Below are 40,521 nucleotides of genomic sequence, written 5' to 3' on the forward strand. Positions count from 1 at the left end.
CCGGTTGAGCCGGGGCATTGGGCCCGACCCCGCCGGGGGGTCAAGACCGGCGGATGCCGCCGGCCCATGCGGTCACGGCTCCGCCGGTGTCCTCAGGCCGCCCGGACGGTGGCGAGGAAGCCCGCGACCTCCGTGCGCAGCTGCTCGGACTGGCGGGAGAGGTCGGCCGATGCGCGCTGGACCTGGTCCGCCGTCGCGCCGGCCTCGGCGGCCGAGAGCGCCACGGCCTCGATGTCGTGGCTCATGGCGCCGGTGCCCGAGGACGCCTCACCCATGTTGCGCACGATCTCCTGTGTCGTCACGCCCTGCTCCTCGACCGCGGCGGCGATGCTGCCGGTGACGACGTTCATGCTCTCGATCCGCGTCACGATGCTGCGGATCGCCCCCGTGGCGCCGGTGGTGGCCGAGCGGATGGCGTCGACCTGACCGGCGATCTCGGTGGTGGCCCGGCCGGTCTGCTCGGCGAGGTTCTTCACCTCGGCGGCGACCACGGCGAAGCCTCGCCCGGCCTCGCCCGCGCGGGCCGCCTCGATGGTGGCGTTCAGCGCCAGAAGGTTGGTCTGGCTGGCGATCTGCGACACGAGGCCGACGACGTCGCCGATCCGGGTTGCGGCATCCGACAGCGTCTGCATGGTCGCGGCGGTCCGCCCCGCCTCCTCGACGGCCTGGGTGGACATGGTGGAGGCCTGCTCCACCTGCCGGCCGATCTCGCTGACGGTGGCGCCAAGTTCCTCGGCGGCCGCCGCCACCGCGTTGACGTTGCCGGCGGTCTCCTGGGCGATCACCGCCACGGATGTGGAGCGCCGCGCCGTGCCGGCCACCGCCTCCGTCATGCCGGCGGCGGCACCCTGCAGGTCGGTTGACGCCTGCGAGACGGTGCCGACGATGCCGCCGACCGAGCGCTCGAAGCGGTCGGCGAGGTCGCGCAGCAGGGCGCGGCGCTCGGTCTCCTCCCGCAGGCGGGCGGCCTCGGTGGTCTTCAACTGCTGAGCGGCCTCCTCCAGGGAGATGTCCCGAATGGTGACGACGGCTCGGGCGATGTCGCCGATCTCGTCGGCGCGGCGGCTGCCCGGCACCTCGGCCAGGGTCTCGCGGCGGGCGAGGGCCTGGAGCGCGCGGGTCAGGGCGCCGAGGGGGCCCACGATGCTCCGGGCGAAGAGAAGCCCGAGGAGCGTCGTCACGGCGAGGACCGCGAGCGCCGTCGCCGTCAGGGCCTTCGTCAGCGTGCCCACCGCCGCCAGGGTTTCCTCCTCCGCCTGCTCCGCGACGATCGTCCAGGGAGCGCCGAGCACCGAGACCCGGGCGGTCGCGACCATCCGGTGGCCGCTGCCGTCCGTGTAGGTGAAGGGGCGCTCGCCCGCGAGGTCGGCCTTGTCGAGGCCCAGCGCCGTCGCGGGCTTGCCGGCTGTAACGGAGCGGGACAGGGGCGGGTTGCTGCGCAAGGTGCCGTCCGCGCCGATCGCCATGACCTGACCCGTCTCTCCGAGGCCGCCGCGATCCGAGAGGGTCCGGTCGAACAGGGCGGGCGTCAGGCGCAGGAGAACGAAGCCGATGCGCGACGCCTCCTGGCCGGTGCCCATGGCGACGTTGGCGCGGCGGGCGATGGACCGGCCGATGAAGGCGGAGGGAGCCGCTTCCGCCGGGTAGGCGGCGTAATCCTCGTAGAGCGTCGCGTCGGCATCGGCGCTCTTAAGGCGCGCCACGAGGCGGGCGAGCCCCGTCGCGGCGAACTCGGGCTCGGTGAGCGAGCGGCCGAAATCGGCCCCCTTGGTGGTGGTGTAGACGATGCGGCCGTCCTCGGAGACGAAGACGAGGTCGGCATAGCCGGGCCGCTCCAGGAGCTTGCGGGCGACCTCCTGCACCTTGGCGTGGCGCCGCCCGTACATCGTGCCCGCCGCCTCGGCGCCGAGGCGCGCCTCGCGGGTGGCGCCCTCCGTGTAGGTCCGGACGAGGCCGGCGAAGTCGGCCTTGGCCGGGTCGAGGGCTTCGACGAGGTCGCCAAAATTGCCGCCGACCTGCGGGTTGCCGGCCAACGTGACAAGGTCGCCGCCGACCCGCTCGGCCACCAGCTCGATCCCGGCCTTGCGGGCCGAGGCCGCGAATTGCAGGCGCTCCTGGGCGGCGTCGGTGAGGCCCGACCGGGCGCTGTACCAGCTCAGTCCCCCCATCACGCTGGCACTGACGAGGGCCAGCCCGACGGTGATCGCCGGCAAGCGGACGTTGAGGCTGGTGAGACGCGGCATTCGGGACGACCGGTGAGAGGTTCGGGCGTCCCTCTTATGCAGAAAACCTCAATTAAAACTTTCGCGATTTCCTATCGCTTAAGCATTCAAAATACCACGGGCCTCGATCATCGCGGACCGCGCCCGATCCCGGGGCGCGATGTCTCGGTTCGACTGTCCGGCCTCAGGCCGCCGCGCCGGCCGGGCCACGACCATCGTCGAGGAACATCCGGTAGGCCGGGTTGTCGGTCTCGTCGACGCAGGGGTAGTGCAGCGCCTCGATGGCCGCATCGAAGCGGGCGCGCTCGGCCGGCGGCACGTCGATGCCCGCGAGCACACGGCCGTAATCGGCGCCGTGGTTACGGTAGTGGAACAGGGTGATGGCGAAGCCGTCGCCCAGCGCGTCGAGGAACTTCATCAGCGCCCCTGGACGCTCGGGGAACTGGAAGCGGTAGAGGCGCTCGTCGGCGAGGCCGGTGGCGCGCCCGCCGACCATGTAGCGGATGTGGACCTTGGCCATCTCGTTGTCGCTCATGTCGACGGCGCGGTAGCCGGCAGCCTTCAGCGAGTCGATGAGGGCGTGCTTCTCGCGCAGGCCGCCCGCGAGGTTGATGCCGACGAAGATCTGCGCGTCGGCGCCGGCCGCGTAGCGGTAGTTGAACTCGGTGATCGCCCGGGGGCCGAGGGTCTGGATGAAGGCGCGGTAGGCGCCGGGCCGCTCCGGGATGGTGACGCCGAGAAGGACCTCGCGCTGCTCGCCGATCTCGGCGCGCTCGGCGATATGGCGCAAGCGGTCGAAGTTGAGGTTCGCTCCGCTGGAGATCGCCACCAGAGTCCCTGTCCCGCCCTCCTGGCGGGCGGCGTAGGCCTTGGCGCCGGCCAGCGCCAGGGCGCCCGAGGGCTCCGAGATGGCGCGGGTGTCGTCGAAGATGTCCTTGACCGCCGCGCACATGGCGTCGGTGTCGACGGTGATGACCGCGTCGAGGAATTCGCGGCAGAGCCGGAAGGTCTCCGCACCCGCCTCCCGCACGGCGACGCCGTCGGCGAAGAGGCCGACGGTCGGCAGCACCACGCGCTCGCCGGCGGCGAGCGCCGCGGCCATGCAGGCGGCGTCGTCGGGCTCGACGCCGATGACCTTGGTCTCGGGCCGGAGATACTTGACGAAGGTGGCGATGCCGGCCGCGAGCCCGCCGCCGCCGACGGGGACGAAGATCGCCTCGATCGGCCCGGAATGCTGGGTCAGGATCTCCATCCCGATGGTGCCCTGGCCGGCGATGACGTCCGGATCGTCGAAGGGATGCAGGAAGGTGAGCCCGTCGCGCGCCTCGAGTTCGCGGGCATGGCCCAGGGCCTCGTCGAAGGCGTCGCCGAACAGGATGACCTCGGCGCCCCGGGCCCGGCAGGCATCGACCTTGATCGCCGGGGTGGTGCGCGGCATCACGATCACGGCGCGCACGTTCAGCCGGGCGGCGGCGAGCGCCACGCCCTGCGCGTGGTTGCCGGCGGAGGCGCAGACGACGCCCTTCGCCAGGAGCTCCGGGGCGAGGCCCGACATCTTGTTGTAGGCGCCGCGCAGCTTGAACGAGAAGACCGGCTGCAGATCCTCGCGCTTGAGGAGCACCGGACGGGCGAGGCGCGCCGACATGCGCGGCATCGGGTCCAGGGGGCTCTCGATGGCGACGTCGTAGACGCGGGCGGTGAGGATCTTGCGGATGTAGTCGGTCAAGGAGACACGGGCTCCGGCGGTGGTGCGGCGCGGTGAGATTCGCTCCGCACATAGGCGCTTGGCGCGCGAGAAGCGAGCGAGGCGCTGTCGCGGGCCGCCGGCCCGGTCCCGTTCCGCGACGGCGGCGCGGGCGCCGTCCGTCACGGGATCGCGGCTCGGACCCGCGCCGTTGACCCTACTTGTCGAACAGGGCCTGAAGTGCCGCGCGGTCCTTGGTCTTCGGGAGCGCGATCAGGGTCAGGATCCGCGCCTTGTCCGGCGTCAGGTTGTCCGCGAAGACGGCGCCGGCCTTCAGCAGCGTGTTGCCGCCCCCCTTGAAGCCGTACACGGGCAGGGCGCGGCCGTTATAGACCTTGGTGGCCACGATGACCGGCACGCCCTTGCCGATGACATCCACGATCGCGTCGTGCATCTCGGCGTTCATGTTGCCCCAGCCATAGGCCTCGACAACGATGGCCTCCGCGCCGGTCTCGGCCGCATGGCGCACCTGGCTGCCGTCGGCACCCGCATACATCGCCACCAGATCGACCCGGGGCATCCGGTCGGGCAAGGGCAGCGTCTGCCGGCGCAGCGACTTGCGGCTGAACACCACCCGATCCTCGTCGACGTAGCCGAGGAAGCCCGCATCGCCGGAATTGAAGGTCTCGACGTTGCTCGTATGCGTCTTGCGCACCTCGCGGGCGGCGTTGATGTGGTGGTTGAGCGTCACCGTGACGCCCATGCCGGTCGAACCGTCGGCGAGGATCTGCCGGGCCGCGTTGAGGAGGTTGCGGGACCCGTCCGAATCCCAGTCGGAGGCATTGCGCTGGGCGCCGACCAGCACGACGGGCTTGTCGCTCTTCACGGTGAGGTCGAGGAAGTAAGCGGTCTGGTCGAGCGTATCGGTGCCGTGCAGGACGATGGCGCCGCGGATCGCGGGATCGGCCAGGATCTCGTCGATCTTGCGCGACAGGCCGGGCCAGCGGTCCGGTCCCATGTAGTCGCTGGGGACGTTGCTGAACTCCGTCACGGTGATCGCGGCGATATCCTTGAGCTTCGGCACCGCCGCGACGAGATCCTCGCCCGAGAGGGCCGGCACCGGCGCATGGGTGGTGGGGTCGAGCTTCATCGCGATCGTACCGCCGGTCGCGATCACGGCGATCTTCGGCAAGTCGGCCGCACCCGCAGGATGCATGAGGAGAAGAAAACCACTCAAGCCGAAGAGTGTTTGTCTCAGGATTGCGGCGACCGCCATGAACGCACCTCGGATGATTCAGGTCGTTCCATCGAGGATCGACCGGGCACGCAGGGTTGGAGGACCGCGTCGTCCCTGTCCAGGGCGCGGCGGCCGACCTTTCATCACGCGACCCGTCTGTTTCTTCTGCCCAGGTCTTTCGCCGAGCCGGTCAGGGGTGATCCGACAGCCGCTCGACCAGCGCCGCGATCCAGACCAGGGCCGCGATGCCCTGCGCCGAGAAGGTGCCGGCGGAGGCGAGGTCCTTGACGATGCCGATCTTCGGGTGATGGCCCGGATGGAGGTGGTCGCAGAGCTTCTCCACCGCCGTGTTCAGGAATTCGGCCGCGAGCATCAGCAGCAGGGTCGCCACCAGGGCCACCCGGACCCAGAGGCCGGAGCCCAGGACCAGCGCCAGGGGCAGGCCGAGCAGGAGGAGCGCGAGTTCGAGGCGCACCGCCCGCTCCGTCCGGGCGCCGTGCACGAGGCCGCGCCAGGAATTCAGGAAGGCGAGGTAGAGGGCGTGCATGTCAGGCCGCCGGGGCGCTGCGGGCGATCCACTTCGCCAGGACGGGACCCGTCACCAGCACCACGAACAGCCGCAGCGTCTGCACCGCGAGGACGAAGGAGACGTCGACCTTCGAGCCCACCGCGATGATCGCCACCGAGTCGAGGCCGCCGGGGCTCGTGGCGAGGTAGGCCGTGAGGAAGTCGATGGGGAGCAGGAAGGTCAGGCCGTAGGCCCAGCCGCCGCACAGCGCGATGACGCCGAGGGTGGCGACGACGATGCCCGGCATGGCGCTGAGGGTCTCGCGCAGGGTCTCGCGGCGGAAGCGCAGGCCGACATACCAGCCGATGGTCGCGTAGGCGAGGTCGAGGACCGGCATCGGCAGCGCCATGGAGACCAGGCCGGAGGCGTGGAGCGCGGCCCCGAGGAGCATCGGCCCGGTCAGCGCGAAGGCCGGCAGGCGCAGGAGCTTGGCCAGTCCGGCGCCGCAGGCGGCGACCGCGAGGGTCGCCAGGAGCGCGAGGGGCGCCACCCGCGCGGGGTCGGGGGGCGGCACGACGTTGGAGACGTCGGTGAGCAGTCGCGCCATGATGGAGGCCGAGAGCACCACCGCCACCACTCGCACGTACTGCATGAAGGCGACGAGGCGCGGGTCGGCGCCGTACTCCTCCGACATCGCCACCATGGCGGCCGCCCCGCCGGGCGACGAGCCCCAGGCGGCGGTGGAGCCCGGCAGGATGCGCAGGCGCGTCAGGGCCCAGCCCACCGCGCCCCCGACCAGGACGGTGACCAGCACGACGGCGAGGATGAGGAAGCCGTCATCCACCACGGTGCCGACGATCTCGCCCGTCACGGTGTGGGCCACGAGGCAGCCGATCATCGCCTGGGCGGCCTGGAAGCCGAATTTCGGCACGGACAGGTTGGCGCCCCCGACCCCGAAGGCGATGGCCGCCACCATCGGCCCGAGCAGGAGGGCCGCCGGGAAATGCGCGTGATCGAGGGCGTAGGCCAGGAGGCCGGAGGCGCCGAGGAGAGCCGCCCAACGGCCGATGAAGCGCAGTGAGAGCACGGTGATGCCGGAGAATTGCCGGGCAGGACCGCCCGTTGCGCCGGGCGCTACACCGGATCGGCCACGCTGTCACGGCGCGCCGTGCGCGGACGCGGCATGCCGTCGTCGCGGCAGGCGGTGGTGCCCGCTGGGGCGTGGGCACGGAAGAACGCGGCGAGATGCGCGAGCCCGTCGGCCCGCGGGTCGCTGGTGCGCCAGGCCAGCGCCACCGTGCGGCCGGGGCCGTCCACGTCGAAGCTGCGCGTCACCGTGAGGCCGCTCGGATCGGGGCCCGAGGGCACCGCGAGTGCGGGCAGCAGGGTGTAGCCGGCCCCTGCCGCCACCATGGAGCGCAGGGTCTCCAGGCTGGTGGCGTGGCGCCCGGCGGCCGAGCCGGCGCCGCAGGCGGCCACGGTCTGGTCGCGCAGGCAATTGCCCTCGTCGAGGAGCAGGAGGTCCGGGCCGGCGATGTCGGTGGCCCGCAGCGCCCCGCCCCGGGCGAGGGGGTGCTCGGCCGGGCAGGCGAGCTGGAACGGCTCGACGAAGAGGGGCGAGACGGTGAGGCCCGAGGCCGGCACCGGCAGGGAGACCAGGGCCGCATCGATGCGCCCGTTGCGCAGACCCTCCAGGATCTCGGCCGTGCGCGCCTCGCTCAGCGCCAGGGCCACGAGTGGAAACTCCTGGCGCAGGGTGCGCAGGATCAGGGGAAACAGGTAGGGCCCGAGGGTCTGGATCGCCGCCAGGACGAGGCGGCCGGTGAGGGGGGCTCCGCGGCCCTCGCTCGCCAGCACCAGCAGGCGCTGGGCCTCCGCCATCACGATGCGGGCCTGCCGCACGATGGTCTGGCCGGCGGGGGTGAGCATCACCCGGCGGTTGCCGCGCTCGAACAGGGCGAGGCCGAGAAGGTCCTCCAGCTTGCGCACCTGGACGCTGAGGGTCGGCTGGCTGACGTTGCAGCGCTCGGCGGCTCGACCGAAATGCATCTCCTCGGCGACGGCGACGACGTATTCGAGATCGCGCAGGGAGAGGCCGGATAGATTCATAGGCTATGCCTATCATCATGTTCGCAACGATGCATTGGCCAAATGATGCGGGGCGGGTCATAAGGCTGTCTCAGAACCATTCCAGGTTTCTAAGACAGGGTCTGGACGCGGCCACCGCCGCGTCGGCCCTATCCGAGCGAGAGAGCACCGCATGAGCGATCAGCGCCCGATTCTCACCACCCGCCAGGGCCATCCGGTTCGCGACAACCAGAGCACCCGCACGGTTGGCGAGCGCGGCCCGGCGACCCTTGAGAACTACCAGTTCATCGAGAAGATCACCCATTTCGACCGTGAGCGGATTCCCGAGCGCGTGGTGCATGCCCGCGGCGCCGGTGCGCACGGCTACTTCGAGGCCTATGGCAAGATCGGCAACGAGCCGGCCTCCAAGTACACCCGCGCCCGCGTCCTCAACGAGACCGGCGTGAAGACGCCGATGTTCGTGCGCTTCTCGACCGTGGCCGGCGCCAAGGAGTCGCCTGAGACCGAGCGTGACCCGCGCGGCTTCGCGGTGAAGTTTAAGACCGTCGACGGCAACTGGGATCTGGTCGGCAACAACCTCAAGGTCTTCTTCATCCGCGACGCGATCAAGTTCCCCGACATGATCCACGCGTTCAAGCCGGACCCGGTGACGAACCGTCAGGAGGCATGGCGCTTCTTCGACTTCGTGGCCCAGCACCCCGAAGCGATCCACATGGTGACCCACCTGAAGTCGCCCTGGGGCATTCCCGCCAACTATCGCGAGATGGAGGGCTCGGGCGTCAACACCTACAAGCTGGTCAACGACCAGGGTGAGGCCGTGCTCTGCAAGTTCCACTGGGAGCCCAAGCAAGGCATCCGCAACCTGACCTCGGCCCAGGCCTCCGAGATCCAGGCCAAGGACGTGGGCCACGCCACCCGTGACCTCTACGACAACATCTCCAAGGGCAACTTCCCCGAGTGGGAGTTCTGCGTGCAGATCATGCCCGATGGCCCGAACGACCACCTGTCGTTCGATCCCCTCGACGACACCAAGCTGTGGCCGGTGGAGGACTTCCCGCTCCTGCCGGTGGGCCGCATGGTGCTCGACCGCGTGCCGGACAACTTCTTCGCGGAAGTCGAGCAGTCGGCCTTCGGAACCGGCGTCCTCGTGGACGGCATCGACTTCTCGGACGACAAGATGCTCCAGGGGCGCACGCTGTCCTACTCGGACACGCAGCGCTACCGCGTCGGCGCCAACTACCTCCAACTGCCGATCAATGCGCCTCAAGCAGGCGTGAAGGTCTACTCGAACCAGCGCGACGGCCAGATGACCTTCGGCGTCGACGGCACCGGCCCGAACCGCCACATCAACTATGAGCCCTCGACGCTCGCCGAGGGCCTGCGCGAGGCGCCGAAGCCCGCGAAGGACTACCACCAGCCGGTGCAGGGCAACCTCGGCCGTTACCAGACCTCGCGGACCGAGGACGACTACACCCAGGCCGGCGTGCGCTACCGTTCGTTCCAGGATTGGGAGCGCGACGACCTGATCGCCAACCTCGTCGGCGACATGAAGCAGTGCCCGGAGCCCATCCAGCTGCGGATGGTCTGGCACTTCCTGCATGCGGATGAGGATTACGGCCGCCGCGTCGCCGAGGGTGCGGGCATCGACCTTGAGAAGGCTCGAGCCCTGCCGGCGCTGCCGGGCCGCGCCGCCCCGGGCAAGCGCCTCCAGGCCGAGACCTACACGGACGGCAGCCAGGCCCACAGCATCGCTGCCGAGTAACCCTCGGGTTCGATCACGAAGAAGCCCCGCAGGGTCCACGACCCTGCGGGGCTTCTTGCGTTCTGCGGACCCGCGCGGCCCGTGCCCGTGGGGCAAACAAAAAGCCCATCCGGTTTCCCGGATGGGCTCGAAAGACCGGACGCCTCGTGCGCGGAGAACCGCGCCCGAGGCCCCGGGGGAATTACTCGGCGGCGGCGGTCTTCGCGGCGCTCTTGGCGGCCTTCTCGGCCTTGCGGGCGTCCTTGTTCGCCTTCGAGGCGTCGGCCTTGGCGGCCTTCTCGGCGGGACGATCGGCACGCTCGACGATGCGGGCGGACTTACCGCGACGGTCGCGCAGGTAGTACAGCTTGGCGCGACGCACCTTGCCGCGACGAACGACGGCGATCGAGTCGATCAGCGGCGAGTAGAGCGGGAACACGCGCTCGACACCCTCGCCGTAGGAGATCTTGCGGACGGTGAAGCTCTCGTTGAGTCCGCCGCCGGACCGGCCGATGCAGACGCCTTCGTAGGCCTGCACACGGGTGCGCTCGCCTTCCTTGACCTTCACGTTCACCGTGACGGTGTCGCCGGGCTGGAAATCGGGGATGGTCTTGCCGAGCGAAGCGATCTGCTCCTGCTCGAGCTGCTGGATGATGTTCATAGGGTATGTCCTGCCGGTGCGCGCCCGAGATCCCCGGATGGGATCGCGTGCGTCAGGATTTCGGCATCCTGTTTTGAATTGAGGCGGGCCTTACACGAGACGCGGCCGCTTGTCCAACAATGGCCCGGAGGTTCCTGGCACGCGTCCTGCGCGGCCCGCGCGGTTGAGAAAAACGGCGTTCCGGTCCACATGAGAGGCGGCGGCGGGCCATCCCGGCGCCATTCCCGGCCGGCCTTGAACCGGCGCAGCGGACGAGGAACTTGCCAGCGATGTTCATCCAGACCGAAGCCACCCCCAACCCCGCCACCCTGAAGTTCCTGCCCGGCCGGGTGGTGCTCACCGACGGCACCTTCGAGGCGCGCGATGCCGAGGCCGCCGCCCGCTCGCCGCTCGCGAGCCGTCTGTTCGACGTGCCCGGCGTCAGCGGCGTCTATCTCGGGCACGACTTCATCTCCGTCACCAAGGCCGAGGACGACAACCTCTGGCCGCAGGTGAAGCCGGCGGTGCTCGGCGCCATCATGGAGCACTTCCAGTCCGGCGCCCCGGTGCTAGCCGAAGGCCACGTCGCCGGCAGCGAGGACGCTGAGGAGTTCTTCGATCCGGCCGACATCGAGACCGTCGAGACCATCAAGGACCTGCTCGAGACCCGCGTGCGGCCGGCGGTGGCCAGCGATGGCGGCGACATCACCTTCCGGGGTTACAAGGAGGGGGTGGTCTACCTGGAGATGAAGGGCGCCTGCTCGGGCTGCCCGTCCTCCACCGCCACGCTGCGCCACGGCGTGCAGAACCTGTTCCGCCACTTCCTGCCGGAGATCCGCGAAGTCCAGGCGATCTGAGCTGCGGGCCTCACGCCGGCGTGCCTTGACGCAATCTCGCAACAGGGCCGCCCGAATTTCTCCACGATGGCCGCTCCGCCCTGACGGAGCGGCCATTTTTGTCCTAGGCTGACGCCCTCCCGGGGGCCTGCGCGCCCGGGGGTGCCGCACGACCGGGAGTGAGTTTGCGTATCCTCGCCATCGACACGGCGCTCGACGCCTGTTCCGTCTGCATCGCCTCGGATGCCACCGACGATCTCCTCGCGCACGAGTCGATGATCCTCGGGCGTGGGCATGCGGAGGCGCTGCTGCCGATGATCGAGCGCGTGGTGTCACGGGTCACGGGCGGGTTCGAGGCGTTGGACCGGGTCGCCGTCACGGTGGGGCCGGGCAGCTATACGGGCTTGCGCGTCGGGCTCTCGGCGGCCCGCGCGATCGGGCTGGCCACAGGAATCCCGGTGGTCGGCGTCACCACCCTCTCGGCGCTCCTCGCCCCGCTCCTCGCCCTCAACGGCGAAGGCCTCATCGCCGCCGCCATCGATGCCCGCCACGGCGCCGTCTACCTCCAGGCCATGAGCATGACCGACGGCATCGTGGTGCCGCCGAGCCACGTGCCCGTCGCGGAGGCCGCCGCGATGCTCGACGGCACCGTGACCCTGGTGGGCTCCGGCGCGCCGGCCATCGCCGCCGCCTTGAAGGCGCGCGGCCTGACCGTGGAGGTCGCCGGCACCGGTGCCGCCGAGATCGCCTGGATCGCGTCCCTCGGCATGCTCGCCGATCCGGCCCAGGCCCTTGCCCGTCCCCTCTACCTGCGCGGCCCCGACGCCCAGCCGCAGGATCACGCGAGGCTCGCCCGCCGATGACCCGTCCGCTGACGCCGTTCTGGCCGTTCGAGGTCTGGTCCGCCTGGTGGGAGGCCTGGGGCACCGCGCCCTACGTGACGCTGCTGCGCGATTCCGGGCAGGCGCGGGCCCTGGCGCGCATCCACGCCACGGCCTTCGCCCGCCCCTGGGACGCCCACGAATTCGAACGCATGCTGTGCGAGCGCTCCACCGAGGCCCACGCCCTGTGGAAGAACGGCGCCATCCAGGGCTTCGTGCTCTCGCGCAAGGCGGCGGACGAGGCCGAGATCCTCACCGTCGTGCTGGCGCCGGGCGCGCGCGGCGGCGGCCTCTCGCACAAGCTCGTTTCGGCGCACCTGGAACACCTCGTCCAGGCCGGCATCCGCACGGTGCATCTCGAGGTCGACCAGGGCAATCTGCCGGCCCAGAAGCTCTATGCCCGGCACGGCTTCCGGCAGGTGGGCGAGCGCACGGGCTATTATGCCCGCGCCGACGGTACCCGGGCGACCGCGCTGACCATGACGGCGGTGCTGGCGTGAGCCGGTGCGGCTGAGACCGAGGCGCCGATGACCCGCCTCGGGACTTTCCTGCGCCTGATCTTCTGCGCGCTCGCCTTCCTCGTCGTCGTCGGGCCGCACCTGCTCAGCCTGCGCTTCGGACGCGGACGGATCGCTTCCTGGACACCGGTCCTCTTCCACCGTGTCTTCATCGGCCTGTTCGGCCTGCGCATCACCCAGAGCGGGACGCCGCCGGAGGCCGGGGAGCCGGCGCTGGTGCTCTCGAATCACGTCTCCTGGCTCGACATCATCGTGCTGGGCTCCCTGCGGCCGCTCTCCTTCGTGGCGAAGTCGGAGATCGCCGGCTGGCCGGTGGTCGGCACCCTGGCGCGCCTCCAGCGCACGGTCTTCATCGACCGGGCGCGCCGGGCCGACACGGCCAACGTCAACGCCGCGGTGGCGCAGCGCCTGTCCCAGGGCGATCTGATCGTTCTCTTCGCCGAGGGCACCACGGGGGACGGCACCCGGCTGCTGCCCTTCCGCTCCTCGCTGGTCGGCGCCGCCCGCGCGGCCGTGGCGGGGGAGGGCGGCGGACCGGACCGCATCCGCCTGCAGCCCCTCGCGATCACCTATCCGCGCCGCAACGGCCTGCCCGTCACCCGCATCGAGCGGCCGGAGGTGGCTTGGTACGGCGACATGGATCTGGCCCCCCACCTCGCCGCCTTCCTGGCGGGCGGCCCCCTCGACATCCACGTGGTCTGGGGGGCGCCGATCGCCGTCGAGGCCGGCACCGACCGCAAGCGCGCCACGGCGCTCGCCGAGGCCTGCGTGCGCGAGGCCGTGCAGCGCGGAACGACGGGACGGCCACCGATCGGGCCGGTCTGGAGCGGACGCCCCCTCGGTAAGGCGGAGGCCGGCGCGGCGGTGCCCGACGCGAGCCTGACATTGCACTGAAGGCAGATCGGCGGCTGGATCAGTCGGATTTCGGACTGGCGTGGTTCGCGCGTTTCCGGCCAGTCCCCTTGGACCGACCCCCTCCCGTCAATGATCCCGTGTCTGCGCGTAGGAACGACGCCAGGGCCTCCTGCATCCGCACCTGCCAGCCTGACCCCCTGGCCTTGTAAGCCTCCAGCAACGCAGGTTCGATGCGCAGCGTCAGGTTGACCTTGGCATCTGGGCTCTTCGGGCGACCGCGCCCTCGCTTCGGGAGCAGATCGTAGATCTCGGGCAGGTCGCGGGCTGGCCGCAGCTCGGCGATCTCCGCCTCGGACAGTTCCGGATTGTCGGACACATCATCCCAATCCGCCTGGGAATAGCCCGAGGCGCGGGGATCCTTTTCCGGTGCGGTGTCGGTCATAGGCGGCCCTCTCCGGGGGACTTGCGGTGCGCAGGCTGACCAAGGACAGCGCCTCGGTACCCAGCGGTGAAACAACGATGGCCACGACACGCTCGCCATTCCAATCTCCGATGAGGAGATACCGATCGCGGCCGTTCCGGCTCGGACGTATCAGGGCGGTTTCGCCATCGAAATGCGTGTCGAAATCCGCAAAATCGTAACCATGCGTGGCGAGGTTCGCTGTTCGCTTCGCCTCGTCCCATATCGTCGTCATGGAGGCGAAAAGTAAGAACGATCAAACCGGCCGGCAACATATTTTTCGCAGTAGCAAAAATATCTGAGACCTTCATATGCTGGGGGCACGATACCGGGCGATCACGGACCATCACACCCTCGCGACGCGGCCGCAGATCCGTGCTAAGGGCGGGCGCCTCGCCCCACCTGCGGAACCGGACTGTTGAAGAAAGCCTTCGTCAAATCCTACGGCTGCCAGATGAACGCCTACGACGCCGCGCGGATGGCGGACGTGCTCGGCGCCGAGGGCTACGCGGCGACCGACGCGGTGGAGGAGGCGGACGTCGTCATCCTCAACACCTGCCACATCCGCGAGAAGGCCGCCGACAAGGTCTATTCCGAACTCGGCCGCCTGCGCGTTCTGAAAGGCGAGCGGGCGCAGGCCGGCCGTGACACCCGGATCGTGGTGGCGGGCTGCGTCGCCCAGGCCGAGGGCGCCGAGATCCTGGCCCGGGCGCCCACCGTCGACGTTGTGGTCGGCCCCCAGAACTATCACCGCCTGCCGGACCTGCTCGCCCGCTCGGCCACCAAGCGCGTGGTCGACACCGAGTTTCCGGTGGAGGACAAGTTCGATCACCTGCCCGCGCGGCGCACCCACGGGGTCACGGCCTTCCTCACGGTGCAGGAGGGCTGCGACAAGTTCTGCGCCTTCTGCGTCGTGCCCTATACCCGCGGCGCGGAGGTCTCGCGCTCGGTGGACGCGATCCTGGCCGAGGCGGAGAAGCTGGTACGCGGCGGTGTCCGCGAGATCACGCTGATCGGCCAGAACGTGAACGCCTATCACGGCCTCGGGCGTGACGGTGCCAGCGCCACCCTGCCGGTGCTGATGCGCGAATTGGAGCGCCTGCCGGGCATACTGCGCCTGCGCTACACCACCAGCCATCCCAACGACATGGACGACGACCTCATCGCGGCCCATGGCACGATCCCGGCACTGATGCCCTACCTGCACCTGCCGGTGCAGTCCGGCTCGGACCGCGTGCTGAAGGCGATGAACCGGAAGCATACCGGCGACGCCTATCGGCGGATCATCGAGCGGGTGCGCGCGGCCCGGCCCGACATCGCCCTGTCGTCGGACTTCATCGTCGGGTTCCCCGGCGAGACCGACGCGGAGTTCGCGGACACGATGCGGCTGGTGCGCGACATCGGCTTCGCCAGCGCCTTCTCGTTCAAGTACAGCCCCCGCCCCGGCACCCCGGCGGCCGAGAGCGCCGACGCCGTGCCGGAGGCGGTGAAGTCGGAGCGCCTCGCCGCGCTTCAGGCCCTCCTCGACGCGCAGCGCCACGCCTTCAACGCGTCCGCCGTCGGCACGGTGGTGGGAGTCCTGGTGGAGAAGGCTGGGCGCCATCCCGGCCAGGTCGCGGGCAAGACGCCCCACCTCTTGCCGGTGCAGTTCGACGCGCCCGCCTCGACCATCGGCACCCTGGTGCCGGTGCGCGTCGTGCGGGCCGGCTCGAACAGCCTGTTCGGCGAGGCCGTGCTGCGGGGCGAAACCGCCGATGCGGCGGCCGCGTGAGCCCGTGCCTCGCGGGGGCCGGGCGATACGCCGCGCCGGGCGGCGACTGGACGGCGCGCAACGAATTCCGATCTCAGCACCTTCACCGGGCGCAGGCCGCGTGCCGGCCGCGAGCGTGATCAGCGAATGAAGGACAATGGCGTGCCGGGATCTGAAGGATCGAGTGGACGCGGCGGGCCCTTGCGCGGGCGCGGCCCGGCGGCGCGCGCCGGGGGGCTGATCGAGACCGAGGAGGTCTCCCTCACCTTCGACGACAACCGCCTCGCCAGCCTGGTCTTCGGGCAGTACGACCAGAACGTCGCCCATATCGAGCGGCGCCTCGGCGTCACCGCCACGGCGCTGGGCAACCACCTCGTGGTCAAGGGCGGCGTCGAGGCGGCGGAGAAAGCCCGCAAGGTCTTCGAGCGCCTCTATGCGCGGGTGCGGGCGAGCGGTCTGCCCCTCACCCTCGGCGATGTCGACGGGGCGATCCAGGAGACGACGCAGCAGGGCAACCTGTTCCCAGCCGCCGAGGTCAGCGCAGAACCGGACCGGGCGGTATTCGACCAGATCGCCACTCGCAAGCGCGGAGCCGTGCGGGCCCGGAACGCGGCGCAGGATTCCTACATCAAGGCCCTGCGCAGCCACGAACTCGTCTTCGCCGAAGGCCCGGCCGGCACCGGCAAGACCTGGCTTGCGGTCGGTCACGCGGTTTCCCTGCTGGAGCAGGGCCATGTGGAGCGCTTGATCCTGTCACGCCCCGCCGTGGAGGCCGGCGAGCGCCTCGGCTTCCTGCCCGGCGACATGCGCGAGAAGGTCGATCCCTACCTGCGCCCGATCTACGACGCGCTCTACGACTTCATGGAATCGCGCCACGTCGACCGCAGCCTCCAGACCGGGATCATCGAGATCGCCCCGCTTGCCTTCATGCGCGGGCGCACGCTCACCAATGCCGTGGTGTTGCTCGACGAGGCCCAGAACACGACCTCGATGCAGATGAAGATGTTCCTCACCCGGCTGGGCGAGAACTCCCGCATGATCATCACGGGCGACCCGAGCCAGATCGATCTGCCGCCGGGCCAGAAATCCGGGCTGGTCGAGGCCGTGCGCGTCCTCGACGGGGTCGAGGGCATCGGCCGCGTCACCTTCCGCGACGTGGACGTGGTGCGCCACGATCTCGTGCGCCGCATCGTCACCGCCTACGAGGCGGCCTCGCACGGGGAGCCCGATGCGGACCGCGGCCCGCCGTCCCGGCGCAGGCCCCTGTCGTGAGCGCCCCGGTGCGGACGGCCGAGGCCGAGATCGACGTGGCGATCGAGGATCCGCGCTGGGAGGGCGTGGCGCCGGACCTCGAGGCGTTCGTGATTCGCGCCGTCGAGGCGGGCCTCGCCGCGGCGCCGGATTCGCCTCGGGGCGCCCTCGAAGTCAGCGTGCTCCTCGCGGACGACGCCACCGTCCAGGACCTGAACCGGACCTGGCGCGGCAAGGACAAGCCCACGAACGTGCTGTCGTTTCCGGCGGCCGAGCAGCCCCTTCAACCGGGCATGGCGCGGCCACTCGGCGATGTCGTTCTTGCGTATGACACAATGCTGCGCGAGAGTGCCGAGCAGTCGAAGCCGCTCAGTGACCATCTCGCGCATCTCCTTGTCCATGGCACCCTTCACCTTCTCGGCCAGGACCACGAGACCGGCGAGGCCGAGGCCGACGCGATGGAGGCGCTCGAAATCGAGGCCCTCCGGACCCTCGGCGTGCCCGACCCCTACGCGGCCGAGGCCTGAGCCGGCCGAGCGGCGACCCCATTCCGATTCCCAGATCAGAGAGACATGACGAACGATCGAAGTCGCGGCGCGGCCCAGGCCGCGCCCAGTTCCGGTGACGGTGAACCCCAGGCCCGCGAGCCCTGGTACGACCGCCTCCTGCACGTCTTCCATCTGCGACCGCGCGATTCGCTGCGCGACGACATCGAGGGCGCGCTGGCCGAGCCCGATACCGGCGAGAACGCCTTCTCGCCCCTCGAGCGCGCCATGCTCAAGAACGTCCTCGGCCTGCACAAGGTGCGGGTGGACGACGTCATGATCCCCCGCGCCGATATCGTCGCCGTCTCGATGGACACCAGCCTCGGTGACCTGATGCGTCTGTTCCGCACCGCCGGCCACTCGCGGCTGCCGGTCTACGGCGAGACCCTCGACGATCCGCGCGGCATGGTCCACATCCGGGACTTCGTCGATCACATCGCCGCCCGGGCCGAGGCCGGCGCCCGCCGCGTCGGGGCGGCCGGGGAGGGCGAGGCGCCGCCTCCGGCACCGGCCCCGACGCGGGTTCGCCGGGGCGCTCGGGCGCTGCGCAGCCTCAACCTCGCCCATGTCGACCTCTCCGCCACCCTCGCGGCGACGCGCATCCAGCGGCCCGTGCTGTTCGTGCCGCCCTCCATGCCGGCGATCGACCTCCTCGTGCGCATGCAGGCGACGCGCACCCACATGGCCCTCGTCATCGACGAGTACGGCGGCACCGACGGGCTGATCTCGATCGAGGATCTCGTCGAGATGGTGGTGGGCGACATCGAGGACGAGCACGACGTGGCCGAAGGCCACCTGGTCCAGCGGGTCGAGGGTGAGGGCGAGGTCTTCGTGGCCGATGCCCGCGCGGGCCTTGCCGAGGTCTCGGCGGCGAGCGGGGTCGATCTCGTGGCGGCGGTGGGCGAGATGGCCGAGGAGATCGACACGATCGGCGGCCTCATCGTGACCCTGGCGGGTCGCGTGCCCTCGCGCGGCGAACTCATCAGCGGACCGGGCAACCTCGAGTTCGAGGTGCTGGACGCCGATCCGCGCCGGGTGAAGCGCCTGCGCCTGCAGCGCGGGGATGCCCGCATCACCGCCGTGGTGCCCCTGGCGCTGCCCCCGCCGACGCCCTCCGCCGAAGCGCCCGCGCCTTGACGGACCTACGATGACCCAGACCCTCGCGGACCGCGCCGCGCGCGGTCCCGCGACGGGGCCGCTCGCCGCCCTCGCCCAGTGGGTGATGCTCACCGCCGGCTGGCGGCGCATCGCCGTGGCGATGGCGGCCGGCGCCCTCGGCGCCCTGGCGATGCCCCCCTTCGGACTGTTCCCCGCCCTCGTGGTCTCCCTCGGCGTCGCGGTGTGGCTGCTCGATGGCGCCGCCACCGGCCGGCGCGGGAACCGCGGTGCGGTCGGCGCCGCCGCGCTGATCGGCTGGGCCTGGGGCTTCGGCTACCTCACCGCCGGCCTGTGGTGGCTCGGCTCGCCCTTCCTCGTGGAGGCGGACGAATTCCTGTGGGCGCTGCCCCTCGGCGTTCTCGGGCTGCCGGCGGTCCTGGCGCTGTTCTACGCGGCCAGTTTCGCCCTAGCGCGCCTGCTCTGGACGCGGGGGGCAGCCCGCATCCTTGCCCTCGGCGTCGGGCTCTCCGCCGGCGAGTGGCTGCGCGGGCACCTGTTCACCGGCTTTCCCTGGAACACCCTCGGCATGGCGCTCGGCCAGAATCTCTGGCCGATGCAGGGGGCGGCTTTGTTCGGGCTCTACGGCCTGACCCTCCTGGCGATCGTCATCGCGGCCGCGCCGGCGACACTGGCGATGGCCGAGACCGCGCGGGGCCGCTACGGCCCCCTCGTCCTCGCCGCCCTGGCCCTCGCGGCGCTGACCGGCCTGGGGGCTTGGCGCCTGCCGGCGGCCCCGACGCCGAACGTGGCGGGGGTGCGCCTGCGTCTCGTGCAGCCGAACCTGAATCAGGACGCCAAGTTCCGCCCCGAGAACCGGCAGGACATCCTCGATCGCTACCTCGAACTGAGCGACCGGGCCGCTGCGCCGGACCGTACCGGCATCGCCGATGTGACCCACGTGATCTGGCCGGAATCGGCCTTCCCGTTCCTGATTCAGCGCGATCCCGAATCGCTCGCCCGGATCGCCGCGGCCTTTCCGGCCGGCAAGCAGCTCATCACCGGGGCGGCGCGCATGGAAACGCCGGTGCCGGGGGAGGCGCCGCGCTTCTTCAACAGCATCCTGACCATCACGGCCGGGCCGAAGCTCGGCGACGTCTACGACAAGGTCCACCTCGTGCCCTTCGGCGAGTACCTGCCGGGTCCCCTCGACGCGACTCTGCGGGCCCTGCGCATCCGGCAGTTCGTGTCCATTCCGGGCGGCTTCACGGCGGGCAACCGCGAGACCCAGCGCATCATGACGGTGCCGGGACTGCCGCCGGTGGCGGCCACGATTTGCTACGAGGCGATCTTCCCCGGCGCCATCGTGCCGGGCCCGACGCCGAGCGGGCCCCCGCCCGTGCCGGGGCTGATCCTCAACCTCACCAACGACGCCTGGTTCGGCGACACGCCGGGGCCGCGCCAGCACCTCGCGCAGGCGCGTCTGCGCGCCGTCGAGGAGGGCCTGCCCCTGGTGCGTGACGCCAATACCGGCATCTCCGCCGTGGTGGACCCGTATGGCCGGGTCACCGCGAGCCTGCCCCTCGGCGTCGAGGGGGTGCTGGATGCGGGCCTGCCGGCGCGCATCCCGGGCCAGACGCCCTACGCGCGCTTCGGAGACCTTCCCTTCGCCCTGGCCTGGGCGGGCGCGCTGCTCTGGACCCTTGCGGCACGGCGGCGAAGCGCATGAATCCCTTGCCCTCGCAGACGCGCCGGCCGATCCTCCTCGGCCTCGGCATCATGCTGGTCGCCTTCAACATGCGCCCGGCCCTGACCACCGTGGGGCCGCTCCTGGAGCGCATCCGCGCCGAGACGGGGCTCACCGCCGCCGGGGTGGCGTTCCTCACTACCCTGCCGGTGCTCTGCATCGGACTCGCCTGCACCCTCGGCCCTCTGGTCATCCGGCGACTCGGCGCGGATCGCGGCGTGCTCCTCTCCGTGGCGATCGTCGCCCTCGGCTCGGGCCTGCGTGGCTTCGGGGGCACGGCGCCGCTCTTCGTCGGCGCCTGCTTGGCGGCCTTCGGGATCGGCCTCTCCGGGGTGCTGCTGCCCGGCCTCGTCAAGCGCGACTTTCCCGGCCAGACCGGCGTGGTCACCGGCCTCTACACCATGGTGCTCTGCCTCGGGGCGGCCGCAGGCGCCGGCCTGTCCGTGCCCCTCGCCGACCGGCTCGGCGGCTGGCCCACGGCCCTCGCGCTTTGGGCGGTCCCGGCCGTGCTCGCGACGCTGGCTTGGCTTCCATTTGCCAAGGCGCGGGAGACCGTGGCCGGCGCGGCCCGGCCCCGAAGCCTGTGGCGCGATCCTCTGGCCTGGCAGGTCACGGGCTTCATGGGCCTGCAATCGTCGCTGGCCTACATCATGTTCGGCTGGCTGCCCCTGGTTCTGCACAACCGGGGCTTGAGCGCGATCGATGCCGGCTTCGTGTCCTCGCTCATGAGCATCGGTCAGGCCCCGGCGGCACTCCTGGTGCCGTCCTTCGCGGCCCGCGTGCGCGACCAGCGCGGCTTCGCCGCCGGCCTGCTCGGCCTCTGCATCCTGTCGCTGGTCGCCCTGGTCTACGGCCCGCTCGCCTGGGCGCTCCCGATCGGCATGGCGCTCGGCGCCGGCCTCGGCGGCCTGTTCGGCCTGGGCCTGACCATCATCGTTCTGCGCGCCCGCGATCCCGGCGCGGCGGGCAACCTCGCGGCGATGTCGCAGAGCGTCGGCTACACCGTGGCGTCCCTCGGTCCCTTGAGCTTCGGGTTGGTCCACGATCTCACGGGCACCTGGACCGCATCGACGGTCCTGTTCTGCGCCATCGCGGCCGGCGCGTTCCTGTGCAGTCTGGGGGCGGGGCGCGACCGCTACGTGGGCAAGGCCTGAGGGACCGGATTCGGGCAAGCCGAGCCGGCCGACCTGACCGGCCATGAATCGGCTCAGAGCGTCTTCACGTAGCGCCAGGCTTCCATCCCGTCCTCGTAGTAGTCCGGGATGACGGCGAAGCAGTTGTAGCCGCGCCGCTCGTAGAGGCGGATGCCGGCGCCGTTGTCGGCGCGGACTTCGAGGCGCAGGCGTGTGCAGCCATGGGCGCGGGCCTCGGCCTCGGCGGCGTCGAGGACGAGGCTGCCGAGGCCGAGGCCCGACCGGGCCGGCGAGACCGCGATGGACGACAGGCGCGCCGCGCGGCTGCCACGCCGGCGCTCCAGGGTGGCGGAGCCCACGAGGGTCGCCTGACCCGACTCGTCGCTGGTGATCGCCACGAGGAGCGACATGCTGGCCGAACGGATCGCGTGACGGATCGCCCGCCGCTCGGCCCGGTCGCCGACGAAGGCGGCATGTTCGAGGGCCACCAGCGCGTCGAGGTCGGCGAGCGTCGCCGGGCGGATCTCCACCACCGGCGCCGGATCGGGCCTGATCGAGGTCGCGCTCACGAAGCGGTCCAGGGGTAGACCCAGGTCTCGGAGAGGGCGCGGCCGGAGGCGCGCAGGAAGAGGCGCAGGTCGGTCGACTGGCCCGGCGCCTCCAGGGTCACGTCGAGCGCCGCGCGCAGGCCCCGGACGTGCGGGTTCGGCGCCACCGAGGTGGCGGTGATCCGGCCGGACGAGGTGGTCGCCACCACCTCCACGCGGCTCGGATCGGCGCGGAAATAGTCGAGGTCGCCGCCGGCGAAATCCACGAGGAAGCGCCGGGTCAGGCCGCCCTTCGCCTCCTCGGCCTTGGCGGTGCCGCTCGCCACCGGGGCGACGCTGAAGGTGTTGACCACATGTCCTCCGGGATGGAGCGCCGCGCCGCCGACCGCGCGGACCCGGTAGGACAGGGAGACCGGCGTGCCCGCCGGATAGGTGCTCGCCGGACGCCAGCACGCGACCACGTTGTCGTTGGTCTCCGTGTCGGTGGGCAGCTCCATCAGCATCACCGCGCCTTCGCCCCAGGCGCCGTCCGGCTCCACGAAGTAGCCGGGCCGGCGGTCGTAGGACGCCTCGAGATCCTGGTAGGACTCGAAGCGGCGGTCGCGCTGCATCAGGCCGAACCCCTTCGGGTCGCGGTCGGCGAAGGACGAGATGCGCCGTTCGCGCGGGTCGTGCAGGGGCCGCCAGAGCCATTCGCCGCTGCCCGCCGCCATCTGGAGCCCGTCCGAATCGTGCAGTTCCGGCCGGTAATCGTCGGCGTGGCGGCGGTCGTTCTCGCCGATGAAGAACATCGAGGTCAGGGGTGCGAGGCCCACCGTCGCGAGGTCCACCCGGGGGATCAGGGTCGTGCGCACCGCCACGCTGGTCTCGTCGCCTGGCATCACCGTGAACTGGTAGGCGCCGGTGAGCGAGGGACCGTCGAGGAGCGCGTGGATCACCAGGGCGGCGTCGGTCTTCTCCGGCACGCCGACCCAGAACTCCCGGAAGACCGGAAATTCCTCCGGGCCGCCCTTGCCCTCGACATTGACGGCGAGTCCCCGGGCCGAGAGGCCGTAGAGCTGGTCGCGGCCGAGGAAGCGGTAGTAGCTCGCCCCCAGGAAGACGATGAGTTCGTCGAGGAGGTTCGGCTTGTTGAGCGGCGCGTGGATGCGCAGGCCCGCGAAGCCGAGATCGACCGGCAGCGCCTTGTCGAGCTTGGTGCGCCCCATGTCGTAGAGGCTCGACTGATAGGCGATCGGCGTCGCCACGCCGCCGCGCACGAGGTTCACCGTCACCGGGCGCGTATAGAGAAAGCCGAGGTGGAAGAGCTGGAGCCGGAACGGACTTCCCTCACCGAGGAACGCCTTCTCGGGTTTGAAGCGGATGTCCCGCCAAGCATCGTAGTCGAGCTTGGCGATCGGCGCCGGCAGAGCCGGAATCCGCGGGTCGTACGCGACCTTGGCGAGGTCCCGCGCCCGGCGCTCCACGTCGGCGAAGCCGAACGGGGTGGTGGGACGCCCCTCCTGAGCCTGCGCCGTGTAGGGGCCGCCGAGGAGGGCGGCCCCCGCCAGGGCCTGGACGAGGTTGCGCCGGTTGAGTTCTGTCATGCGCCCGGGACCCGCCCACTCTTGAGAACCGTGCGCTAGATGGCCGGTTCGCCGGCCGTTGGGAAGGGGCGTGCCGGGCCCGGCGCGACGTTTGTGCAACATGCCGGACCGTGCGGGGATATCGCACCCGAAAAACACGATTTTCCCTTGTCGCCGGAATACCCTGACCGTATATCCGCCTTGCCCAATTTCGCACGTGCCTGTGGCCGCGTGTCGGTTGGTGGGCATCCGGCCAACTGCCGGACAGCCGCCAGGGGTCTTAAAGGATCGATGGTCGACAGGGTGGATTCCCTCCGGCCGGCATCCAGGTGGCGACACCGGACCCCGACAACAACCGGCAGCCGGAGGCGAAACCGGCGAACCCCGCTCTCCACGGGGGACGCAGCTTAAAGCAACGACGAACGGGCTTTTTTGGTCTCGTCGGCCCTCCAAAGGCCGGCACCGAAGAGGCTTGTTTCTCTTTGCCCGGCGTGCGGTGGGGATCTCCCTTCCAATCCAAGGCAGCTTCCGGGTGCTCTCGCGCCCGCGTTCGACGTCGTGTCTCCAAAGCACGCCGCGCGACGCGTCGCAGCGCCCCCAGACGCCGGACGGCTCACGTCGTCCAGACATTCGACAGCGCGCCCCGCGTGAGGGCGCTCGCGAACCTGTGGGTTGGAACGACCATGACCGATCGTATCCGCGATTTCCTGCGCGCACGCCGCGACATGGGCCAGGACGAGGGCCCGGTGATGGTGCTCGACCTCGAGGTCGTGCGGGACAACTACACGGCGTTCAGTCGCGCGCTCCCCGACACCCGCGTGTTCTACGCCGTGAAGGCGAACCCGGCGCCGGAAGTTCTGCGTCTCCTCGCCGAGATGGGCTCGTGCTTCGACACCGCCTCGGTGGTCGAGGTCGAGATGGCGCTCGCCGCCGGCGCCACCGCAGACCGCGTCTCCTTCGGCAACACCATCAAGAAGGAGCGCTGCATCACCCGCGCCCTCAAGCTCGGCGTGCGCCTGTTCGCCGTCGATTGCGAGGCCGAGGTCGAGAAGATTTCGCGCGCCGCCGAGGCGGCCGGCGTGGATGCCGCCTACGTGCAGGTGTTCTGCCGCATCCTCTGCGACGGGGCCGGTGCCGAATGGCCTCTGTCGCGCAAGTTCGGCTGCGTGCCCGAGATGGCGGTCGACGTGCTGGAGCATGCCTACCGCCAGGGCCTGACCGCCTACGGCGTCTCGTTCCATGTCGGTTCGCAGCAGGGCAACACCGGCGCCTGGGACGGCGCGCTCGCCTCCGCCGCCATGATCTTCGCCGAATGCGCCCAGCGCGGCATCAGCCTGCAGATGGTCAATCTCGGCGGTGGCTTCCCGACCAAGTACCTCAAGGCGGTGCCGGGCGTGGAATCCTACGGCGACGCGATCTTCCGCGCGCTCACCAAGCACTTCGGCAACCGCATGCCCGAAACCATCATCGAGCCGGGCCGCGGCATGGTCGGCAATGCCGGCATGATCGAGGCCGAGGTGGTGCTCGTCTCGAAGAAGTCCGACGCCGAGGACGAGGTGCGCTGGGTCTATCTCGACATCGGCAAGTTCGGTGGTCTCGCCGAGACCATGGACGAATCGATCCGCTACGCGATCCGCACCGAGCACGACGAGGACCGCATGTCCCCCTGCGTGCTCGCCGGCCCGACCTGCGATTCGGCCGACGTGCTCTACGAGAAGGTGCCGTATCCGCTGCCCGTGTCGCTCTCCATCGGCGACAAGGTGCTGATCGAGGGCGCCGGCGCCTACACCACCACCTATGCGGCGGTGGCGTTCAACGGCTTCCCGCCCCTTCAGCAATACGTCATCTAAACCTCTTCAAGGTCATGACGCGACGGCCGGGTGCTCTCGAAGGAGGGCGTCCGGCATCGCAGCCCCAACACCCGCCCCGTGCAGCCCGCCTGCACGGATCGTCTCGTCGCCTGCCCAACGTTCGGGAAGGGTGCGGCCTTGGTCCAGATCCGTGATGAAGTGGCCGGTGACGTCGTCGCCCGCGAACACCTTCTCGATGCCTGCTTCGGCGAAGCGCGTCGACTGAAGACGTCCGAGCGTCTGCGCGAGGGCCGGCTTCCCGCCGAAGGCCTCGCGTTGATCGCCGAGCAGGAGGGCCTCGTCGTCGGCACCTGTCGCCTCTGGCACGTGGAGGCGGATCACCGCCGGCCGGCGCTGCTGCTCGGGCCGCTGGCGGTCGATCCGGCCATCCAGGGGCTCGGCCTCGGCTCGATCCTGACGCGGGCCGCCCTGCGCAGGGCGGATATTCTCGGCCACGGCGCAGTCCTGCTCATGGGGGACGCGCCCTACTACGCGCGCTTCGGCTTCTCGGCCGGGCTCGCGGAGGGGCTGTTCATGCCCGGTCCGTTCGAGCGCGAGCGCTTCCTCGGGCTGGAACTGCGCCCGGGGACTCTCTCCGGCGCGCGCGGCATCCTGCGCGCGGCGGGTGCCTGGGACCAAGCGACACCCACGCCGATCGTTCCGGAGGCCCTCGTCGAGACCGGCGCGGCGTCCCGACGACGGGTCGCCTGACGCTCTGTCCGGCGCGGCACCGGCTCAGACGTTGGTGTGATGGTCCGCCTTGGCGGCGAGGTCGCAGCGGCGCTGGAAGGCGGCGTCGTGGCGGCGGGTGACGGCGCGGAGCAGCGAAGCCGCGAGGGTGATGATGCCGGGATCGCGGTCGATGGGCTCGTCGACGGGAGCGGCAAGGCGCGAGGTGATGAGTGCGAGCATGGCAAAGGTCCGTGGTGTAAGGGGCCGGACGCTTCCTCGGGTCGCTCTTGTTCTGTTGCAGTGCAATATCGGTGCGGCGCGGGATGCCCGCAATGTGTTTCGGTGGGATGACGCCCTGCGCTCAGGGCATGCGCGCCGTAACGCTTCCGAAACGCGGGTTTCCCCGCGCGGTTGACCGGCGCGGCCGCAAACGTCACTGAGCCCGTCGCTTGTTCGTCATTTCCGGCGCCTAAGGCATGCGGTCGCGACGCGGCGACCCAAAGCACGCGCAAAAGTCGCGCAAGACACGCGTATGAGAAGGATCTCCTGCCCATGACCGAAGCCGCAACCTCCTGGCCCGTCCACGGCCGCATCACCGGCCCCATCGTGATGATCGGCTTCGGCTCCATCGGACGCGGCACCCTTCCGCTGATCGAGCGGCACTTCACGTACGACAAGGCCCGCTTCACGGTCATCGAACCCTCCGACGCGCATCGGTCGCTCGCCGAGCAGCACGGCCTGCGCTTCGAGCAGGTTGCGCTCACCAAGGAGAATTATCGCGACGTGCTGACGCCGCTCCTCACCGAGGGCGGCGGCCAGGGGTTCTGCGTGAACCTCTCGGTCGACACCTCGTCGCGGGCGATCATGGAGCTCTGCCGCGAGCTCGGCGCCTTCTACATCGACACCGTGGCCGAACCCTGGCCGGGCTTCTACTTCGACAAGAACAAGAGCCAGGGCGACCGCACCAACTACGCGCTGCGCCAGGAGATCCTGGACGCCCGCACCGCCTCGCCCGGCGGCACCACCGCGGTCTCCTGCTGCGGCGCGAACCCCGGCATGGTCTCGTGGTTCGTGAAGCAGGCGCTGCTGAACATCGCCGGTGACCTCGGCCTGAAGACCCCCGAGCCGAAGGACCGCGCCGGCTGGGCCGCCCTCATGCGCGAGGTCGGCGTCAAGGGCGTCCACATCGCCGAGCGCGACACGCAGCGCGCCAAGTCGGCCAAGCCCATGGGCGTCTTCGTCAACACCTGGTCGGTGGAGGGCTTCGTCTCCGAGGGCAATCAGCCGGCCGAGCTCGGCTGGGGCACCCACGAGACCTGGATGCCGGAGAATGGCCGCGAGCAGGAGAAGGGCTCGCGCTGCGCGATCTACCTGCTCCAGCCCGGCGCCGACACCCGCGTGCGCTCCTGGACGCCGACCGCGCAGTCGCAATACGCCTTCCTCGTCACCCACAACGAGGCCGTGTCGATCTCCGACTACTACACGGTGCTGGAGGGCGAGCGCGCCGCCTACCGGCCGACCTGCCACTACGCCTATCACCCCGCCAACGACGCGGTGCTCTCGCTGCACGAGATGTTCGGCAACGGCGGCAAGGTCCAGGAGACGATCCACATCCTCGACGAGACCGAGATCGTGGACGGCATCGACGAACTCGGCGTGCTCCTCTACGGCCACGCCAAGAATGCCTACTGGTACGGCTCGCAGCTCTCCATCGAGGAGACCCGCCGGATCGCCCCCTACCAGAACGCCACCGGCCTGCAGGTGACCTCCGCCGTGCTCGCCGGCATGGTCTGGGCCCTCGAGAACCCGGAGGCCGGCATCGTCGAGGCGGACGAGATGGATTTCCGCCGCTGCCTCGAAGTGCAGACGCCGTATCTCGGCCCCGTCATCGGCGTCTACACTGACTGGACCCCCCTGACCGGCCGCCCCGGCCTGTTCCCCGAGGACATCGACACCAGCGATCCCTGGCAGTTCCGCAACGTGCTCGTGCACGGCTGAGACCATGCTTCCTGCGTCCCCGGCACGGCTGCCGTGCCGGGGACGTTCCGATGCATCCGAAGCCCGTTGTGCCCGGGACTGACGGACGGCTACGATGGCGTCGCGCTGAAATCCGCGTTCCCGTCTTCGTCTCCAGCCAGGACTGAGTTGCCCGGTGCCTCACTTCGAAGATTTCTACGCCAACAAGCTGCGCGGGTCGCTCGGGGTTACCGACGCCGAATCGATCCTCGACCTGCGCGAGACCAATCGCCCGACGGCGGAGGCGTCCCTGGCGGACATGCTGGAACGCAGCCGCTTCGGAAAGGGGAAGACCGTGGCGATCCGCCTCGCTCCACCGCCGGAGGGCGGCGGCGAAACGCTGTTCCAGCCGATCGGACGCCTGCTCCTCGACGCCAAGCGCAAGGGCTTCGTCGATCGCCTCCAGACCTTGCCGGCCGGCGACGGGCTCGGCTTCTACGTGGCACTATCCGGCAAGGCCGCGCGTTCCTCCGACGGATGACGTCGCTGGGACCCCGGGAAACGCCTTGCTCAACCTCGGACACAACACAATCGAGCGCCTGGCTCGGTTCGGCTACGGCGCCCGCGGTCTCGTCTATTGCGTCATCGGCGGGCTCGCAGTGCTGGCCGCCATCGGTCGGGGCGGGCGGGCCGGCGACAGCGAGAGCGCGCTGCGCTGGGTCCTGGCCGGTCCGTTCGGCGCGGTCGTCGTCGGCCTGATCGCGCTGGGCCTCCTGGGCTTCGCCGTCTGGCGCTTCATCGAGAGCGTCACGGATGCCGACCGGCGCGGCACCTCGCTGAAAGGTGTGGTCGTCCGCCTCGCCCATCTCCTCAGCGCAGCGATCTATACCGGCCTCGCGATCACCGCCGCCAGCCTCGCTCTCGGGCTCGGACGCGGGGGCGGCGACGCGACCCAGGACTGGACGGCCTGGCTGCTCGCCAAACCCTTCGGCCTGTGGCTCGTCGGCCTGATCGGCCTCGGTGTGATGGGCGGCGGTGTCGCGTTCCTGGTGAAGGCGTTCAAGGGCGACGTCACCGACCGCCTCAAACTCGACGCCGACCGTTGCCGCTGGGCCAAGCCCGTCGGGCAGTTCGGCTACGCCGCCCGCGGCATCGCCTTCCTGATCATCGGCGGATTCTTCATCGCGGCCGCCTGGTATCAGGCCTCCTCCGAGGTGAAGGGCTTGGCCGGCGCCTTCGCGGCCCTGCGTGCGCAGCCCTACGGCTGGGTGCTGCTCGGCATCGTGGCGGCGGGCCATTTCGCGTTCGGGGCCTTCGGTCTGATCCAGGCGCGATTCCGGCATATCGACGCGCCAGACATCGACCGGACCGACGACGCCGTCGCGGCGGCCCTGCGTGCGGTGCGCTGACGCCACAAAGGAACAAAAGCGGATATCTGGCGATTGAGGCCCTGATCTCGGGTCCCGATACGGCGGTCGCTCGCCGCCGATGCCGGACCCGCAAGAGGGGCAGACACTATGCAATTTCGCTCGAACATCCTGGCCGGCGGCCTCCTGGCGCTGAGCCTCGGCCTCGCCGCCGCGCCCGCTTTCGCACAGGGCATCTCCATCGGTCCCGGCGGCGTCCAGGTCGATCCCGGCTATCGTCGCGGCTACGACGACCGCGGCCCGCCGCGCAGCGAACTCACCCGGGGCGAAGCCGCCCGTATCGCCCGCCGCGAGGGCCTCGTGGACGTCGACGGCGTCGACCGGCGCGGGCCGCGCCTGATCGTCCGTGGCTCCGACCGGCGCGGCGACGACATCACCGTCGTGCTCGACAGCCGCTCGGGCGACGTCCTCGACGTGCGCCGCTGATCGCATCAGGCGCGATCGACCAACGGGCCCGGCCGTGCGCCGGGCCTTTTCGCGTTCAGGCCTGCCCAGCGGCGAAGCGGGTCAGGCCCGCGCGGGCGCCGGTCGCCGGCTCCCAGCCGAGGACCGGCAGTCCGTCCGCCCGCGCCACGAGGGGTGTGGAGAGCCGGGCAAAGGCCTCTTCGCGACCTGCGAGGCGACAGGCGAGGCCGAGCAGGCCCTCGGGAAGCGGCAGCAGGCCGGGCCCGCGTCCGAGGCCGGCGCGGAGGGCTGCGATCATCTCCGGCAGGGTCAGGGCATCGGGCTCGGCGACGATGAGGGGCCGCCGCAGCGGACCCGGCGCCTCCAGAGCGGTCGCCACGGCGTCGGCGAGGCTCTCCACCGAGACCAGGGAGCGCCGGGCCGTGAGGGAGCCGAACGGCAGGGGCGCCGCAATGCGAGCCAGCTGCATCAGCGTCGCCATGTTGCCCTTCACGCCCGCGCCGTAGACCAGGACCGGCCGGAGGGCGACCCAGTCGAGGCCGGTGCCGGCAAGGGCCTCCTCCGCGGCGAGCTTGGAGCGGCCATAGGGGTCGGTGGGCGCCGGCACGTCCGATTCGGTGACGATGCCAGGGGCCGAGAGTCCGGTCTGCGCCCGGATCGAGGACAGGAACACGAAGCGTTGCACGCGCGCCCGCGCGGCGGCCTCCGCGAGGCGCAGGGTCGCCTCGGTGTTCGAGGCGCGGAAATCGTCCTCCGGCGTTCCCGACATCGCCAGGCCGAGGCCGGCGGAATGCACCACGGCGTCGACGCCAGCGAGCGCCGCCGCCATGTTCATGGGCCGGATGAGGTCTCCCACAACAGCGCTGCTCGCGCCTTCCGGAACCTCGACGGGCCGGCGCAGCAGGACGCGCACCCGGAAGCCGCGCCGCGACAGGCTTTGGAGGAGGTGCCGACCGATGAAGCCGGTGGCTCCGGTGAGTGCGATGAGCCGTCCACTCAAGTGCCGAGCCCTCCTATCTGCGTCTGGCCGTGACCTCGATCTCGACCTTCATCTCGGGGCGCAGCAGCCCGGCGACGATGACGAGGGTCGCGGCCGGTCGGATTTCGGCCAGCACTTGCCCGCCGATGCCGAGCACTGCTTCGGCTTCCGCCCGGTCCGTGACGTAGGTGGTCACGCGCACGATGTCCGCGAGGCCGGCGCCGGCCTCGGCCAGCACGCCCGCGATGGTGCGCCAGCAGGCTTCCGCCTGGTCGGCGGCCGCCTCCGGCATCGTCATCGTGGCGTAATCGTAGCCCGTGGTGCCGGCCACGAACACGAAGCCGTCCTGCACTACGGCGCGGGAATAGCCGTAGGCCGCTTCGAAGGGCGAGCCGGAGCCGATGAGCCGGCGCGTGCTCATCCCCGCCGCAGAGCTTCGAGCACCTTGGCGCCGGGGCGCCCGGTGGCCGGCATGCCGAGGCTGCGCTCGACCTCCTTGATCGCGTCGCGGGTCTTCGAACCGACCTTGCCGTCCGGCTCGCCGACGTCGAAGCCGCGCTTGGTCAGGCGGGCCTGGAGGTCGCGGCGCTCGGCCCGCGACAGGGGCGGATCGTCGGTGGGCCACTCGGCCTGGATGCCACCGCGCCCGCGCAGGCGATCGGACAGAACCGCAATGGCGAGCCCGTAGGATTCGGCGGCGTTGTAGGAGTAGAGCGCGTCGAAGTTCTTCGTCACCAGGAAGGCCGGGCCGTCGATGCCGGCGGGCAGCAGGATGCCGGCCGGTCCCTCGCCCGAGAGCGGACGGCCGTCGATGCGGGTGACGCCGAGGGAAGCCCAGTGGGCGATCGCCTTCTTGTTCTTGCGCCCGGCGGACCCGGCTGGGAAGCCGCGCGGGACCTTGACCTCGTAGCCCCAGGGCTGGCCGTTGTTCCACTTCGCGACCCGCAGGAAGTTGGCCGTGGAGGCGACCGCGTCGGGGACCGAATCGACCAGGTCGCGGCGGCCGTCGCCGTCGCCGTCCACGGCGAGGCGCTGGTAGGTGGTCGGCATGAACTGGGTCTGCCCGAAGGCGCCGGCCCAGGAGCCGTTGAGGCGGGACGGATCGATGTCGCCGCGCTCGATGATCTTCAGGGTGGCCATCAACTCGCCCTTGAAGAAATCCTTCCGGCGATGGTTGGCGCAGATCAGGGTGGCGAAGGACTGCACCAGCGGCATCTTGCCGAGGTTCTTGCCGAAGTTCGATTCGACGCCCCAGACCGCCGCGATGGTGTGGCGGTCGACGCCGTAGCGGGCCTCGGCATTGGCGAGCGCCTGCGCGTGCTGGCGCATGGCGGCCTTGCCGTCGTCCACACGCTCCTCGTCCACGAGGGCGGCCATGTAGTCCCAGATCGGGGTCTTGAACTCAGGCTGGGCCTGGGAAAGTTCGATCACCTTCTCGTCGTAGGCGATGCCGGCCGTCGCGGACCGGAAGGTCTGGGCCGAGATGCCCTGCGCGGCGGCTTGGGCCTGCAAGCCTGCGAGGCAGTCCTGGAAATCGGCGCGGGCGGGCGCGGAGAGCGTCAGGAGGGTCGCGGCTATCCCGAGGGAGAGGGTCGCCGTCTTGCCCGGTCGGCCGAATGCCATCGTGATCTCCGCCAATGCGTTCGCCAGGAATGTGAGCGCCGATTCAGGCGATACCAGGGTTAACGAACGGTTGAGCGTGGGGCGAAATGATCGGAGCTGCCCGCCTCGCCCCTGTCGGCCGGAGGCGGGGGGACCTTCAGATGGTGTTGGATCTCACACGGTCGGCGGCTCTGGATTCCGGGATCGCCCGTGGCGACCCGGAATGACGATGCGTCGGCCTATGCCATCGCCCGGCCGCAAGGCGGGGGAGGGCCCCGTCACGGGTCCGCCCGAGGCTGGCAGCGGTCAGGCGAAGCCGCGCGCGGCCAGCTTCTCTTCGTAGGCATCGATCTTTGGGGCCCGCATCAGCGTCAGGCCGATCTCGTCGAGGCCGTTGAGGAGGCTCTCCTTGCGGCCCGGATCGATGTCGAAGTGCAGGGTGCCGCCGTCCGGTCCCTTGATGGTCTGGGCCTCGAGGTCCACCGACAGGGTGGCGTTCGAGCCCCGCTCGGCATCCTCGAACAGCTTCTCCAGGTCCTCGGGCGAGACCGTGATCGCCAGGATGCCGTTCTTGGCGCAGTTGTTGAAGAAGATGTCGGCGAAGCTCGTGGAGATCACGCAGCGGATTCCGAAATCCGTGAGCGCCCAGGGCGCGTGCTCGCGGGACGAGCCGCAGCCGAAATTGTCGCCGACGACGAGGATACGGGCGTTGCGGTAGGCCGGCTTGTTGAGGACGAAGTCGGGGTTCTCCGAGCCGTCGTCGCGGTAGCGCATCTCGGAGAACAGGCCCTTGCCGAGGCCGGTGCGCTTGATCGTCTTGAGATACTGTTTCGGGATGATCCGGTCGGTGTCGACGTTGATGATCCGCATGGGCGCCGCGACGCCCTCCAGGGTGGTGAACTTGTCCATGATGCCGGTCGCCGTGGTCTCGCGATGCGCGCCCGGCCCGTCCGGGGATGGGGCGGGGCGCGCTTGAAGAGACATCTAACAGCCGGGGGGCGCTACCGAAAGGCGGTGCCCCACGTCTCGCGATCGTCGCGCATCGCGCCTATGCTCACGGGAACGGACGTACGGGGGCAGCGATGGCCGAGACCACGAACCAGTTCAAGAAGGCGCCCAAGCGCAAGAAGGAGAAGGCCCGCTCGGTGACGGTGTCACCGGAGATGCGTCAGGCCTACGCGGACCTGATCAAGCAGAAGGAAGAGCGCGAGGAATACGCAAAGCACCTGCCCTCCGAGAAGGGCAGGTGATTGGAGCGTTCCGGTAAGGCGCTGAAAGCCTAGCGCTTTCCGGCCTCGATCACGTCCTCGACCGTGCGCAGGCCGGCGCGGGGAGCGTTGACGAGGCAGGCCATGTTGCCCGGGGCGTGCTGGTTCTTCCACATCTTGGTGTGGGCCTGGGGGATCTTGTCCCAGGGGAAGACCTCGCTCATGCACGGGTCGATGCGTTGGTCGAGGACGAACTGGTTGGCGGCCGACGCCTGCTTCAGGTGCGCGAAGTGCGAGCCCTGGATGCGCTTCTGGCGCATCCAGACGTAGCGGGCGTCGAAGGTGATGTTGAAGCCGGTGGTGCCGGCGCAGAACACGATCATGCCGCCGCGCTTGGCCACCAGCGTCGAGACCGGGAAGGTCGATTCACCCGGATGCTCGAACACGATGTCGACGTCGTTGCCCTTGCCGGTGATGTCCCAGATCGCCTTGCCGAACTTGCGGGCTTCCTTGAGCCAGGTGTTGTACTCGGGGCTGTTCACCTTCGGCAGCTGGCCCCAGCAGTCGAACTCTTTGCGGTTGATCACGCCCTTGGCCCCCAGGCTCAGGACGTAGTCGCGCTTGGTGTCGTCGGAGATCACCGCGATGGCGTTGGCGCCGGAGGCCGCGCAGAGCTGCACCGCGAACACGCCGAGGCCGCCCGACGCGCCCCAGACGAGGACGTTCTGGCCCGGGCGCACGGTGTGCGGCGCGTGGCCGAACAGCATGCGGTAGGCGGTGGCGAGGGTGAGCGTGTAGCAGGCCGCCTCCTCCCAGGTCAGGTGCTTCGGCCGGACCATGAGCTGGCGCGACTGCACCCGGCAGAACTGGGCGAAGGAGCCGTCCCCGGTCTCGTACCCCCAGATGCGTTGCGAGGGCGAGAACATCGGGTCGCCGCCGTTGCACTCCTCGTCGTCGCCGTCGTCGCGGTTGCAGTGGACGATGACCTCGTCGCCGACCTTCCAGCGCTTCACCTTGGCGCCGACCTTCCAGACGATGCCGGAGGCGTCGGAACCCGCGATGTGGTACTCGCCCTTGTGCACGTCGAAGGGCGAGATCGGCTCGCCGAGGCCGGCCCAGACGCCGTTGTAGTTCACGCCGGCGGCCATGACGTAGACCAGCACCTCGTCGTCGCCGATCTCCCAGACGGGAAGCACCTCGAGCAGATGCGACTGTTCCGGCGGTCCGTGGCGCTCGCGCCGGATCGCCCAGGCATACATCTTCGCCGGCACGTGACCGAGGGGCGGCACCTCGCCCATCTCGTACAGATCCTTGATTTCCGTCGTGCTCGACGCAGCGCTCGCAGCCATCTTGGCTCTCCCCGTTACTTCTTGTGCTGCCCGCTATATCGGCGAACCCGGAGCCCTCCAAGACCCCGAACGGCCAAGAATCTTTTTGGTGCCGGATAAGAAAGATTACGATCCACACCAAGATGGCATCGTCCGCGCCGACGCCTTTCTGTATTCAATATTATCGTGGTGCGACGGGCCTTTAGCGGTCCTGCTGGACTGGACTGACCGGCCTCGGTCGGGCAGGTGCCGATACCCGGGCTCTTCGCGGCGCCCCGGCGGGGAAGAGGGCTCGCCTTGTACCAATGTCCAATCCTGCATTCCGGGGGGCTCGCCGGAATCGGGTGGTCACGCAACCCGGGGCGATGCGATCGCCCAAACGTGTGCCACGCGGTCCGAAGCTTCCGCACCGAGCCCACGCGGGATGGCCCTTGGTGCTGATGACGCGGCGAACGGCCTTCGCTAGGGTGCGCGGCAAGTGGTCGACGGCAGTCAAATGCAATTTGAGATCACATCAAATTCAGTCTTGAGGGAGTGTTCCGGGATGAGCGGACAGGCAGCGGTCGCCGAGACCAAGCGCGACAAGCCGTGGATCATCCGCACCTATGCGGGCCATTCCAATGCCAAGGAGTCGAACGCGCTCTACCGGGGCAACCTCGCCAAGGGGCAGACCGGCCTCTCGGTGGCCTTCGACCTGCCGACCCAGACCGGCTACGACCCCGATCACGAGTTGGCGCGCGGCGAGGTCGGCAAGGTCGGCGTCTCGATCGCGCATCTGGGCGACATGCGGACCCTGTTCGACCAGATTCCGCTCCAGCAGATGAACACCTCGATGACGATCAACGCCACGGCGCCGTGGCTGCTGTCGCTCTACCTCGCGGTGGCCGAAGAGCAGGGCGCGCCGTTCGCCGGGCTCCAGGGCACCACCCAGAACGACATCATCAAGGAATACCTCTCGCGCGGCACCTACGTCTTCCCGCCCGCGCCCTCCCTGCGGCTGACCAAGGACGTGATCCTGTTCACGACCAAGGAAGTGCCGAAGTGGAACCCGATGAACGTCTGCTCCTACCACCTGCAGGAGGCCGGGGCGACGCCGGTGCAGGAGCTGTCCTACGCGCTCGCCATCGCCATCGCGGTGCTCGACACCGTGCGCGACGACCCCGACTTCGACGAGGCGAGCTTTGCCGACGTGTTCAGCCGGATCTCGTTCTTCGTGAACGCAGGCATGCGGTTCGTCACCGAGATCTGCAAGATGCGGGCGTTCTCCGAACTCTGGGACGAGATCGCCCAGGAGCGCTACGGCATCACCGACCCGAAGAAGCGCATCTTCCGCTATGGCGTTCAGGTGAACTCCCTCGGACTGACGGAACAGCAGCCCGAGAACAACGTCCACCGTATCCTCATCGAGATGCTGGCCGTTACGCTCTCCAAGCGTGCCCGGGCGCGGGCCGTGCAGTTGCCGGCATGGAACGAGGCGCTCGGCCTGCCCCGTCCCTGGGACCAGCAATGGTCCATGCGCATGCAGCAGATCCTCGCCTTCGAGACCGACCTCCTCGAATACGACGACATCTTCGACGGCTCGAAGGTCATCGACGCCAAGGTCGAGGCGCTGAAGGCCGAGACCCGCAAGGCCCTGGAGGAGATCGGCGGCATCGGCGGCGCCGTGGCGGCGGTGGAGACCGGCGCCCTGAAGCGCGCCCTCGTGGAATCCAACGCCAAGCGCATCTCGGCGATCGAGACCGGCGATCAGGTCGTGGTCGGCGTCAACAAGTTCCAGGCTGGCGAGCCCTCGCCCCTCACCGCCGGCGAGGGCGCGATCTTCACGGTCTCCGAGACGGTCGAGATGGAGGCCGAGCAGCGCATCCGCGAATGGCGTTCCAAGCGCGACGGCAAGACTGTGGAGAAAGCCCTCGACGACCTCGAGGCCGCGGCGCGTTCGGGTGCCAACATCATGCCGGTCTCGATCGCGGCGGCGAAGGCCGGCGTGACGACCGGCGAGTGGGGTGGCCGCCTGCGCCAGGTCTTCGGCGAGTACCGCGCGCCCACCGGCGTCACCCTGGAGACGATCTCCTCGGGGGCGGCCCAGGATGCCAAGCTTCTCATCGCGGATCTCGGCGAGCGCCTCGGCGAGACCCCGAAGCTCGTCGTCGGCAAGCCCGGCCTCGACGGTCACTCCAACGGCGCCGAGCAGATCGCGCTGCGCGCCCGCGACGTCGGCTTCGACGTGACCTACGACGGCATTCGCCAGACTCCGGCGGAGATCGTCGCCAAGGCCAAGTCCACCGGCGCCCACGTGGTCGGCCTGTCGATCCTCTCGGGCAGCCACGTGCCGCTGGTGCGCGACGTCCGGGCGAAGATGCGCGAGGCGGGCCTCGACCACATCCCCCTCGTGGTCGGCGGCATCATCTCGCCGGATGACGAACTCGTGCTCAAGAACATGGGCGTCACGGCGGTCTACACCCCGAAGGACTACGTTCTCGACACCATCATGGTGGGCATCGCCAAGGTGGTGGAGCGCGCCCTCGACAAGCGTGCCGCCGAGCAGGCCGACGCGAAGGCCGGCATCGCGGGGGCGACCCCGCGCGGCGACACGGCCGAGCGGGTGTTCTGACGCCGTAAGCCGGCCTCACATCCGACCGCCCGCTGTGCGGCGTCGGATGTGAGGCGGGGGCGCTTGGATTACCGGGCCGCCTTGGCCGCCCGGCGGCGCTCGGTCAGGATCCATTCCGTATACCCGTTCGGCTGGGTGCGGCCCTTGAACACGAGATCGCTGGCCGCCTGGAAGGCGGGCCCGTCGAAATCCGGCGCCATTGGCCGGTAGAGCGGATCGCCGGCGTTCTGGCGGTCCACCACCTTCGCCATCCGCTTGAGCGCATTCATCACCTGCTCCTCGCTGACGACGCCGTGGTGCAGCCAGTTCGCGATGTGCTGAGACGAGATCCGCAGGGTCGCCCGATCCTCCATCAGCCCGACATCGTGGATGTCCGGCACCTTGGAGCAGCCGACGCCCTGGTCGATCCAGCGCACGACGTAGCCGAGGATGCCCTGGACGTTGTTGTCGATCTCCTGGGCCACGTCGTCGGGGGCGAAGTTCGAGCGGGCCAGGGGAATCTCGAGGATCTCGTCGAGGGCCGAGCGCGGCCGGCGGGCGAGTTCGGCCTGGCGCGCCCGCACCTCGGTCTCGTGGTAATGCAGCGCGTGCAGCGTCGCGGCGGTCGGCGACGGCACCCAGGCCGTGCTCGCGCCGGCCTTCGGGTGCGCGCCCTTCTGCATCAGCATGTCGGCCATGGCGTCGGGGGCCGCCCACATGCCCTTGCCGATCTGCGCCCGGTCGAGCAGGCCGCAGACGAGGCCGACATCGACGTTGTTCTCCTCGTAGCCCTTGATCCAGGGCGTTGCCTTCATGTCGTTCTTGCGGATGACCGGGCCGGCCTCCATGGCGGTGTGGATCTCGTCCCCGGTCCGGTCGAGGAAGCCGGTGTTGATGAACACCACCCGCTCGGCCGCGGCCGCGATGCAGGCGGCGAGGTTGACCGTGGTGCGGCGCTCCTCGTCCATGATGCCCATCTTGAGGGTGTTGGCTTCGAGGCCCAGCATGGCCTCGACCCGCTCGAAGAGCTCGACCGCGAAGGCGACCTCCTCGGGCCCGTGCATCTTCGGCTTGACGATGTAGACCGAGCCGCGCCGGCTGTTGCGCAGGCCGGATTCACCCTTGAGATCGTGGATCGCGATCATCGCGGTCACCGCGGCGTCGAGCATCCCCTCGGGGATCTCGCGGCCCTCGGCGTCGAGCACCGCGTCGGTGTCCATGTGGTGGCCGACGTTGCGCACCAGCATCAGCGAGCGGCCGGGCACCACCACCTCGCCGCCGTTCGGCGCGATGTAGTGCCGGTCGGGGTTGAGGCGCCGCTCCAGGGTGCGGCCGTCCTTCGCGACGGACGCCGTCAAGGCACCGGTCATCAGGCCGAGCCAGTTGCGGTAGACGACGACCTTGTCGTCGGCATCGACCGTCGCGACGGAATCCTCCAGATCCATGATCGTCGAGATCGCGGATTCCAGCAGGATGTCGGCGACCCCCGACGCGTCGAAACGGCCGATCCGGTGCGTCCGGTCGATGACGACCTCGACGTGCAGCCCGTTGTGGCGCAGGAGCAGGGAGGCGGGCATCCCGGCCCGGCCGCGATAGCCCACGAACAGGTCCGGCTTCGCGAGCGGCACGGTCTCGCCGGTGTTCATGTTGCCGACGAGCGCCCCATCCTCGACGGCGTAGGTGACCACGTCGGCGTGGCGGCCGCCGGCCAGGGGCACGAAGCGGTCGAGGTAGCTGCGGGCGCGGGTGACGACCCGGGCGCCCCGCGTGCGGTTGTAGCCGCCGCTGCGGACCGCGCCGCCTTCCTCCGACACCGCGTCCGTGCCGTAGAGCGCGTCGTAGAGGGAACCCCAGCGGGCATTGGCGGCGTTGAGCGCGTAGCGGGCGTTCGAAACCGGCACGACGAGCTGCGGGCCCGCGATCCGGGCGATCTCGTCGTCGACGTTCTCCGTCCGCACCGCCACCGGCCCGGGATCGGGCAGGAGATAGCCGATCTCCTTCAGGTAATCCTTGTAGGCCGCAGCATCGAACGGCTTGCCGGCGCCCTCCCGATGCCAGGCGTCGAGCTCCGCCTGGAGCGCGTCGCGCTTGGCGAGCAGGGCCCGGTTCTTCGGCGTCAGGTCGCGCACGATCGCGCCGAGGCCGCCCCAGAACACCTCGGGCGAGATGCCGGTACCCGGCAGCGCTTCGTCCGCCACGAAGTCGTAGAGCACGCGGGCGACGGCGAGGCCGCCGATATGTATTCGATCCATCGTCGATTCACTCAAGGTGGGTTTGGTGTGGAATGCCACCGGCTGCGGTCGTCGCCAACCGCCGATATCGCGTCGCCCGCTCTGGAATTGACGTGGCCCCGGGAACCAGGCCGCGGAAAGCTCCGAACCGGCGTCCGAGGGCCCACGCAATAGATGCGCCGAACGGCATCGACAAATCCGGCCGCTGCCGATGCGGGGTCAGTGCCGGGCCACGGGGCCTCGCGTCGCGCCCGGTCCCCCGCCGCTCATCGGGCGGTCCGCATGGGTGCGAGGGGGGCGTGTCGGTTGACGTCCTTGAAGAGCAGGTAGCGGAAGGGTTCGGGTCCGCCGGCGTAGCAGGCCTGGGGGCAGAAGGCGCGCAGCCAGAGGAAGTCGCCGGCCTCGACCTCGACCCAGTCGCGGTTGAGCCTGTAGACGGCCTTGCCCTGGAGCATGAACAGGCCGTGCTCCATCACGTGGGTCTCCTCGAAGGGGATCGAGGCGCCCGGGCGGAGGGTGACGATGTTGACGTGCATGTCGTGGCGCACGTCGTCGGAGGCGACGAAGCGGGTGGTGGCCCAGGCGCCGTCCGTGCCGGGCATCGGCGCCGGGGTGATCTCGGACTCGTGCGTGACGAAGGCCGGCGGGAGCGCGATGCCCGGCACCCGGGCGTAGGCCTTGCGGATCCAGTGGAAGCGGGCGGGCTCGGCCGCGTCGTTGCGCAGGCTCCAGGCGGCGCCCGGCGGCATGTAGGCGTAGCTGCCGGGCGTGATATCGTGGGCGGTGCGCTCGAGGACGAGGCGGGGCGTGCCTCCCACCACGAAAAGCACCCCTTTGGCGTCCGGGGCGGGCTCCGGCGCCTCGCTGCCGCCGCATTGCCCGACCTCCATCAGGTACTGCGCGAAGGTCTCGGAGAAGCCCGAGAGCGGGCGCGACAGCATCCAGGCGCGGGTGCCCTCCCAGAAGGGC

Annotated in this window: 38 protein-coding genes; 19 read left to right on the forward strand and 19 right to left on the reverse strand. The window is 70.1% G+C overall.

Translation table 11 applies throughout. From position 1 onward, the window contains the following. Positions 1-92: 92 nt before the first annotated feature. The 6 genes from MKK58_RS25825 to MKK58_RS25850 all read right to left on the reverse strand — a co-directional run bounded on the left by MKK58_RS25825 (position 93) and on the right by MKK58_RS25850 (position 7,760). Positions 93-2,243 carry a methyl-accepting chemotaxis protein gene (locus tag MKK58_RS25825; protein WP_243915795.1) on the reverse strand — a complete coding sequence of 717 codons (2,151 nt, stop codon included), beginning with the start codon at positions 2,241-2,243 and terminating at the stop codon, positions 93-95. A 163-nt stretch (positions 2,244-2,406) separates the two neighbouring features. Then, positions 2,407-3,987, reverse strand: a complete 1,581-nt coding sequence (ilvA, locus tag MKK58_RS25830) for a threonine ammonia-lyase, biosynthetic (protein ID WP_313899303.1) — start codon at positions 3,985-3,987, stop codon at positions 2,407-2,409. 136 nt (positions 3,988-4,123) lie between these two features. Then, a complete protein-coding gene (locus MKK58_RS25835; protein ID WP_243915844.1) occupies positions 4,124-5,122 on the reverse strand; it encodes an asparaginase in 999 nt (332 codons plus the stop codon). Positions 5,123-5,333: 211 nt separating this feature from the next. Further along, positions 5,334-5,690 carry a diacylglycerol kinase gene (locus MKK58_RS25840; RefSeq protein WP_243915797.1) on the reverse strand — a complete coding sequence of 119 codons (357 nt, stop codon included), beginning with the start codon at positions 5,688-5,690 and terminating at the stop codon, positions 5,334-5,336. A gap of 1 nt (position 5,691) precedes the next feature. Continuing rightward, positions 5,692-6,738, reverse strand: coding sequence for an AbrB family transcriptional regulator (locus tag MKK58_RS25845; protein ID WP_243915798.1), 1,047 nt, complete (start codon positions 6,736-6,738; stop codon positions 5,692-5,694). 47 nt (positions 6,739-6,785) lie between these two features. Next, the gene (locus tag MKK58_RS25850) at positions 6,786-7,760 is read right to left on the reverse strand and encodes a LysR substrate-binding domain-containing protein (protein ID WP_243915799.1); all 975 of its coding nucleotides are present in this window, start codon (positions 7,758-7,760) and stop codon (positions 6,786-6,788) included. Positions 7,761-7,911: 151 nt separating this feature from the next. Here MKK58_RS25850 and MKK58_RS25855 point away from each other — a divergent pair, with 151 nt between their 5' ends. Next, entirely contained in the window at positions 7,912-9,501 is a 1,590-nt protein-coding gene (locus MKK58_RS25855) for a catalase (protein ID WP_243915800.1), read from the forward strand. 181 nt (positions 9,502-9,682) lie between these two features. Here the strand turns inward: MKK58_RS25855 and rplS are convergent, their stop codons facing one another. After that, positions 9,683-10,141: a 50S ribosomal protein L19 gene (gene rplS, locus MKK58_RS25860; RefSeq protein ID WP_238280035.1), complete on the reverse strand. Its 459-nt coding sequence runs from the start codon at positions 10,139-10,141 to the stop codon at positions 9,683-9,685. Positions 10,142-10,410: 269 nt separating this feature from the next. Here rplS and MKK58_RS25865 point away from each other — a divergent pair, with 269 nt between their 5' ends. From MKK58_RS25865 to MKK58_RS25880, 4 genes are all read left to right on the forward strand, one after another. Then, a complete protein-coding gene (locus MKK58_RS25865) occupies positions 10,411-10,977 on the forward strand; it encodes a NifU family protein (protein ID WP_243915801.1) in 567 nt (188 codons plus the stop codon). Positions 10,978-11,141: 164 nt separating this feature from the next. Next, positions 11,142-11,819 carry a tRNA (adenosine(37)-N6)-threonylcarbamoyltransferase complex dimerization subunit type 1 TsaB gene (tsaB, locus tag MKK58_RS25870; RefSeq protein ID WP_243915845.1) on the forward strand — a complete coding sequence of 226 codons (678 nt, stop codon included), beginning with the start codon at positions 11,142-11,144 and terminating at the stop codon, positions 11,817-11,819. Continuing rightward, positions 11,816-12,337 carry a GNAT family N-acetyltransferase gene (locus MKK58_RS25875; protein ID WP_243915802.1) on the forward strand — a complete coding sequence of 174 codons (522 nt, stop codon included), beginning with the start codon at positions 11,816-11,818 and terminating at the stop codon, positions 12,335-12,337. Before tsaB ends, MKK58_RS25875 begins: the two co-directional genes overlap by 4 nt. Before the next feature lie 27 nt (positions 12,338-12,364). After that, the gene (locus MKK58_RS25880) at positions 12,365-13,249 is read left to right on the forward strand and encodes a lysophospholipid acyltransferase family protein (RefSeq protein ID WP_243915803.1); all 885 of its coding nucleotides are present in this window, start codon (positions 12,365-12,367) and stop codon (positions 13,247-13,249) included. A gap of 19 nt (positions 13,250-13,268) precedes the next feature. On the opposite strand, the gene MKK58_RS25885 is transcribed toward MKK58_RS25880, so the two are convergent. Both MKK58_RS25885 and MKK58_RS25890 read right to left on the reverse strand, forming a co-directional pair. Continuing rightward, positions 13,269-13,652 carry a BrnA antitoxin family protein gene (locus tag MKK58_RS25885; protein ID WP_243915804.1) on the reverse strand — a complete coding sequence of 128 codons (384 nt, stop codon included), beginning with the start codon at positions 13,650-13,652 and terminating at the stop codon, positions 13,269-13,271. Next, positions 13,588-13,905 carry a BrnT family toxin gene (locus MKK58_RS25890; protein ID WP_243915805.1) on the reverse strand — a complete coding sequence of 106 codons (318 nt, stop codon included), beginning with the start codon at positions 13,903-13,905 and terminating at the stop codon, positions 13,588-13,590. The genes MKK58_RS25885 and MKK58_RS25890 overlap by 65 nt, the downstream gene beginning before the upstream one ends. A 183-nt stretch (positions 13,906-14,088) precedes the next feature. Here MKK58_RS25890 and miaB point away from each other — a divergent pair, with 183 nt between their 5' ends. The 6 genes from miaB to MKK58_RS25920 all read left to right on the forward strand — a co-directional run bounded on the left by miaB (position 14,089) and on the right by MKK58_RS25920 (position 21,212). Further along, the gene (gene miaB / locus MKK58_RS25895; RefSeq protein ID WP_243915806.1) at positions 14,089-15,441 is read left to right on the forward strand and encodes a tRNA (N6-isopentenyl adenosine(37)-C2)-methylthiotransferase MiaB; all 1,353 of its coding nucleotides are present in this window, start codon (positions 14,089-14,091) and stop codon (positions 15,439-15,441) included. A gap of 126 nt (positions 15,442-15,567) precedes the next feature. Then, positions 15,568-16,692 (forward strand): PhoH family protein, encoded by a 1,125-nt coding sequence (locus tag MKK58_RS25900; protein ID WP_279578563.1) that lies wholly within the window; start codon positions 15,568-15,570, stop codon positions 16,690-16,692. Further along, positions 16,689-17,198: an rRNA maturation RNase YbeY gene (ybeY, locus tag MKK58_RS25905; RefSeq protein WP_243915808.1), complete on the forward strand. Its 510-nt coding sequence runs from the start codon at positions 16,689-16,691 to the stop codon at positions 17,196-17,198. The genes MKK58_RS25900 and ybeY overlap by 4 nt, the downstream gene beginning before the upstream one ends. Positions 17,199-17,243: 45 nt before the next feature. After that, positions 17,244-18,353, forward strand: a complete 1,110-nt coding sequence (locus tag MKK58_RS25910) for a hemolysin family protein (protein ID WP_243915809.1) — start codon at positions 17,244-17,246, stop codon at positions 18,351-18,353. A 10-nt stretch (positions 18,354-18,363) separates the two neighbouring features. After that, complete coding sequence (gene lnt / locus MKK58_RS25915) at positions 18,364-20,040, forward strand: apolipoprotein N-acyltransferase (RefSeq protein WP_243915810.1); 1,677 nt, start codon at positions 18,364-18,366, stop codon at positions 20,038-20,040. Continuing rightward, positions 20,037-21,212, forward strand: a complete 1,176-nt coding sequence (locus MKK58_RS25920) for a CynX/NimT family MFS transporter (protein WP_243915811.1) — start codon at positions 20,037-20,039, stop codon at positions 21,210-21,212. Before lnt ends, MKK58_RS25920 begins: the two co-directional genes overlap by 4 nt. 53 nt (positions 21,213-21,265) lie before the next feature. Here MKK58_RS25920 and MKK58_RS25925 read toward each other — a convergent pair whose 3' ends face one another. After that, a complete protein-coding gene (locus tag MKK58_RS25925) occupies positions 21,266-21,760 on the reverse strand; it encodes a GNAT family N-acetyltransferase (protein ID WP_243915812.1) in 495 nt (164 codons plus the stop codon). Further along, complete coding sequence (locus MKK58_RS25930) at positions 21,757-23,325, reverse strand: glucan biosynthesis protein G (RefSeq protein ID WP_243915813.1); 1,569 nt, start codon at positions 23,323-23,325, stop codon at positions 21,757-21,759. The genes MKK58_RS25925 and MKK58_RS25930 overlap by 4 nt, the downstream gene beginning before the upstream one ends. A gap of 662 nt (positions 23,326-23,987) precedes the next feature. Between MKK58_RS25930 and MKK58_RS25935 the strand changes: the two genes are divergently transcribed. Continuing rightward, positions 23,988-25,154, forward strand: coding sequence for a type III PLP-dependent enzyme (locus MKK58_RS25935; protein WP_243915814.1), 1,167 nt, complete (start codon positions 23,988-23,990; stop codon positions 25,152-25,154). A 138-nt stretch (positions 25,155-25,292) separates the two neighbouring features. Next, complete coding sequence (locus MKK58_RS25940; protein WP_243915815.1) at positions 25,293-25,865, forward strand: GNAT family N-acetyltransferase; 573 nt, start codon at positions 25,293-25,295, stop codon at positions 25,863-25,865. 24 nt (positions 25,866-25,889) lie between these two features. On the opposite strand, the gene MKK58_RS25945 is transcribed toward MKK58_RS25940, so the two are convergent. Beyond that, positions 25,890-26,066: a hypothetical protein gene (locus MKK58_RS25945; protein ID WP_243915816.1), complete on the reverse strand. Its 177-nt coding sequence runs from the start codon at positions 26,064-26,066 to the stop codon at positions 25,890-25,892. Between the two features lie 312 nt (positions 26,067-26,378). Between MKK58_RS25945 and MKK58_RS25950 the strand changes: the two genes are divergently transcribed. The 4 genes from MKK58_RS25950 (at position 26,379) to MKK58_RS25965 (ending at position 29,635) form a co-directional block, all read left to right on the forward strand. Then, positions 26,379-27,824, forward strand: a complete 1,446-nt coding sequence (locus MKK58_RS25950; RefSeq protein ID WP_243915817.1) for a homospermidine synthase — start codon at positions 26,379-26,381, stop codon at positions 27,822-27,824. A 154-nt stretch (positions 27,825-27,978) separates the two neighbouring features. Next, positions 27,979-28,323 carry a hypothetical protein gene (locus MKK58_RS25955; RefSeq protein WP_243915818.1) on the forward strand — a complete coding sequence of 115 codons (345 nt, stop codon included), beginning with the start codon at positions 27,979-27,981 and terminating at the stop codon, positions 28,321-28,323. A gap of 25 nt (positions 28,324-28,348) precedes the next feature. Beyond that, positions 28,349-29,191 (forward strand): DUF1206 domain-containing protein, encoded by an 843-nt coding sequence (locus MKK58_RS25960; protein ID WP_243915819.1) that lies wholly within the window; start codon positions 28,349-28,351, stop codon positions 29,189-29,191. Between the two features lie 108 nt (positions 29,192-29,299). Then, positions 29,300-29,635, forward strand: coding sequence for a PepSY domain-containing protein (locus MKK58_RS25965; protein ID WP_243915820.1), 336 nt, complete (start codon positions 29,300-29,302; stop codon positions 29,633-29,635). A 55-nt stretch (positions 29,636-29,690) separates the two neighbouring features. Here the strand turns inward: MKK58_RS25965 and MKK58_RS25970 are convergent, their stop codons facing one another. The 4 genes from MKK58_RS25970 to leuD all read right to left on the reverse strand — a co-directional run bounded on the left by MKK58_RS25970 (position 29,691) and on the right by leuD (position 33,104). After that, on the reverse strand, positions 29,691-30,614 hold the full coding sequence (locus tag MKK58_RS25970) for an NAD-dependent epimerase/dehydratase family protein (protein WP_243915821.1): 924 nt from the start codon (positions 30,612-30,614) through the stop codon (positions 29,691-29,693). Between the two features lie 13 nt (positions 30,615-30,627). Then, the gene (locus tag MKK58_RS25975; RefSeq protein ID WP_243915822.1) at positions 30,628-31,014 is read right to left on the reverse strand and encodes a RidA family protein; all 387 of its coding nucleotides are present in this window, start codon (positions 31,012-31,014) and stop codon (positions 30,628-30,630) included. Continuing rightward, positions 31,011-32,216 carry a lytic murein transglycosylase gene (locus MKK58_RS25980; protein WP_243915823.1) on the reverse strand — a complete coding sequence of 402 codons (1,206 nt, stop codon included), beginning with the start codon at positions 32,214-32,216 and terminating at the stop codon, positions 31,011-31,013. Before MKK58_RS25980 ends, MKK58_RS25975 begins: the two co-directional genes overlap by 4 nt. Before the next feature lie 285 nt (positions 32,217-32,501). Continuing rightward, complete coding sequence (gene leuD, locus MKK58_RS25985) at positions 32,502-33,104, reverse strand: 3-isopropylmalate dehydratase small subunit (protein ID WP_243915846.1); 603 nt, start codon at positions 33,102-33,104, stop codon at positions 32,502-32,504. Between the two features lie 173 nt (positions 33,105-33,277). Here leuD and MKK58_RS25990 point away from each other — a divergent pair, with 173 nt between their 5' ends. Beyond that, entirely contained in the window at positions 33,278-33,445 is a 168-nt protein-coding gene (locus MKK58_RS25990; protein ID WP_181017318.1) for a hypothetical protein, read from the forward strand. Between the two features lie 29 nt (positions 33,446-33,474). Here MKK58_RS25990 and ccrA read toward each other — a convergent pair whose 3' ends face one another. Then, complete coding sequence (ccrA, locus tag MKK58_RS25995) at positions 33,475-34,752, reverse strand: crotonyl-CoA carboxylase/reductase (protein WP_243915824.1); 1,278 nt, start codon at positions 34,750-34,752, stop codon at positions 33,475-33,477. A 523-nt stretch (positions 34,753-35,275) separates the two neighbouring features. On the opposite strand from ccrA, the gene MKK58_RS26000 reads away from it, so the two are divergent. Next, the gene (locus MKK58_RS26000) at positions 35,276-37,342 is read left to right on the forward strand and encodes a protein meaA (RefSeq protein ID WP_243915825.1); all 2,067 of its coding nucleotides are present in this window, start codon (positions 35,276-35,278) and stop codon (positions 37,340-37,342) included. A 68-nt stretch (positions 37,343-37,410) separates the two neighbouring features. Here the strand turns inward: MKK58_RS26000 and MKK58_RS26005 are convergent, their stop codons facing one another. Further along, a complete protein-coding gene (locus MKK58_RS26005) occupies positions 37,411-39,573 on the reverse strand; it encodes a malate synthase G (protein WP_243915826.1) in 2,163 nt (720 codons plus the stop codon). A 245-nt stretch (positions 39,574-39,818) separates the two neighbouring features. Next, a partial coding sequence (locus MKK58_RS26010; protein WP_243915827.1) for a bifunctional allantoicase/(S)-ureidoglycine aminohydrolase occupies positions 39,819-40,521 on the reverse strand: 703 nt, incomplete at its 5' end.

Source organism: Methylobacterium sp. J-078 (genome assembly GCF_022829285.1).
Taxonomy (GTDB): Bacteria; Pseudomonadota; Alphaproteobacteria; order Rhizobiales; family Beijerinckiaceae; genus Methylobacterium.

What these genes read in the sequence shown, in the direction of transcription:
- MKK58_RS25825 (WP_243915795.1), bottom strand. Translation starts at nt 2,243, where the DNA reads ATGCCGCGTCTCACCAGCCTCAACGTCCGCTTGCCGGCGATCACCGTC.
- MKK58_RS25835 (WP_243915844.1), bottom strand. Translation starts at nt 5,122, where the DNA reads ATGCATCCTGCGGGTGCGGCCGACTTGCCGAAGATCGCCGTGATCGCG.
- MKK58_RS25840 (WP_243915797.1), bottom strand. Translation starts at nt 5,690, where the DNA reads ATGCACGCCCTCTACCTCGCCTTCCTGAATTCCTGGCGCGGCCTCGTG.
- MKK58_RS25850 (WP_243915799.1), bottom strand. Translation starts at nt 7,760, where the DNA reads ATGAATCTATCCGGCCTCTCCCTGCGCGATCTCGAATACGTCGTCGCC.
- MKK58_RS25855 (WP_243915800.1), top strand. Translation starts at nt 7,912, where the DNA reads ATGAGCGATCAGCGCCCGATTCTCACCACCCGCCAGGGCCATCCGGTT.
- rplS (WP_238280035.1), bottom strand. Translation starts at nt 10,141, where the DNA reads ATGAACATCATCCAGCAGCTCGAGCAGGAGCAGATCGCTTCGCTCGGC.
- MKK58_RS25865 (WP_243915801.1), top strand. Translation starts at nt 10,411, where the DNA reads ATGTTCATCCAGACCGAAGCCACCCCCAACCCCGCCACCCTGAAGTTC.
- MKK58_RS25875 (WP_243915802.1), top strand. Translation starts at nt 11,816, where the DNA reads ATGACCCGTCCGCTGACGCCGTTCTGGCCGTTCGAGGTCTGGTCCGCC.
- MKK58_RS25880 (WP_243915803.1), top strand. Translation starts at nt 12,365, where the DNA reads ATGACCCGCCTCGGGACTTTCCTGCGCCTGATCTTCTGCGCGCTCGCC.
- MKK58_RS25885 (WP_243915804.1), bottom strand. Translation starts at nt 13,652, where the DNA reads ATGACCGACACCGCACCGGAAAAGGATCCCCGCGCCTCGGGCTATTCC.
- MKK58_RS25890 (WP_243915805.1), bottom strand. Translation starts at nt 13,905, where the DNA reads ATGACGACGATATGGGACGAGGCGAAGCGAACAGCGAACCTCGCCACG.
- MKK58_RS25900 (WP_279578563.1), top strand. Translation starts at nt 15,568, where the DNA reads ATGAAGGACAATGGCGTGCCGGGATCTGAAGGATCGAGTGGACGCGGC.
- MKK58_RS25910 (WP_243915809.1), top strand. Translation starts at nt 17,244, where the DNA reads ATGACGAACGATCGAAGTCGCGGCGCGGCCCAGGCCGCGCCCAGTTCC.
- lnt (WP_243915810.1), top strand. Translation starts at nt 18,364, where the DNA reads ATGACCCAGACCCTCGCGGACCGCGCCGCGCGCGGTCCCGCGACGGGG.
- MKK58_RS25920 (WP_243915811.1), top strand. Translation starts at nt 20,037, where the DNA reads ATGAATCCCTTGCCCTCGCAGACGCGCCGGCCGATCCTCCTCGGCCTC.
- MKK58_RS25930 (WP_243915813.1), bottom strand. Translation starts at nt 23,325, where the DNA reads ATGACAGAACTCAACCGGCGCAACCTCGTCCAGGCCCTGGCGGGGGCC.
- MKK58_RS25935 (WP_243915814.1), top strand. Translation starts at nt 23,988, where the DNA reads ATGACCGATCGTATCCGCGATTTCCTGCGCGCACGCCGCGACATGGGC.
- MKK58_RS25945 (WP_243915816.1), bottom strand. Translation starts at nt 26,066, where the DNA reads ATGCTCGCACTCATCACCTCGCGCCTTGCCGCTCCCGTCGACGAGCCC.
- MKK58_RS25950 (WP_243915817.1), top strand. Translation starts at nt 26,379, where the DNA reads ATGACCGAAGCCGCAACCTCCTGGCCCGTCCACGGCCGCATCACCGGC.
- MKK58_RS25965 (WP_243915820.1), top strand. Translation starts at nt 29,300, where the DNA reads ATGCAATTTCGCTCGAACATCCTGGCCGGCGGCCTCCTGGCGCTGAGC.
- MKK58_RS25975 (WP_243915822.1), bottom strand. Translation starts at nt 31,014, where the DNA reads ATGAGCACGCGCCGGCTCATCGGCTCCGGCTCGCCCTTCGAAGCGGCC.
- MKK58_RS25980 (WP_243915823.1), bottom strand. Translation starts at nt 32,216, where the DNA reads ATGGCATTCGGCCGACCGGGCAAGACGGCGACCCTCTCCCTCGGGATA.
- leuD (WP_243915846.1), bottom strand. Translation starts at nt 33,104, where the DNA reads ATGGACAAGTTCACCACCCTGGAGGGCGTCGCGGCGCCCATGCGGATC.
- MKK58_RS25990 (WP_181017318.1), top strand. Translation starts at nt 33,278, where the DNA reads ATGGCCGAGACCACGAACCAGTTCAAGAAGGCGCCCAAGCGCAAGAAG.
- ccrA (WP_243915824.1), bottom strand. Translation starts at nt 34,752, where the DNA reads ATGGCTGCGAGCGCTGCGTCGAGCACGACGGAAATCAAGGATCTGTAC.
- MKK58_RS26000 (WP_243915825.1), top strand. Translation starts at nt 35,276, where the DNA reads ATGAGCGGACAGGCAGCGGTCGCCGAGACCAAGCGCGACAAGCCGTGG.
- MKK58_RS26005 (WP_243915826.1), bottom strand. Translation starts at nt 39,573, where the DNA reads ATGGATCGAATACATATCGGCGGCCTCGCCGTCGCCCGCGTGCTCTAC.